The organism is Kitasatospora sp. NPDC034533 (genome assembly GCF_055575155.1).
In genome coordinates this window covers 54,290-108,691 of the sequence record NZ_JBVITE010000021.1, presented here as the reverse complement: position 1 = coordinate 108,691, position 54,402 = coordinate 54,290, and the positions used below count along the sequence as shown (strand labels likewise).

General features: G+C 74.1%; 45 protein-coding genes and 1 pseudogene (1 of these 46 running past the window's edge). 20 read left to right on the top strand and 26 right to left on the bottom strand.

The window, feature by feature from the left end; all coding sequences use genetic code 11:
- Positions 1 to 168: 168 nt before the first annotated feature.
- The gene (locus ACZ55U_RS17710; RefSeq protein ID WP_465527047.1) at positions 169 to 1,854 is read right to left on the bottom strand and encodes an FtsW/RodA/SpoVE family cell cycle protein; all 1,686 of its coding nucleotides are present in this window, start codon (positions 1,852 to 1,854) and stop codon (positions 169 to 171) included.
- 299 nt (positions 1,855 to 2,153) lie between these two features.
- Between ACZ55U_RS17710 and ACZ55U_RS17705 the strand changes: the two genes are divergently transcribed.
- Entirely contained in the window at positions 2,154 to 3,323 is a 1,170-nt protein-coding gene (locus ACZ55U_RS17705) for a cytochrome c oxidase assembly protein (protein WP_465527046.1), read from the top strand.
- Between the two features lie 388 nt (positions 3,324 to 3,711).
- Positions 3,712 to 4,836 (top strand): ribosome small subunit-dependent GTPase A, encoded by a 1,125-nt coding sequence (gene rsgA / locus ACZ55U_RS17700; RefSeq protein WP_465527045.1) that lies wholly within the window; start codon positions 3,712 to 3,714, stop codon positions 4,834 to 4,836.
- A gap of 63 nt (positions 4,837 to 4,899) precedes the next feature.
- Here rsgA and ACZ55U_RS17695 read toward each other — a convergent pair whose 3' ends face one another.
- Positions 4,900 to 5,358, bottom strand: coding sequence for an ASCH domain-containing protein (locus ACZ55U_RS17695; protein ID WP_465527044.1), 459 nt, complete (start codon positions 5,356 to 5,358; stop codon positions 4,900 to 4,902).
- A 468-nt stretch (positions 5,359 to 5,826) separates the two neighbouring features.
- Here ACZ55U_RS17695 and ACZ55U_RS17690 point away from each other — a divergent pair, with 468 nt between their 5' ends.
- The gene (locus ACZ55U_RS17690) at positions 5,827 to 7,455 is read left to right on the top strand and encodes a DNA-3-methyladenine glycosylase 2 family protein (protein ID WP_465527043.1); all 1,629 of its coding nucleotides are present in this window, start codon (positions 5,827 to 5,829) and stop codon (positions 7,453 to 7,455) included.
- The gene (locus ACZ55U_RS17685; RefSeq protein ID WP_465527042.1) at positions 7,452 to 7,961 is read left to right on the top strand and encodes a methylated-DNA--[protein]-cysteine S-methyltransferase; all 510 of its coding nucleotides are present in this window, start codon (positions 7,452 to 7,454) and stop codon (positions 7,959 to 7,961) included. The genes ACZ55U_RS17690 and ACZ55U_RS17685 overlap by 4 nt, the downstream gene beginning before the upstream one ends.
- A gap of 136 nt (positions 7,962 to 8,097) precedes the next feature.
- On the opposite strand, the gene ACZ55U_RS17680 is transcribed toward ACZ55U_RS17685, so the two are convergent.
- Together ACZ55U_RS17680 and ACZ55U_RS17675 are read right to left on the bottom strand one after the other, a co-directional pair.
- Positions 8,098 to 8,610, bottom strand: a complete 513-nt coding sequence (locus ACZ55U_RS17680; RefSeq protein WP_465527041.1) for a GNAT family N-acetyltransferase — start codon at positions 8,608 to 8,610, stop codon at positions 8,098 to 8,100.
- Between the two features lie 46 nt (positions 8,611 to 8,656).
- Positions 8,657 to 9,217, bottom strand: coding sequence for a MarR family winged helix-turn-helix transcriptional regulator (locus ACZ55U_RS17675; protein ID WP_465527040.1), 561 nt, complete (start codon positions 9,215 to 9,217; stop codon positions 8,657 to 8,659).
- Positions 9,218 to 9,429: 212 nt separating this feature from the next.
- On the opposite strand from ACZ55U_RS17675, the gene ACZ55U_RS17670 reads away from it, so the two are divergent.
- Positions 9,430 to 10,941: an MFS transporter gene (locus tag ACZ55U_RS17670; protein WP_465527039.1), complete on the top strand. Its 1,512-nt coding sequence runs from the start codon at positions 9,430 to 9,432 to the stop codon at positions 10,939 to 10,941.
- A 90-nt stretch (positions 10,942 to 11,031) separates the two neighbouring features.
- Here ACZ55U_RS17670 and ACZ55U_RS17665 read toward each other — a convergent pair whose 3' ends face one another.
- The 5 genes from ACZ55U_RS17665 to ACZ55U_RS17645 all read right to left on the bottom strand — a co-directional run bounded on the left by ACZ55U_RS17665 (position 11,032) and on the right by ACZ55U_RS17645 (position 14,398).
- Positions 11,032 to 11,532 (bottom strand): hypothetical protein, encoded by a 501-nt coding sequence (locus tag ACZ55U_RS17665; protein WP_465527038.1) that lies wholly within the window; start codon positions 11,530 to 11,532, stop codon positions 11,032 to 11,034.
- A gap of 118 nt (positions 11,533 to 11,650) precedes the next feature.
- Complete coding sequence (gene pth / locus ACZ55U_RS17660) at positions 11,651 to 12,238, bottom strand: aminoacyl-tRNA hydrolase (RefSeq protein ID WP_465527037.1); 588 nt, start codon at positions 12,236 to 12,238, stop codon at positions 11,651 to 11,653.
- A 137-nt stretch (positions 12,239 to 12,375) separates the two neighbouring features.
- Positions 12,376 to 13,098 carry a DUF305 domain-containing protein gene (locus ACZ55U_RS17655; RefSeq protein ID WP_465527036.1) on the bottom strand — a complete coding sequence of 241 codons (723 nt, stop codon included), beginning with the start codon at positions 13,096 to 13,098 and terminating at the stop codon, positions 12,376 to 12,378.
- Positions 13,095 to 13,760 carry a DUF3105 domain-containing protein gene (locus ACZ55U_RS17650; protein ID WP_465527035.1) on the bottom strand — a complete coding sequence of 222 codons (666 nt, stop codon included), beginning with the start codon at positions 13,758 to 13,760 and terminating at the stop codon, positions 13,095 to 13,097. Before ACZ55U_RS17650 ends, ACZ55U_RS17655 begins: the two co-directional genes overlap by 4 nt.
- A 101-nt stretch (positions 13,761 to 13,861) precedes the next feature.
- Positions 13,862 to 14,398: a hypothetical protein gene (locus ACZ55U_RS17645; RefSeq protein WP_465527034.1), complete on the bottom strand. Its 537-nt coding sequence runs from the start codon at positions 14,396 to 14,398 to the stop codon at positions 13,862 to 13,864.
- 317 nt (positions 14,399 to 14,715) lie between these two features.
- Between ACZ55U_RS17645 and ACZ55U_RS17640 the strand changes: the two genes are divergently transcribed.
- The gene (locus ACZ55U_RS17640; RefSeq protein ID WP_465527033.1) at positions 14,716 to 16,455 is read left to right on the top strand and encodes a protein phosphatase 2C domain-containing protein; all 1,740 of its coding nucleotides are present in this window, start codon (positions 14,716 to 14,718) and stop codon (positions 16,453 to 16,455) included.
- Positions 16,456 to 16,958: 503 nt separating this feature from the next.
- On the opposite strand, the gene ACZ55U_RS17635 is transcribed toward ACZ55U_RS17640, so the two are convergent.
- From ACZ55U_RS17635 to ACZ55U_RS17620, 4 genes are all read right to left on the bottom strand, one after another.
- Positions 16,959 to 17,558 carry a TetR/AcrR family transcriptional regulator gene (locus ACZ55U_RS17635; protein WP_465527032.1) on the bottom strand — a complete coding sequence of 200 codons (600 nt, stop codon included), beginning with the start codon at positions 17,556 to 17,558 and terminating at the stop codon, positions 16,959 to 16,961.
- Positions 17,559 to 17,646: 88 nt separating this feature from the next.
- The gene (locus ACZ55U_RS17630; protein ID WP_465527031.1) at positions 17,647 to 18,720 is read right to left on the bottom strand and encodes an agmatine deiminase family protein; all 1,074 of its coding nucleotides are present in this window, start codon (positions 18,718 to 18,720) and stop codon (positions 17,647 to 17,649) included.
- An 18-nt stretch (positions 18,721 to 18,738) separates the two neighbouring features.
- On the bottom strand, positions 18,739 to 20,454 hold the full coding sequence (locus ACZ55U_RS17625) for an urease subunit alpha (RefSeq protein WP_465527030.1): 1,716 nt from the start codon (positions 20,452 to 20,454) through the stop codon (positions 18,739 to 18,741).
- Positions 20,451 to 21,161 carry an urease subunit gamma gene (locus ACZ55U_RS17620; protein ID WP_465527029.1) on the bottom strand — a complete coding sequence of 237 codons (711 nt, stop codon included), beginning with the start codon at positions 21,159 to 21,161 and terminating at the stop codon, positions 20,451 to 20,453. Before ACZ55U_RS17620 ends, ACZ55U_RS17625 begins: the two co-directional genes overlap by 4 nt.
- Positions 21,162 to 21,696: 535 nt before the next feature.
- On the opposite strand from ACZ55U_RS17620, the gene ACZ55U_RS17615 reads away from it, so the two are divergent.
- Entirely contained in the window at positions 21,697 to 22,209 is a 513-nt protein-coding gene (locus ACZ55U_RS17615) for an ATP-binding protein (RefSeq protein ID WP_465527028.1), read from the top strand.
- A 690-nt stretch (positions 22,210 to 22,899) separates the two neighbouring features.
- Positions 22,900 to 25,167 (top strand): ATP-binding SpoIIE family protein phosphatase, encoded by a 2,268-nt coding sequence (locus ACZ55U_RS17610; protein ID WP_465527027.1) that lies wholly within the window; start codon positions 22,900 to 22,902, stop codon positions 25,165 to 25,167.
- Between the two features lie 430 nt (positions 25,168 to 25,597).
- On the opposite strand, the gene ACZ55U_RS17605 is transcribed toward ACZ55U_RS17610, so the two are convergent.
- The 4 genes from ACZ55U_RS17605 to ACZ55U_RS17590 all read right to left on the bottom strand — a co-directional run bounded on the left by ACZ55U_RS17605 (position 25,598) and on the right by ACZ55U_RS17590 (position 29,453).
- Positions 25,598 to 26,494, bottom strand: coding sequence for a (2Fe-2S)-binding protein (locus ACZ55U_RS17605; protein ID WP_465527026.1), 897 nt, complete (start codon positions 26,492 to 26,494; stop codon positions 25,598 to 25,600).
- Positions 26,495 to 26,657: 163 nt separating this feature from the next.
- Positions 26,658 to 27,500: a hypothetical protein gene (locus tag ACZ55U_RS17600; protein ID WP_465527025.1), complete on the bottom strand. Its 843-nt coding sequence runs from the start codon at positions 27,498 to 27,500 to the stop codon at positions 26,658 to 26,660.
- A gap of 227 nt (positions 27,501 to 27,727) precedes the next feature.
- Positions 27,728 to 28,576 carry a hypothetical protein gene (locus ACZ55U_RS17595; RefSeq protein WP_465527024.1) on the bottom strand — a complete coding sequence of 283 codons (849 nt, stop codon included), beginning with the start codon at positions 28,574 to 28,576 and terminating at the stop codon, positions 27,728 to 27,730.
- A 100-nt stretch (positions 28,577 to 28,676) separates the two neighbouring features.
- Positions 28,677 to 29,453 carry a nucleotidyltransferase family protein gene (locus ACZ55U_RS17590; RefSeq protein ID WP_465527023.1) on the bottom strand — a complete coding sequence of 259 codons (777 nt, stop codon included), beginning with the start codon at positions 29,451 to 29,453 and terminating at the stop codon, positions 28,677 to 28,679.
- Between the two features lie 197 nt (positions 29,454 to 29,650).
- Between ACZ55U_RS17590 and ACZ55U_RS17585 the strand changes: the two genes are divergently transcribed.
- Both ACZ55U_RS17585 and ACZ55U_RS17580 read left to right on the top strand, forming a co-directional pair.
- Complete coding sequence (locus ACZ55U_RS17585) at positions 29,651 to 30,406, top strand: HNH endonuclease family protein (RefSeq protein ID WP_465527049.1); 756 nt, start codon at positions 29,651 to 29,653, stop codon at positions 30,404 to 30,406.
- Between the two features lie 87 nt (positions 30,407 to 30,493).
- On the top strand, positions 30,494 to 32,092 hold the full coding sequence (locus ACZ55U_RS17580) for an alpha/beta hydrolase (protein ID WP_465527022.1): 1,599 nt from the start codon (positions 30,494 to 30,496) through the stop codon (positions 32,090 to 32,092).
- Between the two features lie 64 nt (positions 32,093 to 32,156).
- On the opposite strand, the gene ACZ55U_RS17575 is transcribed toward ACZ55U_RS17580, so the two are convergent.
- Complete coding sequence (locus ACZ55U_RS17575; protein WP_465527021.1) at positions 32,157 to 34,610, bottom strand: glycosyltransferase family 39 protein; 2,454 nt, start codon at positions 34,608 to 34,610, stop codon at positions 32,157 to 32,159.
- Between the two features lie 73 nt (positions 34,611 to 34,683).
- The gene (locus ACZ55U_RS17570) at positions 34,684 to 35,805 is read right to left on the bottom strand and encodes an alpha/beta hydrolase (RefSeq protein ID WP_465527020.1); all 1,122 of its coding nucleotides are present in this window, start codon (positions 35,803 to 35,805) and stop codon (positions 34,684 to 34,686) included.
- A 286-nt stretch (positions 35,806 to 36,091) separates the two neighbouring features.
- Between ACZ55U_RS17570 and ACZ55U_RS17565 the strand changes: the two genes are divergently transcribed.
- The 6 genes from ACZ55U_RS17565 to ACZ55U_RS17540 all read left to right on the top strand — a co-directional run bounded on the left by ACZ55U_RS17565 (position 36,092) and on the right by ACZ55U_RS17540 (position 42,869).
- On the top strand, positions 36,092 to 37,642 hold the full coding sequence (locus ACZ55U_RS17565) for a putative Ig domain-containing protein (protein ID WP_465527019.1): 1,551 nt from the start codon (positions 36,092 to 36,094) through the stop codon (positions 37,640 to 37,642).
- A gap of 211 nt (positions 37,643 to 37,853) precedes the next feature.
- A complete protein-coding gene (locus tag ACZ55U_RS17560) occupies positions 37,854 to 38,321 on the top strand; it encodes a WXG100 family type VII secretion target (RefSeq protein WP_465527018.1) in 468 nt (155 codons plus the stop codon).
- Between the two features lie 11 nt (positions 38,322 to 38,332).
- Positions 38,333 to 40,573, top strand: coding sequence for a hypothetical protein (locus ACZ55U_RS17555; protein WP_465527017.1), 2,241 nt, complete (start codon positions 38,333 to 38,335; stop codon positions 40,571 to 40,573).
- Complete coding sequence (locus ACZ55U_RS17550; RefSeq protein ID WP_465527016.1) at positions 40,566 to 41,216, top strand: hypothetical protein; 651 nt, start codon at positions 40,566 to 40,568, stop codon at positions 41,214 to 41,216. The genes ACZ55U_RS17555 and ACZ55U_RS17550 overlap by 8 nt, the downstream gene beginning before the upstream one ends.
- Before the next feature lie 23 nt (positions 41,217 to 41,239).
- On the top strand, positions 41,240 to 41,905 hold the full coding sequence (locus ACZ55U_RS17545; RefSeq protein ID WP_465527015.1) for an HAD family hydrolase: 666 nt from the start codon (positions 41,240 to 41,242) through the stop codon (positions 41,903 to 41,905).
- A 43-nt stretch (positions 41,906 to 41,948) separates the two neighbouring features.
- The gene (locus ACZ55U_RS17540) at positions 41,949 to 42,869 is read left to right on the top strand and encodes an aminoglycoside phosphotransferase family protein (RefSeq protein WP_465527014.1); all 921 of its coding nucleotides are present in this window, start codon (positions 41,949 to 41,951) and stop codon (positions 42,867 to 42,869) included.
- A gap of 103 nt (positions 42,870 to 42,972) precedes the next feature.
- Here the strand turns inward: ACZ55U_RS17540 and ACZ55U_RS17535 are convergent, their stop codons facing one another.
- The 3 genes and pseudogenes from ACZ55U_RS17535 to ACZ55U_RS17525 form a co-directional block, all read right to left on the bottom strand.
- Positions 42,973 to 43,668, bottom strand: a complete 696-nt coding sequence (locus ACZ55U_RS17535; RefSeq protein ID WP_465527013.1) for an aspartate/glutamate racemase family protein — start codon at positions 43,666 to 43,668, stop codon at positions 42,973 to 42,975.
- A gap of 58 nt (positions 43,669 to 43,726) precedes the next feature.
- The gene (locus ACZ55U_RS17530) at positions 43,727 to 45,583 is read right to left on the bottom strand and encodes a CocE/NonD family hydrolase (RefSeq protein ID WP_465527012.1); all 1,857 of its coding nucleotides are present in this window, start codon (positions 45,581 to 45,583) and stop codon (positions 43,727 to 43,729) included.
- Positions 45,584 to 45,757: 174 nt separating this feature from the next.
- Positions 45,758 to 46,705: pseudogene (locus tag ACZ55U_RS17525) on the bottom strand (hydrolase); the annotation flags it as partial.
- 247 nt (positions 46,706 to 46,952) lie between these two features.
- Here ACZ55U_RS17525 and nicT point away from each other — a divergent pair.
- Positions 46,953 to 48,053: a Nickel transporter NicT gene (gene nicT / locus ACZ55U_RS17520; protein WP_465527011.1), complete on the top strand. Its 1,101-nt coding sequence runs from the start codon at positions 46,953 to 46,955 to the stop codon at positions 48,051 to 48,053.
- Positions 48,054 to 48,120: 67 nt separating this feature from the next.
- Here nicT and ACZ55U_RS17515 read toward each other — a convergent pair whose 3' ends face one another.
- Both ACZ55U_RS17515 and ACZ55U_RS17510 read right to left on the bottom strand, forming a co-directional pair.
- The gene (locus ACZ55U_RS17515; protein ID WP_465527010.1) at positions 48,121 to 49,059 is read right to left on the bottom strand and encodes an SGNH/GDSL hydrolase family protein; all 939 of its coding nucleotides are present in this window, start codon (positions 49,057 to 49,059) and stop codon (positions 48,121 to 48,123) included.
- A gap of 469 nt (positions 49,060 to 49,528) precedes the next feature.
- Positions 49,529 to 50,512 carry an AraC family transcriptional regulator gene (locus tag ACZ55U_RS17510; RefSeq protein WP_465527009.1) on the bottom strand — a complete coding sequence of 328 codons (984 nt, stop codon included), beginning with the start codon at positions 50,510 to 50,512 and terminating at the stop codon, positions 49,529 to 49,531.
- Positions 50,513 to 51,066: 554 nt separating this feature from the next.
- On the opposite strand from ACZ55U_RS17510, the gene ACZ55U_RS17505 reads away from it, so the two are divergent.
- The 3 genes from ACZ55U_RS17505 (at position 51,067) to ACZ55U_RS17495 (ending at position 53,760) form a co-directional block, all read left to right on the top strand.
- On the top strand, positions 51,067 to 51,480 hold the full coding sequence (locus ACZ55U_RS17505; protein WP_465527008.1) for a (2Fe-2S) ferredoxin domain-containing protein: 414 nt from the start codon (positions 51,067 to 51,069) through the stop codon (positions 51,478 to 51,480).
- A 151-nt stretch (positions 51,481 to 51,631) separates the two neighbouring features.
- Positions 51,632 to 51,886 (top strand): hypothetical protein, encoded by a 255-nt coding sequence (locus tag ACZ55U_RS17500; RefSeq protein ID WP_359825802.1) that lies wholly within the window; start codon positions 51,632 to 51,634, stop codon positions 51,884 to 51,886.
- A gap of 206 nt (positions 51,887 to 52,092) precedes the next feature.
- A complete protein-coding gene (locus tag ACZ55U_RS17495) occupies positions 52,093 to 53,760 on the top strand; it encodes a purple acid phosphatase family protein (RefSeq protein ID WP_465527007.1) in 1,668 nt (555 codons plus the stop codon).
- A gap of 55 nt (positions 53,761 to 53,815) precedes the next feature.
- Here ACZ55U_RS17495 and ACZ55U_RS17490 read toward each other — a convergent pair whose 3' ends face one another.
- Both ACZ55U_RS17490 and ACZ55U_RS17485 read right to left on the bottom strand, forming a co-directional pair.
- Positions 53,816 to 54,148: a YnfA family protein gene (locus ACZ55U_RS17490; RefSeq protein WP_465527006.1), complete on the bottom strand. Its 333-nt coding sequence runs from the start codon at positions 54,146 to 54,148 to the stop codon at positions 53,816 to 53,818.
- Between the two features lie 18 nt (positions 54,149 to 54,166).
- On the bottom strand, positions 54,167 to 54,402 hold the end of the coding sequence (locus ACZ55U_RS17485) for a pyridoxal phosphate-dependent aminotransferase (RefSeq protein ID WP_465527005.1). The gene runs 979 nt beyond the window's last position; only the last 236 of its 1,215 coding nucleotides appear in the window; its start codon lies beyond the right edge, outside the window; its stop codon occupies positions 54,167 to 54,169.

Below are 54,402 nucleotides of genomic sequence, written 5' to 3'. Positions count from 1 at the left end.
TCACAGGCCCCTGCGCCGTCCGGACCTTGCGAATCTCGAAGTCCAATGCATCCCCTGAACTGGGGTGTTGCAACGACTCCTAGAACCCAAGAGTGCGGGGGAGGCCCTGTGGCGTCCGTGCCCTGTGGCGTCGGTGCCCCGCGGCGTCGGTGCAGGCGCGGCGGGGCGTCAGGGGGCGGCCGGGTTCGGGGGGTGGCCGAAGCCGTAGGAGGGGCGCAGCTCGGTCCGGGCCGTCGGGTCCGCCGGCGCGTGCGGGGCTGACGGGTGGGGGGCTGGTGCGTACGGAGCTGACGCGTGCGGGGTTGACGCGTACGGTGCCGCCGGGTTCGGGTTCGGGCTCGGGTCCGGGGCTGACGGGTCGTACGGGCCGGGCAGGGGCGGGCCGTCCACCGACGGTCGGGCGGGCGCGGGTCCGTCGACCGGGTGTGCCCGGGGCTGGGCCTGGACCTGGGCGGGGAGCGGCTCGGGGGAGGGCTGGGCCGGATCCAGCGCGGTGCGCCCGGAGGAGTCGCTCAGCTTGATCAGCAATCCCACCATCAGCCAGTTCGCCAGCAGCGACGAACCGCCGGCCGCGAGGAACGGCAGCGCCTTGCCGGTCAGCGGGACCAGCCCGCTCACCCCGCCGACCACCACGAACACCTGGAGCGCCAGCGCCGCCGACAGCCCGGTGGCCAGCAGCTTGCCGAACGGGTCGGTGAGGCCGACCGCGGTGCGCAGACCGCGTTGGATCAGCAGCACGTAGACCAGCAGGATCGCGGTCACCCCGGCCAGGCCCAGCTCCTCGCCGATGGTGGTGAAGATGAAGTCGCTGCGGCCGGCGAAGCCGATCAGCCAGGGCCGCCCCGAGCCCAGGCCGGTCCCGGTCAGGTGCCCAGTGCCCAGGCTGAACAGCGCCTCGGCGGGTTGTTCGGAGATCGCCTGGTCGTGCACGGGCTTGTAGTAGTCGAGCGGGTGCAGCCAGGCCTCGACGCGGCCGTGCACGTGGGGCTCCACGGTGCCGACCACCGCCGCGCCGCCGACCGCCATCAGCAGCCCGAGCACCACCCAGCTGGTGCGTTCGGTCGCCACGTACAGCATCACGATGAAGAGGCCGAAGAAGATCAGCGAGGTGCCCAGGTCGCGCTCGAAGATCAGCACCAGCAGGCTGACCGCCCAGATCGCCAGCACCGGACCGGCGTGCCGGCCGCGCGGCAGGGTCATCCCCCAGACCTTCCGGCCGGCCAGCGCCAGGGCGTCCCGGTGGGCCATCAGGTAGCCCGCGAAGAAGATCGTGATCGCGACCTTCACGAACTCGTCCGGCTCGAAGGAGGGCAGCCCCGGGAGCTTGATCCAGCGCTTGGCGCCGAAGCTGTCGGTCGGTGAGAAGATCGGCGCGGTCAGCAGGACCAGCGCGCCCGCCATCATCAGGTAGACGTACCGCTGGAAGAAGCGGTGGTGCTTGACGAGGACGACCAGCACGAGTGCCGCCGCCACCGAGATGAACACCCACATCAGCTGGGAGGGCGCGGCCGGGAGCTTCTGGTAGTCGCCCTTGGCGGCGTGCGCGAGCTTGTAGCTGAAGTCCAGCCGGTCCAGCAGCACCAGTCCGAAGCCGGTCAGGAAGACGCCCAGCGGCAGGATCAGCGGATCGGCGTACGGCGCGAACCGGCGCACCGCCAGGTGGGCCGCGCCGGCCAGCGCGCCCAGGGACAGGCCGTGCACCAGCAGGCCGGGCGGCAGCTTTCCGGTCAGCGCCAGATCGGCGTCGATGTGTCCCGCCAGACAGACGGCCACCGCGAAGGCCACCAGGCCCAGTTCGATGTTGCGGTGGCGCGTCGCCAGTCGGCGGCCCTCGCCGCGTGCAGTGCTTCGCACCTCGTGTCATCCCCTTGTCGACCACGGCGGGGTCTCGCCGCCGGTGCATCCTTCCAGACGTTTGTGTCTTCGGGGCGGTTGCCGGGAGGGGCGGCCGAGGGGCGGAACTTTGCCCGGGCAAAGCTTTGCCGGGGGCCGGGTAAAGCGCTGTCCAGGCCCGGGTATAGAGGCGGGGCCCGGGTGCGGCGGAGCCCTCGCGCGGGGACATCATGGCCGGGCGCCGGGGCGGGCCCGGCGGGTCCCGACGGCCGGTGCTCCGGTCGGTGGGGCCTCCCCGAACGGGTGAGGTGAGCGGGCGGATGGACGCAGCGGTGGACGGCGCGGTGGGCGGCTCCGCCCCGGTGCTCGCCTACGGCGGGCCGCCGCCGTGGCGGTGGTCCGACCTGGCGACCTCGTGGACGGCCGAACCTCTGGTGCTCGTGCTGTCGGTGCTGCTCGCGGCCTGGTACCTGGGGGCGGTGCGCAGGGTCAACCGCCGGGCGGGCGCCGGAGGGCCGTCCGATGGCGGCTCCTCGGGCGGTGGGCTCTCGGGCGGTGGGTTCTCGGGCGGTCTGGGTTCCGGGCTCTCCGGTGGCGGCTCCTCGGGTGGGGAACTCTCGGGTGGGGGACTCTCGGGTGGCGGGCTCTCGGGCCGGGGGCGCTGGCGGCCGACCCGGACCGCCGCCTTCCTCGGCGGGCTGCTGCTGTGGATCTGGTGCACCTGCTCCGGCCTCGGCGTGTACGAGCGGGTCCTGTTCACCGACCGGGCCGTGCAGGTCGTGCTGCTGCTGATGGTCGTCCCGCTGCTGCTCGCGCTCGGCGCCCCGGTCTCGCTCCTGGCCGAGGCGGCGCCGGCGGCCCGGCGGGAGCGCGTCCTGCGGGCGCTGCGCAGCCGTCCGTCCAAGGTGCTGATGTTCCCGGCGGTCTCCACCGCGCTGCTGATGGCGCCGCCGTGGCTGCTCTACTTCACGCCCTGGTACGAGTGGTCGGTGTCCAGCGGGCTCGGCAACGTGGTGCTGCACCTGGCGCTGGTGCTGCTGGGCCTCGCCTACTTCTGGCCGAGGCTGCAACTCGACCCGGTCGGGCACGAGTACCCGCACCTGGTGGGGCTGTTCATCACCTTCGCCGAGGTGATCTTCGACGCGGGCCTCGGGATCGTGCTGATCTACGGCGGGCACCTGGTGGCCGAGCACTACTACGTGGCGCTCGGGCGGCCGTGGGGGCCGAGCCTGGCGCAGGACCAGACCTGGGGCGGCAACGCGTTCTGGGTGCTGGGAGACCTGGTCGGGCTGCCGTTCCTGGCCGCGCTGGTGCGGCGGATGGTGGTGCAGGGGCGGGAGGAGACCGAGGCGGTGGACGCCGAGCTGGACGCCCGCTTCGAGGCGGCGGCCGCGCGGGCGCGGGAGGCGGGGCTGCCGGAGGAGGACGAGACCGGGATGCGGCCGTGGTGGCTGGACGACCCGAACCTCAGGCACCGCTACGGGGGGTAGCGCGCGGGGGTGGGGACGAGGGGTGGGGGCGCGTGGTGGGGACGAGGGGTTGGGGCGCGGGATGGCGCGAGCCTCGGTCGCCCGGGGTGGTTGTTGTGCGGGCCAATTTTGGTCCTCCGTAGTCCCCTTGAGCGTCTCCGCGCCACGTTTCCGCAGGTCAAAAATGGGTTGGCCACAACCCCCCGCTCCGCTAGCGTGTGACACGTCCGGTTCGGGGGCCATTGGGCCGCCCGAGGAGTAGAGAGCAGGAGGTGAACCCCGTGGTCGTTGTCGCCCCGATAGCTGCCCAGGGCAGCACTCGCGTTCACCGCCTCTTCCCGGCCGCCGGCTGAGCCCTTCGCGCCAGCCGTAGCCCGCCGGGACCATCTCCTCCCGAAGGGCCACCGCGTTGTTCAACGCTGCCTCCGTTTCTTCTTCCTCTTCTTCTTCCTCCGCCGGTGACGCCTCCGCGCTGACCGGTTACGGCTGGACGGCCGAGCTCGCGGAGCTGTTCACCCCGTTCGGCGAGGCCGGGCTGCTCCCGGCCCGGATCGTCCGGGTCGACCGCGGCCAGTGCGACGCCGTGATCGCCGACCCGGAGACGGGCGAGCCGTGCACCGTCCGGTTCGACACCCGGTCGGTGGGCGACGCCGACATGATCAACTGCCCGTGCACGGGGGACTGGGCGGCCGTGGACCTCCACGCCCGGCCGATGGCCTCCGTGGCCGCGCTGCTGCCGCGCTCCACCGCGATCATCCGCAAGGTGGCCGGCAAGCGCTCCGACGGCCAGGTGCTGGCCGCCAACGTCGACACCGTGCTGATCGCCTCCTCCCTCGCGGTGGACCCCGACCTCGGCCGGATCGAGCGGTTCCTCGCCCTGGCCTGGGAGTCCGGCGCCGAGCCGCTGGTCGTCCTCACCAAGGCCGACCTGGTCGACGACGCCGACTTCATCCGGGCCGACGTCGAGGCGGTCGCCCCTGGCGTCCCGGTGCTCGTGGTGAGCGCCGAGACGGGCGAGGGCATGGACGTGCTGCGCGCCTGCACCCCCGGCACCACCGCCGTGATCGGCCAGTCCGGCGTCGGCAAGTCCACGCTCACCAACGCGCTGGTCGGGGTCGACGTGATGACGGTCCAGGAGGCCCGCTCGGTCGACCAGAAGGGCCGCCACACCACGACGACCCGCGAGCTGATACCGCTGCCCGGCGGGGGCGTGCTGATCGACACCCCCGGGCTGCGCGAGGTCGGCCTCTACGGTGGCGAGGGCGTGGACCTGGCCTTCGCCGACATAGCCGAGCTGGCCGAGGAGTGCCGCTTCCACGACTGCGGCCACCACACCGAGCCCGGCTGCGCGGTGCGGGCGGCGCTGGCCGACGGCACCCTGCCGCAGCGCCGGATGGACAGCTACCTCAAGCTCCAGCGCGAGAACGACTGGATCGCCTCGCGCACGGACGCCCGGGTGGCCAAGGCGCGGCTGAAGAAGTGGAAGACGATCACCAAGTCGATGCGAGCCGCGGGAGGTCCGGTGAAGCGCTGACCTCGGCTCCGGCCGGCCGCCGCGAACCGGCCGTCGGCCGGCCTTCGCCGGGCCCCGCCCGGCTCAGCGGAGGTCGGCCACCAGGCGGAAGCGCTGCAGGACCAGCGGGGTGGTGTCGTCCACGGTGAACTCCGGATCACCGAGGGCTTCGAGCAGCTCCGGGCTGCGCCAGAACTGCTCGTGCCCGGCTCGCCATTCGGCGACGCTGGTGAACCCCTCGCCCTCGTCCACGGCGTGCTGGAGGTCGACGTCGGCGAGCGGGACCACCCGGACGTCCGTGGTCTCGATCACGGCGACCCTGCGGCCGTCCGAGTCGAGGACGGCGGCCCGCTCGCCGACCAGCGGCAAGGGCTCGTTCTCGTGCTCGTAGTCGGCGACCAGGCCGGTGGTGCTGGTTTTGGAGGCGTCGAGGATCGCGGCGACCAGCTGGTCCCGCAGCGGACCGGGGAACGCGAACTCGGCCGGAGGCAGGGCGGCGACGCGCGGGTCGTCCACGCCGGTGTAGGGCTGCTGTTCGTTCATCCGGCGAGGCTAACGGCGGCGCTGGTCGGCGCGCCCGCGAATTTCGGGCGCCGCGGCTCGCGACGGTGCTCACGGGCGCCCGGCCCGCCTGCCGCGCTGTGGCGCGGAGCGGGCTCGGCTCCGGACGTGGGCCCTGGCCTGGACCGGGGGCCCGGACAGGGGCGCAGGCCCGGGCTCGAACCTGGCCCGGCTCCGGGTGCGGCCCCGGTGCGGCACTGGCCCGGCGCGAGTGCGGCCCCGGCTGCGCGTGGGCACGGGCCGGTGAGCCATGGAGCCTCACAGGGCCATGGCTCCATGGGGCGAGGCGGTGGGCGGTGGGCGGTGGTGGTGGCGGGTGGGGTGGGGGGAGGGGGAGGGGGAAGGGGCCCCAGGCAGTCACGTAGGAGTACCTCTACAGAGCTTCCGCCGCCGCTCCCGGCACCGCCGGAGCGGCGGCGGGGAGGCGGCCGGGGAAGCTCCGGAACGGTGATGTCCGATTTCCGCCAGTCGGCTCACACCTGGTGCCGCAGACTGGACAGCGTGATCGACGACGACATCCGGTACCGAGCCGTGGACAGCCGAGACGCCCGCTTCGACGGGGTCTTCTTCACGGCGGTCACCTCCACCGGCATCTACTGCCGTCCGAGCTGCCCCGCGGTGACACCCAAGCGCGTCAACTGCGTCTTCTACCCCAGCGCCGCTGCCGCCCAGGGGGCCGGTTTCCGCGCCTGCCGCCGCTGCCGCCCCGACTCCGTGCCCGGCTCGCCCGAGTGGAACCACCGTGCTGACCTGGTCGGCCGGGCGATGCGCCTGATCGGCGACGGCGTGGTGGACCGGGAGGGCGTCGCCGGCCTGGCCGTGCGCCTCGGCTACAGTTCCCGGCAACTGCAACGCCAGCTGACCGCCGAACTCGGCGCCGGCCCGATCGCGCTGGCCCGCGCCCGCCGCGCCCAGACCGCCCGCCTGCTCCTCCAGACCACCGAACTGCCCGTCACCGAGATCGCGTTCGCGGCCGGCTTCGCCTCCGTCCGTCAGTTCAACGACACCGTGCGCGAGGTCTACGACCGCACCCCCAGCGGCCTGCGCGCCGAGGTCGCCGCCGGCCGCCGCACCGCGACCCCGGCCGGTGGCCTCACCCTGCGCCTCGCCTACCGCGGCGCCCTCGACAGCGACCACCTGATCGACTTCCTCGCCCTGCGCGCCGTCCCCGGCGTGGAGGAGGTCGTCCCCGGCGCGCGCCCCGGCGTGCGCACCTACCGGCGCACCCTCGCGCTCCCGTACGGCCATGGCATCGCCGAGGTCGACGGCCTGGCGCCGGACCAGCCGCCCACCCGCGGCTGGCTGGACTGCCGGCTGCTGCTCGCCGACCTGCGCGACCTGCCGACCGCCGTCCAGCGCCTGCGCATCCTCTTCGACCTGGACGCGGACCCGGTCGCGGTCGACGACCAGCTCGGCGCCGACCCGCTGCTCGGTCCGCTGGTCCGCGAGCGCCCCGGCCTGCGCTCGCCCGGCCACGTGGACCCGCACGAGCTCGCCGTCCGCGCCGTGCTCGGCCAGCAGATCAGCGTCGGCGCCGCCCGTACGCTGGCGGGGCGGCTGGCCGAGAAGTACGGCACCACGCTGCCCGAGCCCAGCGGCGGCCTGCGCCTGCTCTTCCCGACCGCGGCGGCCCTGGCCACCGCCGATCCGGAGGACTTCGCGATGCCCGCCGCCCGCCGCCGCGCGCTCACCGGCCTGTGTGCCGCGCTGGCCGAGGGCGTGGTCCGCCTCGACGGAGGGGTCGACCGGGAGGAGGCCGCAGCCCGGCTGCTGGACCTGCCCGGTATCGGCCCGTGGACGGTCGGCTACCTGCGGATGCGGGCGCTGGCCGACCCCGATGTCTTCCTCCCGAGCGACGTGGGTGTCAAGCACGGCCTGCTCCGCCTCGGCGCCCCCGGTGATCCGAAGTCCGCGGCCCGTGCCGCCGAGGCCTGGGCGCCGTGGCGCTCCTACGCCGTCCACCGGCTGTGGGCCGGCTCCGTGAGCGCCGCCCCCGCGAGCCCCGTCAGCGGCGCCCAGGTCGGCTCCGCCGCCGGCACCGCCGGTACCAGCACTGAAACGGAGAACGACCGAGCATGAGCACCATCGTCTACACCACCATGGAGAGCCCCTTCGGGCGGCTGCTGCTCAGCGGGGTGCTGCCCGAGGACGGCGGACCGGCCGCGCTTGCCACCGTCACCGCGCCCGGCCAGAAGTACGCGCTGGCCGAGCCCGCCGACGGCTGGGTCCCCGACCCGGAGGCGCTCGCCGAGCCGGTGGCGCAGCTGACCGACTACTTCGCCGGCCGGCGCACCTGCTTCGACCTCCCGCTCGCGCCCGGGGGCACCGAGTTCCGCCGCAGGGTCTGGGCCGCGCTGGACGAGATCCCGTACGGCAAGACCGTCACCTACGGCGAACTCGCGGAACTGGCCGGGCAGGAGCCGCGCATGGTCCGCGCGGTCGGCGGCGCGGTGGGCGCCAACCCGCTGCTGATCGTGCGGCCCTGCCACCGGGTGCTGGGTGCCAGTGGCGCGCTCACCGGCTTCGCGGCCGGGGTGGACCGCAAGCGCTGGCTGCTGGATCTGGAGAGCGGCACTCTGTTCTGACCGTTCCCGGCGGACGTTTGCCCCGGGCGGGCGTTCTGGCCGATCGAGCGCTCGACCTCACCCGGCACTCGAACCCGCCGGGCGCTCAACCCCGCCGGGTGCTCAACCCCGCCGGCCACTCAACCCCGCCGGCCACTCAACCCCGAAGGTCCACCCGCCAGTTGTTGCTGCGCACGAACCGCCCGGGCGGGAACTCGAAGTCCGTCTCGCCGAGCAGCGTGAACCCGGCCTTCGCGCAGACCGCGTTGGAGGCGGGGTTGTCCACCGAGGGGAAGGCGTGCAGGTACCGGTGGGCGGCCTCGCGGCGGGCGGCCGCGACGGCGGCCCGGGTGGCGGCGACCGCGATGCCCCGGCCCTGGAAGCCGGGCAGCACGTTCCACCCCATCTCGTGGACGGTCCGCCCCTCCCAGGTCCGGGTGCCGTAGCCGACGGTGCCGACCGACTCCTCCTCGGGCAGCAGCACGATCCGGTACATGCAGCCGAGCCCGGACGGGACGAAGTCCAGGTAGCGCCGGTGCCGTACGAGCAGCTGCTCCGCGCTCTCCGGTCCGCCGACGTGCTTCTTCATCTCCGGGGTGTTGACCCGGCGCAGCAGCGCGAGGTCGTCGTCCGTCCAGGGCTCGATCCGTACGTCCGCGGTGGTCGTCATACCGGGGGACGGTAGCGCCGGGCGCACCCCGGTCACCAGCGGGTTTTCACTCCGCCGCCGGCCCCTCCGCGTCACCCCGCGGGACCTCGTCCCCGGCACCCGGCGGGACCTCGCCCCCGGCGCCCGGCTGGGCCAGGGCGCGGGCGAGCTGCTCCAGCGCGGGCAGGGCGCCGATGACCGCCGAGCGGTCGTCCGGGGCGAGGGTGCCGAGTGCGGCGGCGATCCGGCGCTCATGGGCGTGCTGCCAGTCGTCCAACTGCCGCCGCCCCGCCGGGGTGAGGGCGATCCGGGCGGTGCGGCGGTCGCCGGGGTCTGCCTGGCGGTCCACGAAGCCGGCTTCGAGCAGCTTCCCGACCAGCCCGCTGACGGTGTTGGGAGCGAGCCGCTGCCGCGCGGCCAGCTCGCCGACCCGCAGCGGTGCGGCGGCCAGCGTCTGGAGGAGCTCGACCTGTGCCATCGGCAGGGACTCCCACGGATAGTCGGTGCGGATGCTGCTGCGCAGCGCGCGGCGCAGCCGGGTGACGGTGTCGGTCAGCCGCCGGGCCTGCTCGACCGCCGGGTCGGGGCTTCCGGTGGCGGGGTCGGGAACGTGTGGTGACGACGGCATGGCGGACAGCGTATCTCCTGGTACGGGGTGGTCCGGCGGCCGGTTCGGGCCCCGCCCCGCGCTGTGTTGCGGCGCTGTTGCGCGGGCTCGGGTAGGGCGCGCCTGGCTCCGTCCCCGGCGGCCGTCCGGCGCTGTTCGCAGCGTGCGACGGACCATGTCGCAGTACGATCTGCTCGTAGAACGAACATATCTGTATCCGATATATTTGTGGCATGAATGCCACCGCCCTTGCCTCGCGGCTGCTCACCGAACGGCCCAGGCCCCGCGGCATCGCCGGCTGGCCCCACGCCCACTGGCTGGCCGTCGCCACGGTCTGCCTCGGCGCCTTCCTCGGTCAGCTCGACGCCAGCGTCATCGCCCTGGTCTTCCCCGCCCTCGGCCGGCACTTCGACGCGAGCTTCGCGGCCGTCGAGTGGGTCGCGCTCGCCTACCTGCTGGTCCTGGTCGCCCTGCTGGCGCCGGTCGGCTGGCTGTCCGACCTGGTCGGTCGCAAGACCATGTACATCGGCGGCTTCGCGCTCTTCGGCCTCTCCTCGCTCGGCGCGGGATTCGCTGGCGGCCTCTGGGAGCTGGTCGGCTTCCGCGCCGTCCAGGCGGTCGGCGCCGCGATGATGCAGGCCAACAGCGTCGCCCTGGTCGCGCGCGGCGTCCCGGAGTGCGCGATGCGGCGCGCGCTCGGCATCCAGGCCTCCGCCCAGGGGCTCGGCCTGGCGCTCGGGCCGAGCCTCGGCGGGCTGCTGGTGGAGCACGCCTCGTGGCGCTGGGTGTTCTGGGTCAACGTGCCGATCGCGGTGTTCGGCATCCTGGCCGGCTGGTTCCTGCTGCCCCGCACCCGGACGGCGACCGGTCCGGCCGTCGTCCCGGCGCTCGTTCCGGCGCCCCGCAGGCGTGCCCCGGCCCCGGTCCCGGCGCTCCGGGGGCGCGCCACGGTCCGTCGGGACGACGCCCGCTTCGACCTGCCCGGCATGCTGCTGCTCACCGGCGCGACCACCGCGCTGCTGCTCGCCCTGTCCACCGCCTCCGGCCTGCCGCTGCCCGGCTGGGCGGTCGCCGCCCTGCTGCTCGCCTCCGCCGCCCTGGCCCTCGCGCTGGTGCGCCAGGAACGGCGGGCCGCCCGGCCGATCCTGGCCCCCGGGCTGGTCAACACCCCGGGCGTGCGCTCGGGCCTGCTGGTCGCCCTGATCGGCTACCTGCTGCTGTTCTGTCCGCTGGTGCTGGGCCCGGTACTGCTCACCGGCGCGGGCCTGTCGACGGCCCGCGCCGGTCTGGTGATCACCCTGCTGCCCGCCGCGTTCGCCTTCGCCGCGACGGTCGGCGGCGGACTGCTGCCCCGGGGCTGGTCGGACGTGACCAGGTGCCGCTCCGGCGCGCTGACCGCGGCCGCCGGACTGCTGCTGTTCGCCCTGCTGCCGGCCTCGGACGCGGCGGCGGCCCCGCTGCTGGTCGCCGGCTACGGTCTGGGCCTGCTGCTGCCCGCCAACAACGCGCTGGTGATGCGCGCGATACCGGCGGAGTGCTCGGCGGTCGGCGGCGGCATGGTGAACATGGCGCGCAGCCTCGGTACGGCGCTCGGCATGGCGCTGTCCGTCCTCGGTGTCCACCTGGCGGGCGCCGCGTCCGGTGGGCGGACGGTGCTGCTCGTCCTCGCCGCCGTCGCGGCGACGGCCGCGCTGCTCACCCGGCCCGTCCGGGGCCGGGGCGCCGGGGCCGGACGTGAGTCCTGACCGGGGCTGTGGCCCGTCCGAGGCCGAGGCCTGACCGAGCGTGAAGCCTGACCGGTCCGCAGCAGCCGGTCCGCGGAAGCCGGGGAGGATTCACCCCCACTCCGACCGCTCGGCCAGCCGGCGGTACCACCAGAACCCGGTCCGCCACCGGCGCCGGTGCGCGAACGGGTCCGGCAGGGTGCGGCGCGAGAACTCCTCGTCCAGCGACCCCACCAGCCGGCCGAGTTCGGCCCGGGCCCGTGGCGGCAGCCCCTCCAGGACCTCCGCCAGCACGTCGCGCGCGTGCCTGACGTCGTCGAAGGAGCACCCGGAGCAGGAGCAGTGCGACTCCCGCGGGTACAGCGGGCGCCTGCCCAGTGGCCGCAGGAACGCCCGGTAGCGCCGCAACGCCCTGTCGGTGGCGCCCGGGTGGAGGAAGGCGTGGCGGGGAGGGGCGCGGCGAGGGGAGGGACTCCCGCTCAGGTGCTCGACCCGGTGCACGGCCAGGCTCGCCCCGGCGGAGAGCCCGTGGATCCGCGGCGGCGGGGCGGGCCCCCAGAGGCGGGGGAGTGGTCGTTCGGCGCGCAGGGCGCGCGGCCGTCTACGCGGCATCGGCCCTTCGGAGCGTGGTCACGGGAGCCACGCTGCCAGAAGCGGCCACCCGGCCGCACCCGGATATCGGTCCGAGAACCGGCCCGCCCGGGTCCCCGGCTCCCTGGGCCCCGGCCCCTCAGGCCCCCGCAGGGGCGTTCAGAGCGTCCTGGGCCCGGTTCAGGCCGCGCCGCACCAGCGTCTCCAGGGCGTCCGCACAGCGGTCCAACTCGGCCGGTAGGGCGCCCAGTTCATCGTCGGAGAACTTCTTCAGCACGAAGTCCCCGACGCTCTGGCCCTTCGGCGGCCGACCGATGCCGAACCGCAGCCGGGCGAAGTCCCGGGTGCCGAGCACCTCGCCCACCGAGCGCACCCCGTTGTGGCCGCCGGGCCCGCCGCCGCGCTTGAGCCGGGCGGAGCCGAACGGGAAGTCCAGGTCGTCCTGCACCACCACCAGCCGCTCGACCGGGACGTCGTGACGGCGCAGCAGTCCGGCGACCGGCCGCCCGGACAGGTTGATGGACCACAGTGGCTTGGCCAGCAGCACCCGGTGGCCGCCGACGCCGATCTCGGCCACCAGGGTGGCGAGGCCGCGCCGGCGGAACCGGGCGCCGTGCCGTTCGGCCAGCCGGTCCACGGCCAGGAAGCCCGCGTTGTGCCGGGTCAGCCGGAACCAGGGGCCGGGGTTGCCCAGTCCGGCGATCAGCCAGGGGGCGTCGGTGGTCATGCGGGGGTTCTCCAGGAGAGGTCACGAGAAGTCGGGACAGGAACGCGGACGGCCGGGGCGCGGCCGGGACGGTACGGGACCGTCCCCGCCGGCGCCCCGGCCGTCCGGGGGAGCGTGCGGGCCGTGCGGAGGAGCGCTCAGGAGGCGGGCACGCCGGGGGCGGCGCCGCGCTCCTTGAGCATGTCGGTCATCAGCTCCAGTTCGGAGGTCTGGGCGACCACCATCGACTGCGCGAGCCGCTTCTCCGCGTCGTTCTTGGCCAGGTCGACGTAGCCCTGAGCCATCTCGACGCCGCCCTTGTGGTGCTCGATCATCAGCTGGAGGTAGTACACCTCGGCGTCCCGCCCGCTGAGCGTGCGCAGCTTCGCGATCTGGGTGTTGGTGGCCATGCCGGGCATCAGCGAACCGTCGTGGGCCTGGTACTCGTGGCCCATCTTCATCCACGCCATCGGCGCGGCGGTCACGTGCTGGGACAGCCCCCACTGGTCCAGCCAGCCCATCATCATCCCGCGCTGGTTGGCCTGGGTGTTGATGATGTCGAAGGCCAGGGTGCGGGTCGGCTCGTCGGAGGTGCGGTCCCGGACGACGAACGACAGGTCCACCGCCTGCTGGTGGTGGGTCGCCATGTCGCGGGCGAACCCGGCCTCGGGCGAGTCGTCCGCCGGGACGGACAGCGTGGAGGAGCCGGACGCCGAGGTCCCGCTCGCGACCAGGGCCGGCACCCCGAGCGCCAGCGCGACGGCGGCGGCCAGGGCGGCCGGCCACCACACGCGCCGGCGGTGGGCGGCGCCGCCCGTCTCGGCGGAGTCCGCCGCCTCCGGGGAGGCAGCTTCCGGGCGGTGCGCGTCGGCGCCGCTCACATCTGCCCCATGGTGCAGGAGGCGCCCGGCTCCTGGGTCTGCTTGCCCTGGACGTACTTGGTGAAGAACTCCTCCACCCGCGGGTCGGTGGCGCTGTCCACGATCAGCTGGGTGCTCCAGGCGTTCAGGGTGATGGTGCCCTGCTCGTCCGGGTACGGGCTCATCATCGAGTACGGGGTCTTCTTGACCTTGTCGGAGAGGATCTTGATGTCGTCCGGCGTGGCCTTGCCGTTGTACGTCACCCAGACCGCGCCGTGCTCCAGCGAGTGGACGGCGCGCTCGTTCTCCAGCGGCTGGTCGTAGACGTGCGCCATGCAGTCCGCCCAGATCGCGTTGTGGTCGCCGCCGACCGGCGGGGTCATCGGGTAGGTGACCTTGTCCTTGACGTGGGTCCGGCTCAGTTCGCCGAAGGTCTTCACGCCCGGGATGTCCGCGTTGGCGGCGGCCTCCTTGTCCTTCTTCTTCTGGTTCTGGTCCATGACGATCCAGGTGCCGGTGGCGATCGCGCCGATCACCAGCACACCGGCCGCCACGGAGGCGACGATCTTGTTGCGGCGGTCGCGGCGCTGCTCGGCGGCGCGCAGCTCGGCGATCCGGGCGCGGCGGTCGCCGGACTGCTGCTTGCCGCCGGGCTTGTTGGACTGCTTGGAAGCGGAACCCATGATGGTCGTCCTTGTCCCCGCCGCACCGGTCGGTGACGGCGGTCAGCTGGAGTGAGCGGAAGGGCGGAACCGTCGGCGGGCGTGCCGACGGCGGGCCCCGCTCAGGACCGGTGGACTTGGAGTTCGTGCAGGTCGGGTACCGGGTGCGAGCCGTCCAGCAGGCCGGCGGGCACCACCCGGTGCGGCGCCTCGGGCGCGGCCGGGGTGAGCGGTGACACGGCGGGCTGCGGCTGCGGCGGCGGGTTGGGCAGCTGGGCGTCCTGCGGGCAGTACGGGTGGCTGGAGCAGCCGTTGTTGCGCGGCGGCTGGCCGTCGGCGGTGCAGAGGATCCAGTGCCCCTGCTCCTCGGCCGTCCGGTGGTGCTCCGAGGGCCCAGCGGACTTGGTGATCTTCGCGGCGCGGCCGGGGCGGGAGGTCTGCCCGGTGGCGACCTGGACGCTGACCACGCTGACGACGGTGACGGCGCTCACCGCGGCCTGGGGCGGTGCGGGACGGCCGCCGTCCGCCGCCTTGGCCGGGCCCGCGCACGGCAGCAGCGTCAGCAGGGTGACGAGCAGCAGCACCAACAGCCTGGCTGCCGGGCGGCCCGCGGACGCGGCCCTCCCCGGTCGGGGCGAGCTGGGGGCCGACGCGGTCATGCGCACATTTAATCAGCCGAACGAGTGATGCGATGCCCCCCAACGGCCCCCATTTTCGGCGGCCCGCACACCCGGATGGCCAGGAAACGCCCTGCTCCGGACACATCCGGCAAGCACGGACGGAACGGAAGCGGACGAACGGGTGACGCACCCGCGGCGGGGTCGGTGAAGCGGCGGTGAGGGTGGTGGCCGGGATGTTCCGGTGGGTGACCGGTTGTCGCCGAAACCCGGACAGGGTCGTCGCAGGTGGAGAACAATGTCGTCCAGCCCGGCCCGCCCGGGGGCGGCGCGACCACGGAACGACCAGGAGCCGCCAGATGAGCAAGCAGGGTGCACCCGCACAGCCGCACCGGCCGGACGACGGCTGGTGGGACGCCGTCTACGACGGTCCGGCGGGCACCCTCCCGGACACTCCGCTCGCCGACGCGGGGGGCGGCAGCGTGGACGACTGGTTCGACACGGCGGTCGGGCTCATCGGGCAGCAGCGGTCGGCGGAGCCGGAGCTGGAGCCGGAGCTGGAGCCGGAGGTACCGGCGCAGGCGGGCGCGGACGCGGAGGAGGCTGCCGGGGAGCCGGACGGCTCGCGGGCCCAGGACGGCCGGGACAGCATCGACGACTGGTTCGACACCGCGGTCGGCGTGATCGGCGGAGCGGCGGGGATCGGACGGCAGCGGACCTCCCCGGAGACCCACCAGTTCCCGGCCCCCGCCTTCGCCGACGACGCACCGACGGCGCCGCCGCGACCGGCGGCGGAGCCGGAGGTCAGGCCGGAGCGGACGGCTGAACCGGCACCGGAGCCGGAGGCCGTACCGGTTTCGCTGGAGAAGACCGAACCGGCGCCTGAGCCGGAACCGGTGCGTGAGCCGGAACCAGAACCCGAGCCGGAGCCTGAGACCGAACCCGAAGCTCCCGCTGCCGAGGAGCCCGAGGCCGCGGAGAGGCCGGGAGAACCCGCCGAACCCTCGGAACCCGCGGAACCCTTGGAACCCGCGGAACTCGACGCCCCCGCTCCCGCCGTCGCCGTCGCCGGAACCCCCGAGCCCGAGCCCGTCCACACCCCGGAACCCGACCCCGAGCCCTCGCCCCCCACCGCGGCCGTCCCGGACCCCCGGCTCACCATCCGCGCCCCGCTCGCCGACGGCGGCGCGGCCGTCCCGCACGTCGGCGAACGCCCTCCGACGTACGGCCCCGAACCGACGGCCGTACCCGAGGCGGACCCGGGGGCCTTGCGCGCGCTCGTCCCCGACACCGTGCTGGAGGGCGCGCAGTACGGGGGGTCCGTGCTGCGCGCCGCCTCCGTCCGGGGCGACTCCGCCCGCTACCGGGGCGAGCCGCGCCGTGACGCCCTGCTGGTCACCCGGTTCGGCGAGGGCGCCGACGGCCTGTTGCTCGCCGTCCTCGGCGGTCTGGACCGTACCGGCGCCGAGGACGAGACGGTCTCCCCGGCGGCGGTCGCGGCGGCCACGGGGGAGGCCTGTCGCCAGCTCGCCGCCGCGATCGGGCGCAGCCGGGCAGGACTGGCCGCCGACCTGCGCGACGGAGCCCGCGACCGGCTCCGCTACGGCCTCCAGCGCCTGGCCACCAGCGCGGCCGCCCCGCTGCGCGCCCTGGCGCCCCGGGAGGAGGGGGACGACGCCCCGTCCCCGGCCTCGCTGCACTGCCTGCTGATGTCGCTGGACCCGGAGGCCGGCTACCGCGCGGCCTTCGGCGTCGGCCCGGGCGGGCTCTACCTGCTGCGCTCCGGCCACTGGATCGACGCCTACGCGGCCCGCCTGCTGCACCACCCGGACGGCCAGCCGCCGGTACCCGACGCCCCGGCCCCCGGCCCGCGCCCGTTCCGCTTCCGGCTGGTGCCGGCGACCCCGGGCGACATACTCCTCCTCTGCACCCCGGGCCTGGCCCGCCCCGTCGCCGACGAGCCGGCCGTCGCCCACTTCCTCTCCACCCACTGGGCCCACCCCCACCCCCCGGGCACCGTCGACTTCCTCCGCCAGGTCCAGGTCCGCGCCAAGGGCTACGCCGACGACCGCACCGCCGCCGCCATCTGGACCGAGTGATCCTGCCCGGCCTGCCGCGCGAGAAGTCGGCCGGGCCGACTTCTCGCGCAGGCGCGATTGTGCGTGGGTGGCGGTTCGCGGGGGCTGGTCGGGGCGCGCTGCTGCGTGGAAAGTCGGTCTGGCCGACTTCTGGTGCGCGTGGGAGAGTCCGGCCCTGTGGCCTGCCGCCTGGTCGGCTTGGTGCTTTGCACCGCCTCGCAGTGTCCCGCTCCGTCTGCCAGGTGGGAAGTCGGCCCGGTCGACTTCTGGCGCAGGTGGGTTCGTGTGTGGGCGTCGGTTCCCGGGGCTGGTTGGGGCGTGCCCTACGCAGGAAGTCGGGCCGGCCGACTTCTCGTGCGCGGGTCTGGTCTCCATGCCACCGCCTCGCGTCTGCCGCGTGGGAAGTCGGCCGGGCCGACTTTTGGTGCAGGTGGGTTCGTGTGTGGGGGCGGTTCGCGGGGGCTGGTCGGGGTGTGCTGCTGCGCAGGAAGTCGGGCCGGCCGACTTCTCGTGCGCGGGATGGCTCAGGTGCGCAGGAGGATGGTCGTGACGGCGGTGGCCTGGGTGAGGGCGGCGGGGCGGTGGGCGTCGGGGAGGCCGATGGCGATGGGGACGGAGAGGCCGTCGAGCAGGGCGCGGATCTGCACCGCGCGGTCGGCGGCGGGGCCCGGGGTGAAGTGGCCCCCGGCGGTGCCCTCCTCGATGAGGGCGACCAGGTCGGCCTGCCAGGGTGCCTCGATCTCCTGCTGGCCCCGGCGGATCTCGGCGCTCGCGGGGGAGCGGCCCCACACCTCGACCCAGAGGATCCAGCGCGGGTCCCCCGCCCCGTCCGGCAGGTAGAGGCGCAGGTAGGAGTCGAGCCGCTGCCAGGGGTCGAGGGCGCGGTCGGCGAGGGCCTCGCGGCGGCGGGTGCCGAGCTGCTCCTCGCTCCAGCGGAGGGTCTCCAGCAGCAACTGGTCCTTGCTGCCGAAGTAGTAGAGCAGGTGCCCGGCGCTCATCTGGAGCTGCTTGCCGAGCCCGGCCATGGTGAGCTTGGCGAGCCCGTGTTCGGCGATCGCGGCCCGGGCGGTGGCGAAGACCTCCTCGCGGGGGCGCGCGGGCCGGCGCGGGCGGGGGTCGGCCATCTGCGGTTCTCCTCGGTGGGGCGGCGCTCGGAAGGCTACCCGGGCGGGCGCGCGGGGCGCCCGCCCGGGTGGGGCCGGTTGCCGGCGGTCAGAGCGCCTTGGGCTGCTGCTGGGTGATGCAGTGGATGCCGCCCCCGTTGGCGAAGATCTCGCGGGCGTCGACGAGTTCGACGGTGCGGCCCGGGTAGGCCTTGGCGAGGATGTCGGCGGCCTCCTGGTCGCGCGGGTCGTCGAAGGCGCAGAGGACGACCGCGCCGTTGGCCACGTAGTGGTTGATGTAGGAGTAGTCGACCGGCTCGCCGTCCTCGTCCGACAGGACGGTGGGGGCGGGCAGTTCGATGACCTCCAGCGGCCGGCCCTGGGCGTCGGTCGAGGCGCGCAGGACGGCGACGAGGTCGCGGCAGACCTCGTGGTCCGGGTGCGCCGGGTCGGGCTGGACGTGGGCGACCACGACGCCGGGGCGGACGAAGGCGGCGACGATGTCGATGTGCCCGCGGGTGCCGAACTCGTCGTAGTCGCGGGTGAGTCCGCGCGGCAGCCAGATCGCCTTGGTGGTGCCGAGGAAGGCGTGCAGCTCGGCCTCGACCTGCTCCTTGGACCAGTCGGCGTTGCGGCCCTCGCCGAGCTGGACGGTCTCGGTGACCAGCACCGTGCCCTCGCCGTCGACGTGGATGCCGCCGCCCTCGTTGATCAGCCGGGAGGCGAAGCGCTGGACCTCCGTCAGTTCGGCGATGTGCTCCGCGATGTGCTGGTCCTTGTCCCAGCGGGCCCAGGACTGCGCGCCCCAGCCGTTGAAGATCCAGTCGGCGGCGGCCAGCGAGCCCTTGCCGTCGATCAGGAAGGACGGGCCGATGTCGCGCATCCACGCGTCGTTCAGCGGCCGCTCGACGATCTCGACCTTCTCGGAGACGTAGCGGCGGGCGTCGGCCGTCTCACCGGTGTTGACGATCAGCGTCACCGGCTCGTACCGGACGATGGTGTCGGCGACGGCGGCCCAGGCCCGGCGGGCGGCGTCCAGCTGCTCGGGGCCGTCGAAGGTGGGGTTGGGGGTGGGGAAGGCCATCCAGGTGCGGTCGTGCGGGTGCCACTCGGCGGGCATCCGGTAGCCCAGGGAGGCGGGGGTGGCGGCGGTGCCCGGGGAGGCGGGGCTGGCGGTGGTCATGGTGGAGTCCTATGCGGGTCAGAGGAAGTAGAGGCGGCTGAGCGAGACGCTGTCGGCCGGTTCGGAGCGCAGCGGCGAGCCGTCCAGGGAGACCAGTCCGGTCTCGGTGACCTCGACGTGGCCGACGCGGGCGTTGCGCACCATGTCGCGCGGCCCGATCCCCCGGGTGCCCCGCACGCCGACCCGGCGGCGGCGGGTGGGCAGTCCGTCGGCGGGCCGGTCGAGGTAGGCGCCGTCGGCGGCGGCCTGGGCGACGAAGGCCACCGAGATGTCGGCGGCGGTCGCGCCGTGGGCGCCGAACTGCGGCCCCAGCACGAGGGGTTCGCAGCGGTCGGTGGAGGCGTTCGGGTCGCCGACCACGCCGTACGCGGGGAACCCGGACTTGAGGACCAGCTGCGGCTTGGCCCCGAAGTGGTCCGGGCGCCACAGCACGATGTCGGCGAGCTTGCCGACCTCGATCGAGCCGACCTCGTGCGCGAGGCCGTGCGCGATGGCCGGGTTGATGGTGAGCTTGGCGATGTAGCGCAGCACCCGCTCGTTGTCGTCGCCGCTCTCGGTGGTGCCGAAGCCCCCGTCGAGCGGGCCGAGTTCGGCCTTCATCTTCCCGGCCATGGCGAAGGTGCGGCGCACCGTCTCGCCGGCCCGGCCCATGCCCTGGGCGTCGGAGGAGGTGATGCCGATGACCCCGAGGTCGTGCAGCACGTCCTCGGCGCCCATCGTGCCGGCCCGGATGCGGTCGCGGGCCATGGCGGCGTCGCCGGGCAGGTCGGTCTTGAGGTCGTGCGCGGAGACGATCATGTCGAAGTGCTCGCCGAGCGCGTCCCGGCCGAACGGCAGCGTCGGGTTGGTCGAGGACCCGATGACGTTGGGCACGCCCGCCATCTTCAGGACGTTCGGGACGTGCCCGCCGCCGCAGCCCTCGATGTGGAAGGCGTGGATGGTCCGGCCTTCGAGGACCTTCAGGGTGTCCTCGACCGACAGGCACTCGTTCAGGCCGTCGGTGTGCAGGGCGACCTGGACGTCGTACTCCTCGGCGACCCGCAGCGCGGTGTCCAGCGCGCGGGTGTGCGCGCCCATGTCCTCGTGCACCTTGAAGCCGGACGCGCCGCCCTCGGCCAGTGCCTCGATCAGCGGGGCCTCGTCGGAGGACGAACCGCGGCCCAGGAAGCCGATGTTGACGGGCCAGGCGTCGAAGGCGTTGAAGGCGTGGCGCAGCGCCCAGGGCGAGTTCACGCCGACGCCCCAGACCGGGCCGAACTCCTGGCCGATGATCGTGGTGACGCCAGAGGCCAGCGAGGCCTCCATGATCCGGGGCGAGAGCAGGTGGACGTGGGTGTCGATGGCGCCGGCGGTGGCGATCAGGCCCTCGCCGGAGACGATCGTGGTGCCGGTGCCGACGACCACGTCCACGCCGTCCAGGGTGTCCGGGTTGCCGGCCCGCCCGATCGAGGCGATCCGGCCGCCGATCAGGCCGATCGAGGTCTTGCGGATGCCCAGGACCGCGTCGATCACCAGCACGTTGCTGATCACCACGTCGCAGGTGTCCCGGACGGCGGCGGGCTTGAGGTGCAGACCGTCGCGGGCGGTCTTGCCGAAGCCGGCCAGGAACTCGTCGCCGGGCGCCTGGGAGTCGGACTCCACGCGGACGATCAGTCCGCTGTCGCCGAGCCGGACGCGGTCCCCGGCGCGCGGGCCGTGCACGGAGATGTAGTCGTGCGGGGTGATGGCGCTCACGAGGGCACCTCCGAGTCGTCGAAGCGGGTCAGGTAGCCGGTCGCGCGGGCCTTCGCGAGGGCGGCCTCCTTCGCACCGGGCGCGTCCAGGGGGCCGTCCACGAGCCCCGCGAAGCCGATCGCGACCCGCTCGCCGCCGATCGGCACCAGGCCGACCTCGACGGTGGTGCCCGGGTCGAAGCGCACCGAGGAGCCGGCCGGGACGGCCAGGTGGGTGCCGTAGGCGGCGGCCCGGTCGAAGGCCAGGCGCGGGTTGGCCTCGAAGAAGTGGAAGTGCGAGGTGACCGAGATCGGTACGCCGGAGGTGTTGTGGACGGGGATCAGCAGCGTCTCCTCGACCGGGTCGTACCCGGCGCCGTCGCCGATCAGCGCGCCGCCGGGGGCCTCGTCACCGAGCGAGCCGGCGCCCTTGAACGGGTCGTTGACGACGGCGAGGCGGGTGCCGTCGTCGAAGACGGCCTCGACCTGGACGACGGTGACCACGTCGGGCACGCCCGGCAGCACGTCGTCGGCGGTCAGCACGGAGCGGCCGGCCTCGATGGCCTCGGCCAGGCGCCGGCCGTCGCGGGCGGCCTCGCAGACGGTGTCCGCGATCAGGGCGGTGGCCTCGGGGATGTTGAGGCGCACGCCCCGGGCGCGGCGGGCGCGGGCCAGTTCGGCTGCTGTGAAGATCAGCAGCCGGTCCCGCTCGGTGGGGGTCAGTCGCACGGTTCCTCGCTCGCGGTCGCCGGGGGAGGGGGCCGGGGCCTCGCGGGCTACCCGGGTCGATGTTAGAACGGCGTTCAAACATCTCGGGCCATTGAACCCGCAGCGGGCCGCCCTGTCCAGCGTTGCCGCTGTGCGCGGGTTCGGCCCGCCGGGCGGGGGCGGGGGTGAGCGGGGGAGTGAGGGAGTGGGTGAGGAGGGGAGTTCCTGACCCCCGCCCCCGTCTCGGCCCTCGGCGCGCGGCGGGGCGGGCCAGGGGGCGCGCGGCCGGGCGCACGGTCCGTACGGGCGCCGGGTGTGCGCGGGATCGGGGGTCGGCGCCCCCGAACACGGCCTCTGCGCTTCGCAAACCTGTCCGGCGCGGGCAGTTGGATCACGCGGACCGCCCCGTGCCCCTTTCACCCCACGTGATCGGACGCACACTGTTGCAAACGCCGTCAACTGGGCATGAGGATGAGTGGTCAGAACCAGGGGGGCCACCCGACCGGCGGGGGATCCGGACGCGGGGGCCCGGATTTCAGGGCGGGGGCATGGGTTGATGGACGGTCAGTCGCGATTCCCGCGGCAGCGGACGAGTTCCGGCGACGCCTACCGGTCCGGGCCGGTCCAGGGGCCGGCCAGTACGGGCACCGCCCTGCCGGGCGCGCCGGCCGCGGGGTGTGCCCTGCACCGGCGCCTGCACCTCACGCTCGACCCGGCGGACGTGGTCGCGGTGGGCGCGGTCCGGCGGCGGCTGCGCTCGGCGCTGAGCCACTGGGGGGTGCCGGAGCTGTCCGACACGGCCGAGCTGCTCTCCTCCGAGCTGGTCACCAACGCGCTGCTGCACACCGGCAAGGGCGCGGTGTTCGACGCGGTGCTCGGCTCGGACCACCGGCTGCGCATCGAGGTGCAGGACGGCAGCAGCAGACTGCCCGGTCGCCGGCGCGGCCCGGAGGTCGAATACGCGACGTCGGGGCGCGGCCTGCTGCTGGTCGAGGCGCTCGCGGACTCCTGGGGCGTGCAGCTGCGCGGCGACGGCAAGGTCACCTGGTTCGAGCTCGCCACGCCCTGAGCCCGCGCCGTGAGCGCCGCGCCGTGAGTACGGCGCCGTGAGTGCCACGCCGGAGCCCTGCGCGGTGAGTGCCACGCCGTGAGCGCCACGCCCTGACGCGCGCCCTGAGCCCCGTTCGGCCCGCGCGTCCCGTTCCCGTGGGCTCCGTCCCCAGCCGGTTCCCGTCCCCGCCCGCCGGGCCCGGCCACCGGCCGCGCTCACCGCCGTTCGAAGGGCCGTACGATGGTTCGGCGCCGATTGATTCGCTGTCGAAGCAAGCCCTGAACAGAAGGCGGAACGGAAGATTTCCGGCCCGTTGGCATTGCCGCTCGGCCGAACATTGGCCAGGATGGTGGGAATGTGTGTCCACGTGCGGGAAGCAGCGGGGAGATCGGACCTCGACTGGTCACCGTCCGGCGCACCGTCCTATCCAGCACGACCCATCACACCGCCACGCGGCCCGGCCGGACGGTCGGCGCGGTCCGCCACGGCAGCGGCAGGAGCAGCATGCCCACTGATCCCGAGTCGTCGGGGCCGGCGCTTCCGCCCGGCGCGGCGCCCGCCGTCGAGCCGCGCACGGCGCAGCCGCGACCCCTGCGGCCTCGAACCGTGGAGCCCGGGACGGTGGAAGTGAGAGCCGTCGGGCCAGGGACCGTGGAAGTGAGAGCCGTCGGGCCCGGAGACACGGAGCCGGGAGCGGTGGAGCCGCGCGTGGCCGAACAGCCGGGCGCCGTGGAACGGCGCACCTCCGGCCAGCCCGTGGCCGGCCCCACCACCGCCGGGACCGGCCGGGCCCGCCCGCCCGCCCAGCCGTCGCGCCGCAGCGCCGCGGCCCGGCCGTCCCCCAGCCTCGCCGCCGCCCGGCTGGCACCGGTGCTCTCCGGCGGACTGCCGCCCGACACCGCGGACACCATGCCGGACTGGCTGGAGCCCGCGATGGCCGCCAACGGCATCGGCTCCTTCGACTGGGACATCCGCCGCGACGTCCTGGAGGGCGACCAGCGGGCCTGCGCCATCGTCGGACTGGACGCGCTGGAGCGCGGCCGCTTCGACCGCACCGCCGCCTCCTTCCTGGCCCTGCTGCACCCCGAGGACGCGCCCGTGGTGCGCCGCCGGGTCGAGCGGGCGGTGGCCGAGCTGGGCCAGTGCGGCGCCTACTACCGCACGGTCGGGGCGAACGGCATGCGCGCGGTGCGCTTCCGCGGCCGGGTGCTCGCCGACGCCTTCGGCCGGGCCTCCCGGATGGTCGGCTTCGTCTGGGACGCCACCGTCGAACTGCACAAGCGCGACCACGCGGATCGGATGGCCCTGCTGCGCGAGGAGCGCTCCCGGTTCATCAAGGAGGCGGCGCGCGCCCTCTCCGAGGCCGTCACCGTGCGTGACGTGGCCCGGGTGTTCACCGAGCTGCCGCTGCCCGGGCTGCCGCCGGACGGCCTGGTACTCGCCTCCTTCGAGGCCGGCCGCACCCAGATCCTCGGTGCCTCCGGCTACCGCTCCGAGACGCTGGCGGTCTGGGACCGCGCTGTGCTGCCGCCCGGCCACCCGGCCGCCGAGGCGCTGCGCCAGCGCGCGCCGGTCTTCGTCTCGAACCGCGAGGAGCTGCGCGACGGCTACCCCGAGGCGTGGGAGGCGACCAGCCGCGGCGGCCGGGCCTCCTGGGCGTACCTGCCGCTGGTGGCCAGCGGCCGGGCGATCGGCGTCTGCGTGGTCAGCTTCGACGACGAGCGCGAGCTGGACACGGACGAGCGCACCCTGCTGTCCACCCTGGGCGGGCTGGTCGCCCAGTCGCTGGCCCGGGCCCGGCTGCACGACGCCGAGCACGAGCTGGCGGCCGGACTCCAGCGGGTGATGCTGCCGCGCACCGTCCCGTCCGTCCCCGGCGTGACCACCGCCGTGCGCTACCTCGCGGCCGGCTCCGGCCTCCAGATCGGCGGCGACTGGTACGACGTGGTGCCGCTGCCCGGCGGGCACGTCGGCCTGGTGATCGGCGACGTCCAGGGCCACGACGTGCACGCCGCCGGGATCATGGGCCAGCTGCGGATCGCGCTGCGCGCCTACGCGGCCGAGGGCCACCCGCCCGCCGCCGTGATGGCCCGCGCCTCCCGCTTCCTCGCCGACCTGGACACCGACCACTTCGCGACCTGCACCTATGCCGAGGTCAACGTGGACTACGGCGTGGTCTACGCCGTCCGGGCCGGCCACCTCGACCCGGTGGTGCGCCGCGCGGACGGCACCGCCGCCGTGGTGCCGGTGGCCGGCGGGCTGCCGCTGGGCATCGACCCGGACCAGGAGTACCGGGTCACCCGGTTCAGCCTGGACCCGGGCGAGACGGTGCTGCTCTGTACCGACGGCCTGGTCGAGGCGCGCGGCATGGACCTGGACGAGGGCATCGCCCGGCTCACCCGGGCGCTGGCCCGTGAGCTGCCGGACGCCGCCCAGGCCGCCCGCGACCCGCTGGAGGAACTGGCCGACCGGATCGCCTCCCAGGCCGCCGACTCCAACGAGCGCGAGGACGACATAGCGTTGCTGCTCCTGCGCTGGGACGGCCCGGCCGGCGGCCTGGCCGCCCAGCAGCTGCGCCGCCGGATCGGCCAGGCCGACCTGGCGCGGGTCGCCGAGGTCCGGGCCGAGCTGCGCGACGCGCTGCGCCGCTGGGGCGTGGCCGAGTTCATCGACACCGCCGAGCTGCTCTCCTCCGAGCTGGTCACCAACGCCATCCGGCACACCGACCGGGACGCCATGTTCACCGCCCGGCTCTACCGGGAGCCGGACGCGGACGGTGGCCGGACCCGGCTGCGGGTCGAGGTGGAGGACGAGTCGGACCTCTGGCCGACCCGTCGGACACCGGGGGAGCAGGCCTCGTCCGGGCGCGGGCTGATGCTGGTGGAGGCGCTCGCGGACTCCTGGGGCGTGGAGCCGCGCGGTTCGGGCAAGCGGATGTGGTTCGAGCTCAGCGGCCCGGGGACGGCGGCGGCCTGACCGCCCCTCCGGTTCCGGCCCCGGGTCGTCGCGGTGGGAGAGCCCGGGGACTGCCCTGGGCTCGTCGTCCGTCGCGCCGGCGGAGGGGTGTGGGGGTCGGGGGGCGTGCGAGGCGCGGGCGGCCCGTTGCGTATGTCGGCTGGTTCCGCTACGTAGGCGGGGCATCGGCTCGCCCTGGGTGTGTCCGTCGCGATGGCGGAGGGGCGTACGTCAGGGGCGTGTGAGGGGCGGCCCGTTGCGCATGTCGGCCGGTTCCGCTACGTAGGCGGGGCGTCAGCTCGCCCTGGGTGTGTCCGTCGCGACGGCGGAGGGGCGTACGTCAGGGGCGTGTGAGGGGCGGCCCGTTGCGCATGTCAGCCGGTTCTGCCGCGTAGGCAAGGCAGCAGCTCACCGCCGGGCGCGGTCCGCTGCGACGGCGGAGGGGCGTACGTCAGCGTCGCGCGAGGCGCGGGCAGCCGTGGCACATGTCGGCCGGTTCCGCCGTGTAGACGAGGCAGCAGCTGGCCCGGCACCGGTCCGGGGCGGGAGGGCCGTCGCCCGGGGCCGCCGGGGGCGCGAAGCCGGCGCCGGGAGTGAAGGGGGCCGGGCCAGGCCCGCCGTCCGCGCCGGGCGCCAGCAGCGCGGACAGTTCGGCGCGCGCCCGCTCACGCTCCCGCTCCCCGAGCAGCCCGCCCGCGAACCAGAGCCCCTCCACCACGGCGTCGGTGGCCATCGCCCACAGCACCCGGGGCCCGCGCCGCGCCTCCGGGCCGAAGGCGGTCAGCACCGGGGCCAGGAAGGCGCCCAGCGCGGACCGCAGTTCGGCGGCCAGCGCCGGTTCGTCCGGTGCCGTCCGGGCCTGGCCGGAGCCGGCCTCCGGGTCCTCCGGCAGGCAGGCGAACTCCGCCGCGCGGACGGTGAGTTCGACCCGGTCGGGGTGCCGTCGCAGCGAGACGTCCCCGAGGCCGAGCAGCGGGACGCGGCGCTCCAGGAACCACGGCAGCGTGAACAGCAGCGAGACCGGCCAGACGAAGCGGTGCAGCCCGAACCCGGCCGCGACGTCCGGGCGCAGCGGCTTCCCGTAGCGGGCGAGGCCCCGGCGGGCGTCGTGGGCGATCAGCTCCCGCACCGCCTCGGGGCGGGTGGCGAGGTCGGCGGCGGGCAGCCAGCCTCCGGTGTCGCGGGGCGGGGCGCAGCGCACCGCCAGGACCGGGGTGAGCGCGCAGAGCCGGCGGTAGGAGGGGGCGCCCGGGGTGGCGGGTGCGGCGGGAGCGGGGACGGCGCTGCGCGTCCCGGGGGTGCGGGGGGCGTGCGGCGCGGGGCCGGGCCGGGTGCTGCTCGCGGTCATGGGCGGCCCCATCGGGTCGAGCGGGGCGCCCATGGTCTCCGCCCGGCGGTGCCCGGTGGCGGTGGCGCGCCGGACGCGGCCGGACCGGGGCATGGCGGTGCCCGGGGAACGGCAAGACTGACCTGGCCGGGGCACTGCTCGACCCGGCCAGGTTAGCCTCACCTTAGCCGATCGTTCCTCCGGTCTCGCTCGCGATGCGCCCCTCCGGGGGAGGCCCCGGCGCGCGGGCCGCGCCCAACTGGCGCGCGAGCCAGACCGGCACCCCGCCCAGGGCGGCCACCAGCCGGCTCGCCTCGGCGCGCAGCCGCGCGGCCTCGGCCGGCTCGGACACCTCGGCGAGCGCCGCGAGCGCCGGGGCCACCCCCACCGTGAAGCCGAGTTGCTCGCGCAGCCGCAGCGAGGCGTCGAAGCCCTCCCGGGCGTTGCCGCGGTCCCCACGGGAGAGCGCCAGCGCGGCCAGGTGGCGCCAGGTGTACGAGCGCAGCAGTTCGTCCCCCCGCTCGCCGGCGCCGTCGTGGGCCCGGCGGTAGGCGATCCAGGCGGCGCTGCGGTCGCGCAGCAGGTTCTCGGCGACCAGCCCGCGCCGGAAGTCCAGCAGCGGGCGGCCCGGGGCGTCCGGCGGCAGCAGGGCCGAGGTGCGGCCGAGCGCGGCCTGCGCCTCGTCCAGCCGGTCCCGGGGGCCGAGCACGCTCGCCACGTACGCGAGGAAGCCGCGGGCGCAGGCGGCGGCCGCGCGCTGCTCGGTTCCGGCGGCCAGCGCCTCCGCCAGGCGCAGCGCCTGCTCCGCCTGGGTCCAGTGGGCGGCGGTGAACAGGCACTGCTCGATGAGGAGTTCGGCCCGTCCGAGGGCGGCCGTCGGGTCGTGTTCGGCGGTCGGTCGCAGCAGGTCGGCGGCCTCCTGCCAGCACCCCCGGGACCGTAGCCGCCACACGGTGTCACCCGGCTCCTCCGGTGCCGCCCGCCCCCGCCCGTCCGGGCCGCTCGGGTCCCATCCGTGCTCCGACAACGCCACCTCCTTGTGTGCGCCATCCGGCAAGGGCACGGACCCACCCCTGGGGCCCCGCCGCCACGACCCGTGCACATCGCGACGGCGGGGCGAAAGGCCCGCGCTGTGGCGGCAATTCAACACGGGGGTGAGCTTGTGCACCAGATCACGAGCGAAGGTTGTTGCTTTCGGAGGAGAAATGATCTAGAGGAGCGCCGGGGTGGGCCCCGGCGGGGCCGGCCGGTCGGTCAGGACGTCCAGCCGGTCTCCATCAGGGCCTCGGCGGCGCCGTTCGCGGGCTGTGGCACACCCGCCAGATCCAGGCTGAACAGGGCGACCAGCAGCTGTTCGCCGCGCACGGTGGCCTGGTGCGAATAACCCGCGAGGGTGAACATCGCGGCGGCCATCTCCTCGGCGTGCAGGGTCTGGAGCCAGAGGCACTCGACCGACTTCACGTCGGCGGGCTCGGTCCAGGTGTCCACCTGGGCGACCATCCGGCTGCCCAGCAGGGTGACGCCGTCGCGCTCCTGGGCCTCGGTCAGCTCCAGGTCGTCGAAGCCGAGCCACTCCAGGTAGCGGGCGGCGGTGAACACCGCGTCCTGCGAGGTGCGCACCGGGTGCGGGCGGAACGGCGCGCGGTGGCGGAACGGGCGGGCCCGGCCGGCCGGGGACGGTGCGGGCGGGGCCGGGGCGGGAGCGCTCGCCGGGTGGGCCGGGTACGGGCGGGCGGCCTGCGGGCCGGGGGCGGCGAGCGGGGCGGCGGTGCCGCTGCCCAGCCGGGTGGTGCGGTCCACCGGCAGCCGGACGGTGGCGCCGCAGTTGCAGGTGAACTCGGGCTGCGGCCACTGGTCGGAGCGGCCGCAGTGCGGACAGCGCATGCTCAGCCAGGAGTCCTCCCAGGAGCGGAAGCGCACCTGCACCGGCACCCCGCCGCGCAGCAGCGGCACCTTGAGCGAGGCGCCGCACGGGCAGGGGAGGGAGGGCGGCTCGTAGAGGTGCTCGCGGCGGCAGGCGGGGCAGCGGATCGCCCGGGCGCCACCGCCGGGCCCCGGCCGCGTGGGGTCGTGTCCGGTGAAGTCGTCGGGCAGTCCTGCCATCGCGGGCTCCGTCCGTCGGTGTCGGGTGCAGTCGGGCGATTTCCATGCTCCCCGAAATGTCCGGCGCCGGGCGCGGAATGGGGCAATCCTCAGGGTCGGATCAGGGAGCCCCGGTCCCTCGGGCGGGGGCGCGCTCCTCCCCCAGGGGGATGCCCGGCCGGGAGGGCCGGCCGGCGGACCAGCGCGCCAGGTCGGCGGGGGTGTCGAGGTCGTCCGGGACGGCGACGTCGGCGCACTCGACCAGGACGAGCTCCGCCGGGTGGGCCGCCAGCAGGGCGCGGGCGCCGGCGTCGCCCCGGGCGCGCGCCGCCGCCTCGGCGAAGTGCCGGGCGCCGATCAGCACCGGGTGCCCGCGCCGTCCGTGGTAGGCCGCCGCGGCCAGTTCGGCGCCCGCGCGGTGGGCGGCCAGCAGCCGGGACACCGCGGCCGGGGTGACGCCCGGGGTGTCCACCAGCAGCACCAGCACCGCCGGGGTGCGCGGCGCCAGCGCGGTCAGGCCGGCCCGCAGCGAGGTGCCCATGCCCTGTGCCCAGTCCGGGTTGTCGACCAGTCGGCAGCCCGGCAGGAAGGCGGTGGAGCGGACCCGCCCGCCCTCCGCGCCCAGCACCACCGTGACCTCCGGGCAGCCGCCGGCCCGGGCCACCGCCGCCGCGTGCTCCACCAGCAGCCGGTCGCCGTACCGGATCAGGGCCTTGGGCCGGCCGCCGAGGCGCCGCCCGCTCCCGGCGGCCAGGACCAGGGCGGCGACCGGTTCGGCGGCCGGGCCCGGTCCGGTGGCCGGTCCGGTGGTCGATTCGGCGCCCGGGTCGGATCGCGTGGCCGGTTCGGATCGCGTGGCCGGACCGGATCGGGCGGGTGGCGGGGCGGCGGTGTGCATGGGGCCAGCCTGCCCGCCCGGGCCCTCGGCGCGCACGAGGACGACCCGGCGGCTGAGCTGAGCCGGTGTGAGCTTCGACATGCCGAGGGGCAGCGCGTGGCGTCGGCTTGACCTTCTCTTGGGGTGGCTGATCTGCTGGTTCGCCGTCACCCCGCCCCTGACTCCGGGAGTTCTCCGTGCCCGCCCGCCGCACCACCATGTCCGCTGCCACCGTGTTCCTGATATGCGCGCTCGCGCTGGTCGGTTGGCTGATCGGCGGCCGCGACCACAAGTCGACCGACTCGAAGGCCGACGGCGGCACCGCCGCACCCGCCGGGGGGAAGGGCACCAGCCCGCTGCTGAACCCGGACGGCACCAAGCCCGGCCTGGCGCCGCTGACCACCCCCGAGGAGCAGAAGGCCGGCCGGGACATCATCGCCAAGGTCACCACCGCCGCCATCGGCCCCAAGGACGGCTACGACCGCAACGAGTTCGGCCCGGCCTGGACGGACAACGTCGAGGGCGTCCCGTTCGGCGGCAACAAGTGCGACACCCGCAACGACCTGCTCGCCCGGGACGGCACGGGCGTCGAGCACAAGGACGGCTCGGACTGCACGGTCACCGCGATGACCATCTGGGACCCGTACACCGGCAAGACCGTCCAGTGGACCAAGCAGCAGGCCACCAAGATACAGATCGACCACGTGATGCCGCTCTCCTACGACTGGCAGATGGGCGCCAGCAAGTGGGAGAAGCTCAAGCGCGTCCAGATCGCCAACGACCCGCTCAACCTGCTCCCCGCCGACGGTTCGCAGAACGCCTCCAAGGGCGACTCCGGCCCGGCGAACTGGCTGCCCGCCAACACCGAGATCCGCTGCTCCTACGCGGTGCGCTTCGCCCAGGTCTCGCTGAAGTACCAGCTGCCCGTGACCGAGGCCGACAAGAAGGTCATGCTCCAGCAGTGCGGCGGCTGACCGAACGCGGCTGACGAAACGTTAAATCGCCGTCGTGAGAGGCCGGGTGCGATGCGCCCGGGGGCGGCCGGATGGTATTCGTGGGCGGTGGCCCCGACGATCTCCCGCCTCCCCCGGTCGCCCCTCACCCGGTCGCCCCGGCTCATCCGCCTCCCCCGGTCGCCCCGACTCGTCCGGCGCCCCCGGTGGGCGCTGCCCGCCCTCGCGCTCGTGCTGCTCAGCGGCTGTACCGGGGGCGGAGGCGACCGGCCGCCGCTGGACGGCCGGACCGCCGCCGGCGTCGCCCCGGCCCTGCGCGCGTTCCACGAGCAGCGGATCGACTGGCGGCCCTGCCCCGACCAGGACGGCACCGTCCAGTGCGCCACCCTCAAGGTGCCGCTGGACTACGCCGACCCCGGCGGCCCCACCGTCGACGTCGCCCTCGCCCGGGTGCCCGCCGCCGACCGGCGGCGGCGCCTCGGCGCCCTGCTGCTCAACCCCGGCGGCCCCGGCAACTCCGGTACGGCGATGGTCCGGTGGGGCTGGCAGGGGTTCCAGGGGCCGCTGCACGACCGGTACGACCTGGTCGGCTTCGACCCGCGCGGCGCCGGCGACACCACCCCCGTCCACTGTCTGGACGACCGCACCCGCGACGAGTGGAACGCCACCGACGACCCCGGCTACGACCACGGCAAGGTCCTCGCCGAGGCCTGCCGCACCCGCCACGCCGACCTGCTGCCGCACCTCGGCACCCGCGACACCGCCCGCGACCTCGACGTGCTGCGCGGCGCCCTCGGCGAGGCCAAGCTGGACTTCCTCGGCTTCTCCTACGGCACCCACCTCGGCGCGCGCTACGCCGAGGAGTTCCCCGAACGCACCGGCCGCCTCGTCCTCGACGGCGCCGTCGACCACGGCTCCGACCCGGGGCGGTTCGGCGTCGAACAGGCCGCCGCCGCCGAGGCCGGCTTCCGGGCCTTCGCCACCGCCTGCGCCACCGAGGAGGGCGAGACCTGCCCGCTCGGCAGCGACCCGGCCGCCGCCCCGCGGCGCCTCGCCCGCTTCCTCGACGGCCTGCGCGAACACCCGCTGCGCGCCGCCGACGGTCGCACCCTCACCGCGGCGCTCGGCTGGGACGCCGCCCTGAACGTGCTCAGCGACGGCCGCCGCTCCTGGCCCCGGCTGCGCGAGGCCCTCGGACCGGCCGTCGGCGGGGGCGGGGCCGAAGGCCTGCTGGCCCTCGCCGACGAGGCCGACGGCCGCACCGAGGACGGCGGCTACCGGACCGCCGCCGACGCCTTCGCCGCGATCTCCTGCGTGGACGGCCCGCCGACGCCCCCGGAGCCGGAACTGCGCGCGGACCTCGCCGAACTCGCCGCCCGCGCCCCGCTGACCAGCGGACACGCCCCGATCGGCACCCTGCTCGACCCGGACTGCCGCTCCTGGCCGTTCCGTTCGCCCGAGCCCGCGCAGGTGATCCGGGCGCCGGGCAGCGCGCCGATCCTGGTGATCGGCTCCACCGACGACCCGGTCACCCCGTACGCCTGGGCGCGGCGGCTGGCCGCCGGGCTGGAGCACGGGGTGCTGCTCACCCGGGAGGGCGACGGGCACACCGCGTACGACAAGAGCGGCTGCGTCCGGGACGCGGTGGCCGGGTTCCTGGTGGACGGCCGGATGCCGGCGGCCGGGACGTCCTGCCCGTCCGACTGAGCGCGTCGAGGGAGCGTGCCGCGCGAACGCGGCACGCTCCCTGGGGAGTTGTGGCGACCAGGCGTCAGGAGGTGGGCGCCGTCAGGTCGTAGAACGTGGCCGAGCCGACCGTCCTCTCGGTGAAGTGGGACGCCACCCAGGACTCGATCTGGGTGGACTCGTTCTCCTGCCCGCCCTCGTCGCCGCCCGCGCCGCCGCCGAAGCCGCGGTGGGAGCCGCCGCCGACGAACCAGTGCACCTTGCCCTCCTGGACGTACTTCCGGAAGCCGTCCAGGGTCAGCGAGGGGTCGGTGCCGTTGAAGCCGCCGAGGGCCATCACCGGCTCGCCGGTGGCCAGTTGGTAGCCGGCGGCGTTCTGGGAGCCGACCGTGGCGGCCGCCCAGGTGTAGTGGCCGGCGTTCTCCTTGAGCAGGGCGGCCGCCTCGTCGCTCACCTTGGTGCCGCCGAGCAGGCCGCCCATGCTGCCGACCGGACCGCCCATGGCCTCGGGGACCTGGGCGCCGGGGAAGCCGCCGGTGCCGCCGTCGGTACCGCTGGCGCCGCCGGTGCCACCGGTGCCGCGCTGGTGGCGGCCGTTGCCCGAGCCGTCGCCGCCGAAGCCCTGGCCGTCGCCGGTGCCGAAGCCCTGCCCACCGCCCGCGAAGCCCTGCCCACCGCGGAAGCCCTGGGGACCGCCCTGGCCGCCTTGACCACCCTGAGAGCCGCCCTGGCCGCCCTGCCCGAACCAGCGCCCGCCGCCGTCGCCCCCGCCCGGGAACCCCTTGGCGCCCTGGCGTCCGCCGCCCGGCCCGAACCCGCCCTGCACCCCCGGCCCGGCGGTCACGATCGAGCCGGTGTGCGGGGTGTTCACGGTGTCCACCGCGTACGCCGCCGGGCCGCCGAGCGCCGCCGCCAGGCCCACCACACCCGCCACCGAGGCGAGCCGCGCGCCCGTGCGGCCGGAGACCCGGCCGACGAACGGCCCGGCGCCCAGCGCGAGCGCCGCCGCCAGCCCGCCGGCCAGCACCACCCAGCGCAGCCACGGCAGGAAGTCCGAGCTGCGGCCGAGCAGGACGAACGCCCAGACCGCCGTCACCGCGAGCGTCCCGGCCAGCACCGTCGCCCAGGGCACCCGGTGCCGGGCCCGCCACAGCCCGTCCACGCCCATGCCGACCAGCGCCGCGACCGCCGGGGCCAGCGCCACCGTGTAGTACTGGTGGAAGATCCCGGACATGAAGCTGAAGACCAGCGCGGTGGAGAGCAGCCAGCCGCCCCAGACCAGGAAGGCCGCGCGGGCGGTGTCGGTGCGGGCGTAGCGGCGGGTCGCCCAGAGGCCGACCACCAGCAGGATCAGCGCGGCCGGCAGCAGCCAGGCGATCTGCCCGCCGATGTCGGTGCCGAACATCCGGGTCAGCCCGGTCTGGCCCCAGCCTCGGCCGCCGCCACCGGGCATCGCGCCACCGGGCATCGCGCCGCCGCGCGCCGCGCCGCCCGGCAGGTCGAGCCCGGCCGGCATCCGGGCGCCGCCGCCCACGCTGCCGCGCTCGTCACCGTTCACCCGGCCGAGGCCGTTGTAGCCGAAGGTGAGTGAGAGGAAGCTGTTGTCCTGCGAGCCGCCGATGTACGGGCGGGCCGAGGCCGGCACCAACTCGACGACCGCCACCCACCAGCCGCCCGAGACGACCAGCGCCGCGCCGGCGAGCAGGGTCTGCCGCACCCGCCGCCAGAAGCCGGTGGGCGCCGCGACCAGGTAGACCACCGCGAAGGCGGGCAGGATCAGGAAGGCCGCCAGGGTCTTGGTGAGGAACGCCAGGCCGAACACCACTCCGGTGAACACCAGCCACCGGGTGCCCGCCGCCTCGATCGCCCGCACCAGCCCGTACGCGGCCAGCGTCAGCAGCAGCACCAGCAGCGCGTCCGGGTTGTTGAAGCGGAACATCAGCGCCGCGACCGGGGTGAGCGCCAGCGCGGCGCCCGCCAGCAGGGCGCCGAGCGGGGAGAAGCGGCGGCGCACCGTCGCGTACAGCACGCCGACGGTCGCCGCGCCCATCAGCGCCTGCGGGGCCAGCACCGACCAGGAGGAGAGGCCGAAGATCCGGGCCGAGAGCGCCATCGGCCACAGCGCGGCCGGGGGCTTGTCCACGGTGATGAAGCTCGCGGCGTCCGAGGAGCCGAAGAAGAAGGCCTTCCAGCTCCGGGAGCCGGCCTGGACGGCGGCCGAGTAGAAGGCGTTGGCCCAGCCGGAGGCGCTCAGGCCCCACAGGTAGAGGACGGCGGTCGCGGCCAGCAGCGCCAGCAGGGCCGGGCGCACCCAGCGCGGGTCGTCCGCGCGCCCGCGCCAGGCGCGGGCCGGGAGGGTGCGCAGCCGGCCGGACCAGGAGGCCGGGCCCTTGGGGCCGACGGGCGGCAGGGGCTGCTCGGGGAAGAGCGGCGCCGGATCCGGCCGGACCGGGGCCGGGCGCGGCACCTCCGGCGGCGGGTAGTTCGCGGCCTCGGGCCACGGTTCGCCGGCCGGAGGGGAGTAGCTGCTCGTGGTCATGCGCCATACGGTCGGCGGCGCCTGTGAGAGAACCGTGAGACGGGGCTGTGAGGGGGGTGTGATCTGCCGGGCGTCACGCCGACGGCGGCACGGCGAGGTGCCTGCCCAGCCACTCCAGGGCCGGGGGGATCTCCCGGGTCCAGGTGTGGAAGTTGTGGCCGGCGGTGTCCAGGGTGATGGAGGACATCGTGGTGGGGGCCTTGAAGGCGGCGATCATCGCCTTGGTCTCGTCGTAGTTGTTCTCGTCGTACGCGGTGGTCAGCAGCAGGTTGACCGGGGGCGCCGGCTGGTTCTTCAGCCGCCACAGCAGGTCGTTCTCCTGCTTCAGCTGGGCGCTGCCGCCGAACAGGTCGCCGGTGGTCGGGTCGTGGGCCGCGCTGTAGTAGCCGGAGAGGGCGACCGCCGAGCGGTAGGAGTCGGGCTTGCGCAGCGCGAACTTGAGCGCGCAGTAGCCGCCGGTGGAGTTGCCGATCACCGCCCGGTTGGCCGGGTCGGTGCCGATCCGGTAGGTGGTGGCGAGGGCCTTGGGCAGGTCGCTGGTGAAGAAGGTCTCCACCTGGGGGCCGTTCGGCACGTCCACGCACTCGGTGTCCCGGTCGCCGACCAGGGTGGGGCGGGTCATCACCAGGACGGTCGGCGGCAGCTTCTTCTGCTCGATCGCCTCCAGCGTGGACGCCGGGTACTGCATCAGCGAGATCAGCTTCTCCGGGGTGCCCGGGTAGCCGGTGAGCACCAGGGCCATCGGGAAGTGCTGCTTGGCGTGGTCCGGCTGGAAGTACTGCGGCGGCAGGTAGACGTACGCCTCGGTGCTCAGGCCGCTGCCCGCTCCTTTGATGTCGACCTTCTGGATCAGTCCGGAGCGCTCCGGGTCCGAGCCCTGGGCGGAGTAGAACTTCTGCTCGCCGGTGACGGCCACCCCGGAGGCGTTGGGCTGGTGGTCGACCACGGTGCCGAGTCCGCCGCTGGTGCCGAGCAGGTCGGTCCAGGAGCTGTAGAAGCCGAAGTAGCTGTTGGCGATCAGGCCCATCGCGGCCAGCACCGAGACCTGGGTGGCGAGGAAGGCGCCGATCCGGCCCAGCCAGGACTTCCACCCCTTGCCGCCGAACCTCGGCCACAGCCACATGGTGGCGGCGAAGACGGCGATCGCGAGGAGCGAGGTGATGATCTGGAGCGGGAGTCCGGTGAGGCTGAGCACGGGGCCGATCGTAGTTGACCTCCTGGGAGCTTCCTGAGTGCGGGCCCCGGTCAAGCGATCACGAGGTGGTCGCTTGACCGGGCCATTGCACGGTCGGCACGACGGCCCGTCGCGTGGCCGCCGCTCCGCGGCCGTAGCGCGGACCGGTCGATTCGCGCCACAAGGGCGCATCCGTGACGGCCAGTTCGGTCCGAACCGTTGACCCCTTGAAGTGACCATGGCACTTTCGTGCGGCGCGGACGTCGACGACCAGTCGTACACCCCGCGATCCCCCACAAGGAGAGCCATGTTCAAGAGACTTGTCGCGGTGGCCGGTACGAGTGCCGTCGTCGCGGGCGGGCTGGCCTTCGCCGCCGCCCCGGCGCACGCGGTCCGGGCGGCCGACCTGACCTCCACCATCGCCCTCAGCAACTGCTCCGCCTCGCTGGTCCGTTACCCCACCTCGGTGGCCGGCGACCGCGCGCTGATGCTCACCAACGGGCACTGCCTGCCGACCATGCCCTCGGCCGGCCAGGTCATCCAGAACGCCACCGCCAGCCGCAGCGGCACCCTGCTCGACGGCGCGGGCAACAGCCTGGGCACCGTCCAGGCCGACAAGGTGCTCTACGCGACGATGACCGGCACCGACGTCGCGCTCTACCAACTCACCGACACCTACGGGTCGATCACCTCCAAGTACGGCGCCACCGCGCTGACCATCAGCGACGCCCACCCGACCGACGGCGCGGCGATGTACATCCCCTCGTCGTACTGGAAGCAGGTCTGGAACTGCTCCGTCAACGGCTTCGTGCCCACGCTGCGCGAGGACCAGTGGACCTGGCACGACTCGCTGCGCTACAGCTCCGGCTGCAACACCACCCACGGCACCTCCGGTTCGCCGATCGTCGAGTCCGCCAGCGGGCGGATCATCGGCATCAACAACACCGGCAACGACGACGGCGCCATGTGCACCCTCAACAACCCGTGCGAGGTGGCCGCCGACGGCACCACCAAGGTCTACAAGGGCCAGAGCTACGGTGAGGAGACCTACTGGTTCACCACCTGCCTGAACCCCTCGACCCGGGCCATCGACCTCAACGTGTCCGGCTGCCTGCTCACCAAGCCGGCCGGCAGCGCCGTCTCGGTGTCCAACCCGGGCAACCAGTCCACCACGGTGGGCGGCGCGGTGAACCTCCAGATCAACGCCTCCGGCGGCACGGCCCCGCTGACCTACAGCGCGACCGGTCTGCCCGCCGGGCTGTCGATCAACTCCTCGACCGGCGTCATAGCCGGCACCGTCTCCACCGCGGGCAGCTCCACCGTGACCGTCACCGTCACGGACGCCGCCGGCAAGACCGCCTCCACCACCTTCACCTGGGCCGTCTCCACCGGCGGCGGCAGCTGCACCCCGGCGCAGCTGCTGGGCAACGCGGGCTTCGAGACCGGCAGCGCCGCCCCGTGGACGGCGTCCAGCGGCGTGGTGGACAGCAGCACCTCGCAGCCGGCCCACGGTGGTTCGTGGAAGGCGTGGCTGGACGGCTACGGCTCCTCGCGCACGGACTCGCTGTCCCAGACGGTGACCATTCCGGCGGGCTGCAAGGCGACGCTGAGCTTCTGGCTGCACGTCGACACCGCCGAGACGTCGACCACCACGGCGTACGACAAGCTGACGGTGGCGGTCAACGGCACCACGCTGAAGACGTACTCCAACCTGGACGCGGCGGCCGGCTACCAGCAGCGGACCTTCGACCTGTCGTCCTACGCGGGCCAGAGCGTCACCCTGAAGTTCACCGGCACCGAGGACGCCTCGCTCCAGACCAGCTTCGTGATCGACGACACCGCCATCCAGACCGGCTGAGCCCGCAGTGCCCCGAAGGCTCGACGGCAGTAGTCGTCGAGCCTTCTTCTTCGATCCTCAGAACTAGCTCAACTCCCGTGTGGTGCCCGGCCTGAGAGCTAAGCTTCCACGTGGCTTCGCTCGTTTGGGCGATTCATCGGCTCGATCCGGGCAGGGACTCCAACCCGGCTCGTCGAGATCGAGTGGCGCCGAACTCCTGGGAGGTAATCGGGTGGTCGACCTGGATTTCGAGCGGCGGGTGAATCCGTGGCTCTTCGACGCTTCCGGAAACCTGACGGAAGACGCGAAGAAGCGGTTTCCGGATCTCGTGGCAGCGGCCGCCGGCGCCCAGCCCCCGGGGTGGTCGCCGGAACCGGTGGTCGGGGCCGTCGGGGGAGGCGGCCCGATGGTGAAGGTCAGCCCGGAGGCCTTGCGGAAGGCGTCGACCAACGCGGACACCCTCCATGCCAAGTTCACCCAGGCGTGCCACGGGGCTTTCGGGGAACTCGTCGGTGCCACGGAGGACATGGAGCCGTGCTGGGCGATCAAGCGGGCCCTCTGGAACGCGCACTCCGTCTGGGCCGGCCAGGTAGGAGCGACCGGGCAGATGCTCGCGGGTGCCGCCACCGCGCTGTCCAGCAATGCCGAACAGTACGCGCGGGCCGAACAGGCGAACGCTTCCAACTTCAAACAGAGCTGAGACCCATTGTCATGGTGACCATCGACCAGTTGAAGCGGGAGAGCTTCCACGGCCTCGAACTGCTGGCCCAGGGTTTCGAATCACTGGTGCGGAACTGGGATTTCTCCAGTGAACTCGCCGGCGACATCTTGACTCCCTTGCAAGGGTCCGGCTGGCGCGGGGACGCGGCCGAGCGGGCCTCTGTCACGCTCGCCAAGATCCGCACCGAGATGGACGCGGCGTTCGAGGAAGCGAGCGCCATCGGTAAGGCCTTGCGTGACGCCCACACCGAACTCGCCGCAGCCAGGGCGGACTTGGAGGCCGTACTCAAGACGGCCGCCGACGGCTCGCTGACGGTGGACAAGGACGGCGGCGTCCACTGGCCGCCCCCGACCGGGACGGACAAGAACGATCCGGAGTACGAACGGACCTATCGGCACAAGGCGGAGGCGGTGGCCGCCGGCATAGGAAAGGCTCTGGCGAGGGCGGCGGCCGCCGACGCCGCTGCGGTCACCGCGCTCGCCGGCGCAACGGGTGAGAACGAGAACAACTTCCTGCCGGCTCCCGGCGCCAGGGTCGAGGAGCAGGCCAAGCAAGCCGCCGACATCCTGAAGTTGGCCGGGAACGCCAGCGATGCCCAATTGGACCAGCTCAACAAGGCCTTGAAGGAACACGCCGGCGACCCTCGGTTCACTACCGCCTTCTACCAGTCGCTCGGGCCGGACGGTTTCCTCAAGTACTACGGTCAGCTGGCCGTCGCCTCAGCGGACAAGGGAGGCAGACGGCCGCAGATCATCGCGGAACTCCAGGGAAACCTGGGTACGGCGCTGGCGACCGCCACCAATGCCCGCAACTACCCGCGTCTCTCCGATGATTGGGAGGCGGGCCTACGTAGGGCCGGAGCCGCCAGGACGGAGGTGTGGCCGCCCGGCAGGCCGGTTGTCGGCGACCAGCCGTTCGGCTACCAGATCCTGGCGAACATCCTGCGCACCGGAACGTACGATCCGCACTTCCTCAACCCGATCGCCGAACACGTCACCCAGCTGAGCGAGTGGAAGGGGTTCTGGACCTCGGCGCACTGGGGTGACAAGGAGTTCGACCAGCTGAAGTTCCTCGGATCCCCGCCAGGCTCCCAGCAGGGAGGATTCAACCCGATGGCCGGGGTGCTGGAGGCGCTCGCGCACAACCCGCAGGCCTCGCTGCAGTACTTCCATGACCCGGCGACGGCCTACAACCTCGACGGGTCGGTCAGGGCTTCCAACCTGCCGAACACCTACCTCAAGGCGCTGACCCAGGGGGGTGGCGAATCTCCGCTCCAGGACGTCTGGAAGGGACACGACTTCCCCGGCGGCCATGCGGCGTCGCCCGGCGTGCTCTCCCTCGGCCACGCGCTGGAGGCAGCCACCACCGGACGCGCCTACGACGCGCCCCAGGACACCCTCCCGCAACAGCACTCGCCGGAAATGGCGAAGGTGATGAAGGACGTGGTCGATCGCTTCGGGAGCGAGGACGGTCCCAAGCTGCTCCACAAGGGGGCTGACTTCGCGGACCTGGCGCCCAGCCTCGGGCACCTGGCCGCCTCCTACATGGGCGACGTGCAGGGGGCGATGAGTCCGCAGGACCACACACTGACGACCTACGGTACCCCCGCGCACCTGGGCCAGGAGAACACCGCGAAGCTGCTGGGGGCGCTGGGCCGCAATCCCGAGGCGTTCGGGGCCGTTGCCCAGGCTCAACAGGCCTACACGACGGCGCACATCCAGGACGTCATTCTGCACCGGGAAACCTACGGTGCCCAGTTCGACCAGGCCGTGAGGAACGCGGCGCACTCCGGCGGCGAGGTGGCTGGGATACTCACTGCGGGCCGGACCGCCGGGCTGGTGGACGAGATGAAGGGCCAGGCGGATGCCTACAACAAGTCCATCGACCAGAACGGCATGTGGGGGAAGACGGTCTGGGCCATGACCGGCGGCAGGGTTCTGGGGGCCGTTCCCGGTATCGGTGCGGGAATGTCCCTGCCGGTGAACTACTTCGTCGACCAGCTGACGTCGAGCTACCACATCGACCCGAACACCGTGGACCCGGCCACGGCCGCAGACGTCGCAGGCCTCAACGGTCCGGCCGAAGCGGCCAAGAGGGCGGTGGAGAGCGCAGCTCAGGGGACCGGGCTGAACTCGCGGCAGATCGAGGCGCTGTCCACCGCGGCGGCGGACTCGGCCCGAGACGGCGCGACCGGCAGTGCCGGGCTCTTCACCCGGGCGATCAATGGCTGAGCGGAACCTGCTCAGGCCGCGGTGGCTCGCTGCCGTGGCCGCCGTGATGGTCCTCGCCGGGGCGGGGTGGTGGTGGCGTGCGGCCCACGCACCAGCGGAACTGCCTGCCAACGCGTGTTGGTCGGTGCTCACCCGGGCCGACCTCGCGCCGCTGGCGCATGACGTGCGGGGGAGCTTTGCCGAGTACTACTGGCGGGACGGCAGCCACGCGCGGCTCCACCCGGTCCTGGGCGAGCAGAGCTGCGAGGTCCGCCGGAACCCGGAGGACATCGTCCTGCGGGTCGAGGTGCGATCGATGGACGAGCCCACCATGGAGGCCCTCTACGGCGCGGGCGCGGAGGTGTCCAAGAGCCGGCTCGACTTCGGTGCGGACGTGCAGGGGTGGGTCGGTCAGAGCGAGGTGGGGGTCGCGTTCCGGTGCGACAACCCCGAAACCGCAGGTACCGGCCGGCCGTACGTGGGGATCACGGTCAGGGCTGGTCGGCTCGCCGACCTGACGTCCGCGAAGGTGCACCGGGCCGTCCTCGACATCGCGCTGAAGCACGCCAAGGCCGTCATGGCGGACTACCGGTGCTCGAACCCGATCAGGCTGCCGGACAGCGTCCCCGGATCGGCGACGAATTTTCCACCATGGGCCTCATGAACGGCGCGCCGTATGCTGGCCGGATGATCAAGCCGATTGAGCTGGTGATATTCGACTGCGACGGGGTCCTGGTGGACAGTGAGGTGATCGCCGTCCGGGTGGTGGTGCGACTCACCGGCGAGATGGGGTGGCCGCTCACCGAGGCCGAGGTGATCGAGAGGTTCGTCGGGCGGTCGGAGGCGGCCTGCCACGCGGTGGTCGCCGAGCGGCTGGGGGAGGAGGCCGCGACGCTGTACGACAAGCGCTTCCGGGAGCTGCACGCCGAGGCGGTGGACGCCGAACTGACGCCGGTGGCCGGTCTGCCCGAGGCGCTGGACGCGATCACCCTGCCGACCTGCGTGGCCTCCAGCGGCACCCACGAGAAGATGCGCCACACCCTGGGCCGGACCGGTCTCTACAACCGTTTCGCCGGACGGATCTTCAGCGCCACCGAGGTCGGGCGCGGCAAGCCCGCCCCGGACCTCTTCCTGCACGCCGCGCGGACGATGGGCGTCGACCCGGCCGCCTGCGTGGTCGTCGAGGACAGCCGCCCCGGCGTCCAGGCCGCCCGCGCCGCCGGGATGCGCTCGCTCGGCTACGCGGGTGGCGTCACGGCCGCCGAGCGGCTCGTCGGGCCGGACACGGTGGTCTTCGAGGACATGCGCGAACTGCCCGGCCTGATCGCGGCGGGCGCGGTCCGCCGGGGGTAATCCGCTTGCCCGGCCCGGTTCCGGGGTGGCAGCGTCGGGTGCCATGACGGCTGCCCGCAGGATGCACCCCGACGAACTGGACATCGACGAGGCGCTGGTGCGGCGGATGGTCGCCGCCCGGTTCCCGCGGTGGGCCGGGCTGCCGGTCGAGGCGGTGGTGCCGGCCGGGACGAGCCACGCGATGTACCGGCTGGGCGCGGAGCTGGTGGTGCGCGTCCCGCGCACCCCGGGGTCGGCCGGGGAGATCGACCGGGAGGACCGCTGGCTGCGGCACCTCGCCCCGCACCTGCCGGTCCCGGTGCCGGTCCCGCTGGCCGTGGGCGGGCCGGTCGACGGCTGCCCGTGGTCCTGGGCGGTGCTGCGCTGGCTCGACGGGGCGAACCCGGTCGTCGGCGAGCTGTCCCAACCAGAGCTGCTGGCCGAGGACTTGGCCGCCTTCGTGACCGCCATGCGCCGACTGGACCGGGCCGGCGGCCCGGCCTCCTTCCGCAGCGAGACCCTGGCCGACCGGGACCGGGCCGCCCGGCGGGCGATCGGCGAGGTGGCGGACGTCATCGACGCCGAGGCCGCGACCGCCGCCTGGGAGGACGCCCTCAAGGCCCCCGAGCACCCCGGCCCCCCGGTCTGGATCCACGCCGACCTCCAGCCCGGCAACCTCCTGGTGTCCCCGGACGGCCGCCTCGGCGCCGTCATCGACTTCGGCTGCGCCGGCCTGGGCGATCCGGCCGTCGACCTGCTGCCCGCCTGGTACGTCCTGCCCGCGCGGGCCCGCGAGACCTTCCGTACGGCCGTGGCCGCCGACGACGGCGCCTGGGCCCGCGCCCGCGGCTGGGCCCTGTCCGTCGCCCTGATGGAGGTGGCCTACTACCGCCACAGCAACCCGGGGATGGTCGCCATCGCCCGCCACGTGATCGCCGAGGTCCTGGCCGAGCACGCCTGCCCGCCCGCCGGCCGCCGCGCGTAGCGGAACGGGCGTCGTTCCCCGCCGGACCCGCCGGACCCGCCGGACCGGCCGACGAGCCGGACCCGCCCGACCCGCCGACGAGCCCGACCCGCCGTACCGCCGGTCAGCGGTCGGCCAGGGCGGCGTCGAGCGCCGCTTCGGCGTGCAGGCGGGTGGTGGGGAAGAGGGGCACCGGGCTGTCCTGCGGGCGGACCAGCAGTTCGATCTCGGTGCAGCCGAGGATGATCCCCTCCGCGCCCGCGGCCACCAGCTCCCCGATCACCCGCCGGTACTCCGCCCGGGACTCCTCGCGGACCAGGCCCAGGCACAGCTCCTGGTAGATCACCCGGTGGACCACGGCGCGCGAGTCCGCCCGCGGCACCAGGACGTCCAGGCCGCCGGACGCCAACCGGCCCCGGTAGAAGTCCTGTTCCATGGTGAAGGCCGTCCCGAGCAGTCCGACCCGCCGCAGGCCCGCCGCCCGTACGGCCGCCGCCGTGGTGTCGGCCAGGTGGAGCAGCGGAACGGCGACCGCCGCCGCGACCTGGTCGGCGACCTTGTGCATGGTGTTGGTGCAGATCAGCAGCAGGTCCGCGCCCGCCGCCTCCAGCGCGCGGGCCGCCTCCGCCAGCACCTCGCCGGCCTCCGCCCACCGGCCGGCCGTCTGCAACTGCTCGATCTGCGCGAAGTCGACGGAGTAGAGCACCAGTCGGGCGGAGTGCAGTCCGCCGAGGCGTTCGCGGGCGAGCCGGTTCAGCAGGCGGTAGTACTCGGTGGTGGACTCCCAGCTCATGCCGCCGATCAGGCCGATGGTCTTCATGGAGCGACTTTATAAGCCGAAATCAATGTGAAAGACAAGCCCATAAGGGAATCTTTGATCAGCTCTCCCGGGGGACCCGGTGCTGCCACTCCCGGGCGAACAGCACCGACCCCGCCTCCAGCGCCCGCAGCTGGATGACGCTGATGAAGTGCCCGGCGTCGCAGCGCAGTTGGGTACGGGTCTGGACGGTGACGTCCCAGCCGATCTCCGGCCGCTCCAGCCGTACGGTGTGGTCGGTGCGGGCCTGGGCGCTGAGCGGGGCGCCGGTGAGGACGCGGTAGGCGGTGACGGTGTGCTCGTCGCGGACCAGGCCGTCGGGGTGGGTGCGGGTGCCGTCGGTCGCGGGGGAGAGCTCGCTGCGCCACTCGTGGCGGCCGATGTCGTGCACCGTGACGTGCTCGGGCCGGGCGGTGAGCGGCTCGGTGAGGTGGATGTCGAGCGGTTCGGGCAGCTCCGGCCGCTCGAAGGCGACGGGTGGCGCGCCGATGTCGGCGGCCAGGTGGCGCACCGGCAGGCTCAGCGTGGAGCGGGAGGGGTCGACGCCGTACCCGGCGCCGTCCGCCTGCGGCCACACCCAGGGCCAGTAGACCGAGGAGAGGGCGAGCCGCAGCCGGTGCCCGGCGGGGAACGTCCAGGCACAGGCGGCCAGTTCCACCTCGGCGTCCGGCCCGTCGGCGGCCAGGACGCCCCGGGTGACCAGCTGCGAGGTGCCGTCCGGGCCGACCGAGCAGAGCCGCGCCGTCACCTGGGCGGGCGTCCCGTCCTCGCGCGGCCGCAGCCGCAGCCGTACGGTCGGCGAGCCGAGCAGTTCGACCGGCTCGGGCAGCGGCTGGGAGTCGAAGCAGACCGAGCGGCCGTCCTCCTCCCGCTGGTCGGGCGGCTGGTCGGCGGGGCGGCCGTGCGGGACGTGGGCGCCGGAGTTCAGGCCGGTGTGCTGCGGGGAGCGGACCGTGGCGTAGCGGTCGTCGGAGGCGGTGCCGGCGGAGCGCAGCGGCCCGTCCAGGCCGTAGTGGATCTCCCGGACGTCGGGGGAGGGCCAGGCCTCGTCACCGGTCCAGCGGGTGGCGAGCCAGCTGCGCAGGGCGGGTTCGGCGAGGGCGCCGGTGTCGGCGCCGCGCAGCCAGTGGTCCCACCAGCGCAGGGTGTCGGGCAGGGCGGCCTCGGGCAGGCCGTGCGGCCAGGGGCCGATCAGGGCGCGCGCGGTGGGGGACTCGGCGAGCAGGCGCAGCACGAAGGAGCAGGACGGGTCGCCCCAGCCGGCCACCGCGAGGACGGGGACGGACACCGGGACGGTGGACTCGCCGGGGGCGAGCCACTTCTCGACGGGCGGGTCCAGCGACTCCAGCCGGGCCAGCCAGCCGGCCCGCCAGGCGTCGCCGACGTGGCGAGGGTCCGGCGGCAGGGCGGCGTCGGCGACCAGGGCGGTGAGCCGGGTGTGCAGGCCGGCGGCGAGTACGGCCCCGCCGAGCCGCAGGCCCCCCTCGGGGCAGGCGGCGGCCACGGCGCCGACGACCTCGGGCGTGCGGGCGGCGAGCCGCAGCGCGGTGGTGGCGGCGGCGCCGACGCCGAGCAGGCCGAGCCGGCCGTTGCACCAGGGGCGGCGGGAGATCCAGTCGACCACGGCGGCGCCGTCGGCCAGCTCCTGCGCGCCGCCGGGCTCGCCGGGGGTGCCGTCGGAGTTGCCGTACCCGCGGGTGTCGACCCGGAGGGTGGCGTAGCCGTGGCCCGCGTACCAGGGGTGGCGGCGGGCGTCCTCGGCGGCGGTGCGGTCGCTGAGGCGCCCGCCGGAGTACTCCAGCAGGGCGGGGCCGGGCTCGTCGCCGACCGGCCGCCACAGCCGGGCCGCCAGCCGGGTGCCGTCGGGCAGCGGGATGCGCAGGTCCTCACGGGTGGTGCGGTAGGCGTAGGACGGCATGGCCGCTCCCATCGATCCCGGGCGTCGGTAATCCGACAGTAGGGGAGGGAGCGGCCGTGTGCCTGGTGAGCAGGGGTGGGCCGGGCGTGGGCCCGGTGCGAGCAGGGTGTGAGCGGGGCGTGGGCCCGGTGGCACCCGGTGGCACCCGGTGGCGCCTGTGGCGCCCGGCCGTCAGGCCTTGCTCAGCCAGGCGGTGGCGTTCAGGGCGAGGGCGGCGTCGGTGCCCGCCGGGTCGTCCCAGCCGTTGTACAGGGTGTTGCCGGACTGGCCGGTGCCGTCGTCGATCGGGGAGCTGTCGCCCCAGACCGCGACCCGGCCGGAGCCGAAGGTGCTGGTGACGAAGAAGGCGCCGGTGTTGCCGCTGTAGCCGGTCCGGTAGACCAGGCCCTTGACGGTGGGGTTGTCGGCGGGCTTGAGGGTGAAGGTGGTCCCGTTGCGCAGGATCGAGCCGGTGACGGCGCCGAAGGGGCCGTGCAGCACCGGGTCGGCCGGGTCGTTGACGGCGCGCGGGTTGTCGGTGGTGATGTTGAGCAGGTCGACCGAGAAGCCGAAGGGGTCGTTGTTGTTCACCCCGTTGTTCGTCAGCAGGTCGTTGATGATCTTGGGGGAGTCCCAGCCGTCGTTGTTGCGGTCGCTGTTGACGTGGTCGGAGACCAGGAACAGGCCGCCGCCGTTCTTCACGAAGTTCATCAGCGCGGTCTTCTCGCTCGCCGAGAACCGGATGTTCGGCTCCGGGATCACGAAGGTGTCGAAGTTGGCGAGGTCGAGCGCGGCGCCGGTGCCGTAGCTGATGGTGGAGCCGGCCGGGAGGGTCTTCAGGCTGTACTGGCCGGTCTTCTGGAGGGCGACGCCCCAGGCCGAGAGGGCGCCCGTCCAGCTCTTCTCGGTGGTCGGGTTGGCGTTCTGGGCCAGCGGGTCGGGCTGGCTGGTGCTGATGATCCAGTCCGCGTTGCCCGCGGTCTCGGCCTTGCTGTTGTCGAACAGCACCCGGTGCGGGGTCGCGCTCACCGTGGCGGCCCCGGCGCGGGCGGGGGTGGCGGTGGCGGTGGCCGGGGTGGTGAGACCGGCCGCGAGCAGCGCCGCACCGGCCAGGGCCGCAGCGGTTCGAATACGGATCGTCATGTGCCGTTCCTTCGTGGGGAGTTGGAAGTCGGCGCCCGAGTTTTCGCGCGTAGAACGGGAGTATCCGCGCGTAGCGCCACCCGTGAAAGCCCCCGGAGGTTACGAGGCGTTGTACGGGTCGTGACGATCTTCGTGACGCGCCGTGTGGCGGGGGGAGACGAATCCGTAATTGCGCATGACTTGCAACTGCGTCCACCGAGGCGGAAAGATGGCCCAGCTTCGACCGCCCGAACGAAAGGACAAGACGATGACCGCCCCCCGCTGGCGGGACCGACTCACCCGGGAGGAGTGGACCCGCCTCGCCGGAATGGGCGGCTTCATCCTCGCGCTGCACGTCATCGGGTGGTTCACGCTGCTCGCGCTGGTCGAGCCCGAGCACTACGACGTCGGCGGGCAGGTGTTCGGCGCGGGCATGGGCCTGACCGCCTACACCCTCGGCATGCGGCACGCCTTCGACGCCGACCACATCGCCGCCATCGACAACACCACCCGCAAGCTGATGGGCCAGGGCAAGCGGCCGCTGTCGGTCGGCTTCTGGTTCTCGCTCGGGCACTCCTCGATCGTCTTCGGCCTCTGCGCGCTGCTGGCCTTCGGCATCCGCTCGCTGGCCGGCCAGGTGGAGTCCGACGACTCGACGCTGCACGAGATGACCGGCCTGATCGGCGTCACCGTCTCCGGCACCTTCCTGCTGCTGCTGGGCCTGATCAACCTGGGCGCCTTCAACGGCATCCTCAAGGTCTTCCGCCGGATGCGCCACGGCGACTACGACGAGGCGGAGCTGGAGCGCCAGCTGGAGCGGCGCGGGCTGATGAACCGCATCCTCGGCAAGGTCACCAGGGCCGTCACCAAGCCCTGGCACATGTACCCGGTCGGTCTGCTGTTCGGCCTCGGCTTCGACACCGCCACCGAGGTCTCCCTGCTGGTGCTGGCCGGCGGCGCGGCGGCCTTCTCGCTGCCCTGGTACGCGCTGCTCACGCTGCCGATCCTGTTCGCGGCCGGGATGAGCCTGCTGGACACCATCGACGGCTCGTTCATGAACTTCGCGTACGAGTGGGCGTTCTCCAAGCCGGTCCGCAAGATCTACTACAACCTGACCGTCACCGGGCTGTCGGTGCTGGTCGCGCTGGTCATCGGCGCGATCGAGCTGATCGGCCTGCTGGGGGAGAAGCTGGACATCACCAGCGGGCCGGTCGCCTGGATCGGCGGGCTGGACCTCAACTTCGTCGGCTACGCGATCGTCGGGCTGTTCGTGCTCACCTGGGCGGCGGCGATCGCCTACTGGAAGTTCGGCAACGTCGAGGAGAAGTGGTCGGCCGGGCTGGCCGCCGGCGCCGCGAAGCCCGAGTAGGGCGGGACGCGCGGGCCGAGGGGCCGGTGACCGGGATCCGGTCACCGGCCCCTCGGGCTGTCCGGGGCTACTTCAGCGCGGCGAGCACCGCCTGCGCCATCACCTGCTCGCCGGTCGCGTTCGGGTGGAACGGCACGGCGGGCGAGCCGGGCAGCGCGCCCTCGATCCAGCGGTCGTCCGAGCAGACGTCGTGGCCGAGCGTCGGCGTGGCGGTGTCCACGTAGGTCGCGCCGTTCGCGGCCGCGGTGGACTTCAGGGCGGCGTTGAGCTTGTCGAGCACGCCGTGCATGTACTCGACGTCACCGGGCGTCACCGGCTGGCGCAGCACGCACCGGGACCCGTCGGCGGGCAGCACGGACGGGTAGCCGACCAGCAGCACCCGGGCCCCGGGCGCCTTGGCGTGGATCCGCTTGAGGGTGTCGGCGAGCTGCGGGGCGATGGTGGTGCGGATCCGCTCCGCCAGGTCGTCGTTGCCGTACCGCCAGGACAGGGTGCTCCAGTCCCAGTAGCCGTGGTTGTAGACGTCCCGGCAGGGCGTGCCGAGCGGGTTGACGACGGCGCCGGCGATGCAGGTGGCGACCAGTTCGCCGAGGCCGAGGTCGCCGGCCGCCAGGTCGTTGCCGCCGATCCCGAGGGTGACCAGGTCGGTGTCGGCGCTCACCGAGTCCAGCTGCGGGTCGTTGACCTTGATGACCGCGTCGTACTGGGGCTGCGTCATCGCCTTGATCTTGGCCGCGGAGCAGGTGACGTCGGTGTACGTGCCGGCCTTGAGGGCGCCGGCGACCAGGTGGCCGTAGTTGCGGTCGGAGCGCAGGCACAGGCCGCCCGACTGGCCGGGCACCCCGGCGCCGGCGGCGTAGGAGTCGCCGAGCGCCACGTAGTGCCGCGGCGCCGGGGTGGCGGCCTGGGCGGTGGTGGAGGTGAGCGCCAGCGCGGCGCCCAGGGAGACGGCGGCGAGCGCGGTGGAATTCCGGAGGTGGCGGAATTTCCGGGCAGGGCGGAGCACGGTTCCTCCTGGGGGAGAGAAACGAAGGGTGGGGGTCGTGCCGAGCCGGGCCGCAGCTACTCGCAGGTAAGTTACTGCCGCGTCCGCCGGGCGTCCATGGTTTGCGCGGAAATTGCCGACATTCCGTCAGACGCGCCGGTGTGGAATTCCGGATTTCGCTCCACCGGGTATCGCGGTTTCGCCCGCGCGGGTATCGGCGGCCATTTCCGAAACGGCCCGGAGCGGAATTCCCGCCGGGCGGTGGCTTGCGGGGTGACGGCGCGCCGGGCGACACGCCTGGCCGGTGCGGCGCCGGACGGTGGTGCGCCGGACAGGGGTGCGCCGGACGGTGCCGCGCCGGACGGTGGTGCGCTCCCTCCCCCGTGGGGAGCGCACCACCGCGCGCGGACCCAGTGTCGACGGGCGGTGCCCGGCGGGCTATCCGTTTCGGTCCCCAGCCGGGGCGCGTTTTCGGATAGCCGCGGGCCCGTCAGGCGCCGCTGCCGAGGGTCTGCGAGGGCGTTCGCCCGTACGCCTGCCGGTAGTCCGCGCTGAACCGGCCGAGGTGGGTGAAGCCCCAGCGGCAGGCGACCTCGGTCACCGTGCCGTGGGCCCGGCCGTCGGCGATGGCGAGCAGGTCGTGGTGGGCGCGGTCGAGCCGCACCCGGCGCAGGTAGGCCAGCGGCGTGGTGTCCAGGTGGCGCCGGAAGCCCTCGCGCAGGGTGCGAAGGCTCACCCGGGCCGCCCGGGCGATGTCGGCGACGGTCAGCGCCTCGCCGGCGTGCTCGGCGCAGTAGTCCGCGGCCCGGCGCAGGGCGCTCGGCAGCAGCGCCGAGCCGCGGTCGGTGCCGCCGCGGCCGAGCGAGTGGGGCTGGGCGTCCAGCAGCCCGTGGACCAGCAGCTTCTCGAAGTGCCGCACCCCCAGCGGGGATCGGTGGGCCAGTTCCGAGGCGGCGAACTCCCGGAAGAAGTAGGCGAGTTCGAGCCAGGTCCGGATGGCCGGGACGGCCGGGTCGAGGACCGGGGCGAAGCGCAGCGGCTCCTGCGGCACCTCGCCGAGGCGGACCGCGAGCGCCTCTTCCACCGCCTGCCGGGACATCGCCAGCGCCCCGTTCAGCGCCTCGGCGTCCCACTCCATGGTGACCCGGTCGCCCGGCCCGGCCACCGACATGGTGGAGCCCAGCTCGGCGCCGTTGGAGATGACCCGACCGCCCCCGGCGTGCGGCAGGATGACGTTGTAGAAGTCCGGCAGCTCCCCGGTCCACAGGCGCACCGGTGCCCCGTACCCGAGGTCGTAGAGCGCCACCGGCCCTTCGTGGAACGAGCGGAACCGGCCCGGGAGCCGCTGCTCGCCCAGCACCGCCAGCCGGTGCGGGGCCAGCCGTTCGCCCACCACGTGGCGGAGTTCCTCGATGCTGTCGCCCTCGTAGAGCGAGACCGGACCGGTCTGGCCCGGTGCTGTTTCGGTGACCACGGATTCCCCCTGTCCGCGAGATCGACACAACCCAAGTGCCGCGCCGACCCGGCTCCCTCCGGATCGGCGCGCTTCGACGCGTTGCCGTCGGGCCCCTCGGCGGGTTGCCGTCGGGCCCTTCGGCGCGTTGCCGGCGCGGCCCTCGGCGCCGGGTCGCGGTGATGGCGACCGGGGCGACCGGCCCGCCGGGCCCCGATCAGTCCGCCGGGCGCTCCGGGCGCTTCGCGTCGCCCGCCCTCCGGTGGGCGCCGTGGCCGCCGGCCGGCACCGCCGGGGCGCCCGGCGCCCCGCACGGGACTCCGGCCACGGCCGTGGCCACCGGGAGCACCGGGCCCCGGGTTCTTCGCTCCGGCATCCTCGCGCACCTCCCCCGAACGTCCGCGCGTCCCCCCTGTCGGCGCGGATCGGTTCGCATCCTATCCGGAGGGGTGACCTCCTGTTGAGGGTCCGTACGGCACGGATGTGACCCGGGCCGGAAGGCGCCGAGGAGCTGACAGGTACAGTGCGGGGGCCGGTGCGCAGTGCGCCGCCGACCAGGAGGGGCAGGAGAACCGATGAGCCGCCGAGACCGAAACGGTGCCCGGGACGGCAAGGGGGGCGCCGCCCCCGTGACGGTGACGGTCTGCCGGGGCTGCTGCTGCGGCACCGAGGCGAAGCACCCCGGAGTGGACCATGCCGGCCAGTACGAGCGGCTGCGGACGGCGGTCGGCTCGGCGGGCCGGGTCCGCGCGGTCACCTGCCTGGACGTGTGCACCCAGTCCAACGTGGTGGTGGTCGGCCCCTCCGCCGAGGGCCGGGCGGCGGGCGGCCGGCCGGTCTGGCTGGGCTTCGTGCTGATGGACGAGATGATCGACGACATCGCCGCCTGGGTCCGGGCCGGCGGCCCGGGCCTGGCCGATCCGCCGGGCCTGCTCGACCTCCAGCTGATCTCGGTCTCCCGCCGGGTCCGCGAGGGCCTGCCCGAGTGAGGCCGGGGCGGTGGCGTCGACGTTCCCGCGCTGACGTTTCGGCAGTTCGATCGACCCCGGGTGGCGCGGGGGCCGTCGCCACTACCATGACCGGTGGCACCGGGCCCGTTCCTGACGGCTCCGAGCCGTTGGGGCGCGAGGGAGGAAGCCGATGACGACGGTCTGCCGCATCTGCGCGGGCACCGGCCGGACCGCCGGCCTCAGCTGCCGGACCTGCCAGGGCACCGGAACCACCGAGGTGGGCGGCGGGGGCGGCAACTGCTTCCTGTGCGACGGCACCGGGGTCTACGTGCGCTACCGGGTGGACGCCACGGGCGCCAAGCACGCCTACCGGGACGAGATCTGCCGCACCTGCGACGGCACCGGAAACCGGACCGCCACCCAGTGGGACGAGCCCTCCGGCTGACGCGCGCCCGCCGCCGGGGGCGGCCGGGCCGTCGACGCCGGATCAGGCCCGGCGGAGCGCCGGGGCCATGATGCGCCGTCCGGAGGGGCGCGGAGACGTCCTTTACCGATCCATGGTCGAACATTGGTGTTCGAGTGGGCGGCGCGCTGCGGCCCGTTCACCCGGCGTCCGTGTCCGATCAACGCGCCGCTGGCAGAGTCCGGCGCATGGATATCCCCAACATGGGCGTGCCGGCCAAGCTTGCCGACCGCATGAGCATGGCCGAGCAGCACGAGTACCTGCGGGCCCGTTTCTCCCGCCGCCGGATGCTGCGCGCCGGCGCCGTGACCGTGGGCGCCGTCGCCGTCGGCGGCGCGCTGGGCAGCGGGACGGCCTTCGCCGCCCCGGCCGGGCCGCAGCTGCTGACCGGTGGTACGGCCGACGGCATCGACGGCTCGCTGGTGGCCCCGGTCGGCCGCCACCTCCAGTTCGGCCCGGAGCCGGACACCCAGTTCCGCATCTCCTGGCAGGTCCCGGCCCCGGTCAAGAAGCCGTACCTGCGCTTCGGCAAGACCCCGTGGGAGCTGAGCCACAAGGTCCAGGCCGAGGTCCGCGCCCTGCACACCCCGGCGCTGACCCCGACCGGCCAGCCGGTGGACCAGTACTACCTGCACGTGGCGCTGGAGGACCTGAAGCCCGACACCACGTACTACTACGGTGTCGGCCACGACGGCTTCGACCCGGCCTCGCAGCAGCGGATCTCCACCCTGCACACCTTCCGCACCGCGCCCCCGCGCGACCACCGCTGGGGCAAGGTGTACGAGCCGTTCACCTTCACCGCCTTCGGCGACCAGGGCGTCAGCGCCCACGCGGCCGGCAACGACAACATCATCAAGGCCCAGAAGCCGGCCTTCCACCTGCACGCCGGCGACATCTGCTACGCCGACCCGGCCGGTTCGGGCACCGACCCGGACAAGTCCGTCTACGACGCGAAGACCTGGGACGCCTTCCTGGCCCAGACCGAGACGGTCGCCGCCGACATCCCGTGGATGGTCGCGTACGGCAACCACGACATCGAGGCCTGGTACTCGCCCAACGGCTACGGCGGCGAGAACGCCCGCTTCTTCCTGCCGAACAACGGCCCGGACCCGCGCAAAGTCCCCGGCGTCTACACGTTCCGCTACAAGAACGTCGGCGTCATCTCGCTGGACGCCAACGACGTCTCCTACGAGATCCCGGCCAACCTGGGCGTCTCGGCGAACAAGCAGACCAAGTGGCTGGAGCGCACCCTCAAGGACCTGCGCAACGACGAGACCATCGACTTCGTCGTGGTCTTCTTCCACCACTGCGCCTTCTCCACCACCGTCGCGCACGCCTCCGAGGGCGGTGTCCGCGAGGCCTGGGTGCCGCTGTTCGAGAAGTACCGGGTGGACCTGGTCATCAACGGCCACAACCACATCTACGAGCGCACCGACGCGATCCTCGGCAACAAGGTCTCGAAGCAGGTGCCCAGCGGCGCCACCATCGAGCCGGCCAAGGACGGCGTGGTCTACGTCACCGCGGGTGCGGCCGGCCGCAGCCTGTACAAGTTCGACGTGCCGGACACCTACGAGGGGCACGAGAACCACCAGGACGAGGTGAAGACCTACTACTGGGGCAAGGGCAAGGTGAAGGTCCCCGAGACCATCCAGTGGTCGCGGGTGCGCTACACCGGCTACTCCTTCATCAAGGTCGACGTCACCCCGAAGCACCTGGGCCAGAAGTCGGTCATGAAGGTCACCGCGCTGGCCGAGGACGGCACGCAGATCGACAACTACACGATCCTGCGCAAGGTCGGCGAGGGCTGGGACTCGGACCGGGACGACGACGGCCACGGCGGCGGCTGGGGCTGGTAGCCGCCCGGGGCCGGTAGGCCCCGAACGCGCCCGACGGGCCCCGGTGCCGGAAGTCTCAGCGCCGGGGCCCGTACATGATGACGCCGACTCCGGCCAGGCAGATCAGCGCGCCCAGCACGTCGTAGCGGGTCGGCCGGAAGCCGTCCACGGCCATGCCCCACAGCAGCGAACCGGCCACGAACACCCCGCCGTACGCGGCCAGCACCCGGCCGAAGTGGCTGTCCGGCTGGAGGGCGGCCACGAAGCCGTACGCGCCGAGCACCACCACGCCCACCCCGGCCAGCCACCACGGCCGTTGCTCGCGCACGCTCTGCCAGACCAGCCAGCAGCCGCCGATCTCGGCGAGCGCGGCGAGGGCGAACAGGGCGGCGGAGCGCAGGACGGTCATGGCCTTGAGCCTAGGCGCTCAGCTCTGGCGGTACGTCGCCAGGAAGCGCCCGATCCGGTTGACGGCCGTCTCCAGGTCGTCGGCCCGGGGCAGGGTGACGAAGCGGAAGTGGTCCGGGCGGGGCCAGTTGAAGCCGGTGCCCTGGACGACGTGGATCTTCTCGCGCAGCAGCAGGTCCAGCACGAACCGCTCGTCGTCGACGATCCGGTGCACCGCCGGGTCCAGCCGGGCGAAGGCGTAGAGGGCGCCCTTGG

What these genes read in the sequence shown, in the direction of transcription:
- ACZ55U_RS17530 (WP_465527012.1), bottom strand. Translation starts at nt 45,583, where the DNA reads ATGCCGTCCTACGCCTACCGCACCACCCGTGAGGACCTGCGCATCCCG.
- ACZ55U_RS17555 (WP_465527017.1), top strand. Translation starts at nt 38,333, where the DNA reads ATGGTGACCATCGACCAGTTGAAGCGGGAGAGCTTCCACGGCCTCGAA.
- ACZ55U_RS17550 (WP_465527016.1), top strand. Translation starts at nt 40,566, where the DNA reads ATGGCTGAGCGGAACCTGCTCAGGCCGCGGTGGCTCGCTGCCGTGGCC.
- ACZ55U_RS17590 (WP_465527023.1), bottom strand. Translation starts at nt 29,453, where the DNA reads ATGCACACCGCCGCCCCGCCACCCGCCCGATCCGGTCCGGCCACGCGA.
- ACZ55U_RS17690 (WP_465527043.1), top strand. Translation starts at nt 5,827, where the DNA reads ATGTCCGATTTCCGCCAGTCGGCTCACACCTGGTGCCGCAGACTGGAC.
- ACZ55U_RS17535 (WP_465527013.1), bottom strand. Translation starts at nt 43,668, where the DNA reads ATGAAGACCATCGGCCTGATCGGCGGCATGAGCTGGGAGTCCACCACC.
- ACZ55U_RS17615 (WP_465527028.1), top strand. Translation starts at nt 21,697, where the DNA reads ATGGACGGTCAGTCGCGATTCCCGCGGCAGCGGACGAGTTCCGGCGAC.
- ACZ55U_RS17630 (WP_465527031.1), bottom strand. Translation starts at nt 18,720, where the DNA reads ATGACCACCGCCAGCCCCGCCTCCCCGGGCACCGCCGCCACCCCCGCC.
- ACZ55U_RS17665 (WP_465527038.1), bottom strand. Translation starts at nt 11,532, where the DNA reads ATGCCGCGTAGACGGCCGCGCGCCCTGCGCGCCGAACGACCACTCCCC.
- ACZ55U_RS17540 (WP_465527014.1), top strand. Translation starts at nt 41,949, where the DNA reads ATGACGGCTGCCCGCAGGATGCACCCCGACGAACTGGACATCGACGAG.
- ACZ55U_RS17505 (WP_465527008.1), top strand. Translation starts at nt 51,067, where the DNA reads ATGAGCCGCCGAGACCGAAACGGTGCCCGGGACGGCAAGGGGGGCGCC.
- ACZ55U_RS17650 (WP_465527035.1), bottom strand. Translation starts at nt 13,760, where the DNA reads ATGGGTTCCGCTTCCAAGCAGTCCAACAAGCCCGGCGGCAAGCAGCAG.
- ACZ55U_RS17490 (WP_465527006.1), bottom strand. Translation starts at nt 54,148, where the DNA reads ATGACCGTCCTGCGCTCCGCCGCCCTGTTCGCCCTCGCCGCGCTCGCC.
- ACZ55U_RS17495 (WP_465527007.1), top strand. Translation starts at nt 52,093, where the DNA reads ATGGATATCCCCAACATGGGCGTGCCGGCCAAGCTTGCCGACCGCATG.
- ACZ55U_RS17575 (WP_465527021.1), bottom strand. Translation starts at nt 34,610, where the DNA reads ATGACCACGAGCAGCTACTCCCCTCCGGCCGGCGAACCGTGGCCCGAG.
- ACZ55U_RS17585 (WP_465527049.1), top strand. Translation starts at nt 29,651, where the DNA reads ATGTCCGCTGCCACCGTGTTCCTGATATGCGCGCTCGCGCTGGTCGGT.
- nicT (WP_465527011.1), top strand. Translation starts at nt 46,953, where the DNA reads ATGACCGCCCCCCGCTGGCGGGACCGACTCACCCGGGAGGAGTGGACC.
- pth (WP_465527037.1), bottom strand. Translation starts at nt 12,238, where the DNA reads ATGACCACCGACGCCCCCTGGCTGATCGCCGGACTGGGCAACCCCGGC.
- ACZ55U_RS17645 (WP_465527034.1), bottom strand. Translation starts at nt 14,398, where the DNA reads ATGACCGCGTCGGCCCCCAGCTCGCCCCGACCGGGGAGGGCCGCGTCC.
- ACZ55U_RS17680 (WP_465527041.1), bottom strand. Translation starts at nt 8,610, where the DNA reads ATGACGACCACCGCGGACGTACGGATCGAGCCCTGGACGGACGACGAC.
- ACZ55U_RS17565 (WP_465527019.1), top strand. Translation starts at nt 36,092, where the DNA reads ATGTTCAAGAGACTTGTCGCGGTGGCCGGTACGAGTGCCGTCGTCGCG.
- ACZ55U_RS17705 (WP_465527046.1), top strand. Translation starts at nt 2,154, where the DNA reads ATGGACGCAGCGGTGGACGGCGCGGTGGGCGGCTCCGCCCCGGTGCTC.
- ACZ55U_RS17640 (WP_465527033.1), top strand. Translation starts at nt 14,716, where the DNA reads ATGAGCAAGCAGGGTGCACCCGCACAGCCGCACCGGCCGGACGACGGC.
- ACZ55U_RS17670 (WP_465527039.1), top strand. Translation starts at nt 9,430, where the DNA reads ATGAATGCCACCGCCCTTGCCTCGCGGCTGCTCACCGAACGGCCCAGG.
- ACZ55U_RS17695 (WP_465527044.1), bottom strand. Translation starts at nt 5,358, where the DNA reads ATGAACGAACAGCAGCCCTACACCGGCGTGGACGACCCGCGCGTCGCC.
- ACZ55U_RS17545 (WP_465527015.1), top strand. Translation starts at nt 41,240, where the DNA reads ATGATCAAGCCGATTGAGCTGGTGATATTCGACTGCGACGGGGTCCTG.
- ACZ55U_RS17675 (WP_465527040.1), bottom strand. Translation starts at nt 9,217, where the DNA reads ATGCCGTCGTCACCACACGTTCCCGACCCCGCCACCGGAAGCCCCGAC.
- ACZ55U_RS17685 (WP_465527042.1), top strand. Translation starts at nt 7,452, where the DNA reads ATGAGCACCATCGTCTACACCACCATGGAGAGCCCCTTCGGGCGGCTG.
- ACZ55U_RS17635 (WP_465527032.1), bottom strand. Translation starts at nt 17,558, where the DNA reads ATGGCCGACCCCCGCCCGCGCCGGCCCGCGCGCCCCCGCGAGGAGGTC.
- ACZ55U_RS17500 (WP_359825802.1), top strand. Translation starts at nt 51,632, where the DNA reads ATGACGACGGTCTGCCGCATCTGCGCGGGCACCGGCCGGACCGCCGGC.
- ACZ55U_RS17605 (WP_465527026.1), bottom strand. Translation starts at nt 26,494, where the DNA reads ATGACCGCGAGCAGCACCCGGCCCGGCCCCGCGCCGCACGCCCCCCGC.
- ACZ55U_RS17595 (WP_465527024.1), bottom strand. Translation starts at nt 28,576, where the DNA reads ATGGCAGGACTGCCCGACGACTTCACCGGACACGACCCCACGCGGCCG.